The 41,028-nt window shown below is 60.9% G+C and carries 37 protein-coding genes and 3 pseudogenes; 16 read left to right on the top strand and 24 right to left on the bottom strand.

What is annotated here, in order from left to right; genetic code table 11:
* Positions 1–99: 99 nt before the first annotated feature.
* Complete coding sequence (locus M3I54_RS35360) at positions 100–1,077, bottom strand: zinc-binding alcohol dehydrogenase family protein (protein ID WP_254344170.1); 978 nt, start codon at positions 1,075–1,077, stop codon at positions 100–102.
* Between the two features lie 428 nt (positions 1,078–1,505).
* On the opposite strand from M3I54_RS35360, the gene M3I54_RS35355 reads away from it, so the two are divergent.
* Positions 1,506–2,417 (top strand): LysR family transcriptional regulator, encoded by a 912-nt coding sequence (locus tag M3I54_RS35355; protein ID WP_254344168.1) that lies wholly within the window; start codon positions 1,506–1,508, stop codon positions 2,415–2,417.
* A 75-nt stretch (positions 2,418–2,492) separates the two neighbouring features.
* On the opposite strand, the gene M3I54_RS35350 is transcribed toward M3I54_RS35355, so the two are convergent.
* Both M3I54_RS35350 and M3I54_RS35345 read right to left on the bottom strand, forming a co-directional pair.
* Positions 2,493–3,404 carry a LysR family transcriptional regulator gene (locus M3I54_RS35350; protein WP_254344166.1) on the bottom strand — a complete coding sequence of 304 codons (912 nt, stop codon included), beginning with the start codon at positions 3,402–3,404 and terminating at the stop codon, positions 2,493–2,495.
* Positions 3,405–3,531: 127 nt separating this feature from the next.
* Positions 3,532–3,990 carry a nuclear transport factor 2 family protein gene (locus M3I54_RS35345; protein WP_254344164.1) on the bottom strand — a complete coding sequence of 153 codons (459 nt, stop codon included), beginning with the start codon at positions 3,988–3,990 and terminating at the stop codon, positions 3,532–3,534.
* A gap of 275 nt (positions 3,991–4,265) precedes the next feature.
* On the opposite strand from M3I54_RS35345, the gene M3I54_RS35340 reads away from it, so the two are divergent.
* From M3I54_RS35340 to M3I54_RS35325, 4 genes are all read left to right on the top strand, one after another.
* The gene (locus M3I54_RS35340) at positions 4,266–4,565 is read left to right on the top strand and encodes a hypothetical protein (protein ID WP_254344163.1); all 300 of its coding nucleotides are present in this window, start codon (positions 4,266–4,268) and stop codon (positions 4,563–4,565) included.
* Positions 4,566–4,647: 82 nt separating this feature from the next.
* Positions 4,648–5,868, top strand: coding sequence for a hypothetical protein (locus tag M3I54_RS35335; RefSeq protein WP_254344160.1), 1,221 nt, complete (start codon positions 4,648–4,650; stop codon positions 5,866–5,868).
* A gap of 57 nt (positions 5,869–5,925) precedes the next feature.
* Entirely contained in the window at positions 5,926–7,221 is a 1,296-nt protein-coding gene (locus tag M3I54_RS35330) for a hypothetical protein (protein WP_254344158.1), read from the top strand.
* Between the two features lie 47 nt (positions 7,222–7,268).
* Positions 7,269–8,411: a hypothetical protein gene (locus M3I54_RS35325; RefSeq protein WP_254344157.1), complete on the top strand. Its 1,143-nt coding sequence runs from the start codon at positions 7,269–7,271 to the stop codon at positions 8,409–8,411.
* 91 nt (positions 8,412–8,502) lie between these two features.
* On the opposite strand, the gene M3I54_RS35320 is transcribed toward M3I54_RS35325, so the two are convergent.
* Together M3I54_RS35320 and M3I54_RS35315 are read right to left on the bottom strand one after the other, a co-directional pair.
* Positions 8,503–9,261 (bottom strand): SDR family oxidoreductase, encoded by a 759-nt coding sequence (locus M3I54_RS35320; protein WP_254344155.1) that lies wholly within the window; start codon positions 9,259–9,261, stop codon positions 8,503–8,505.
* A 20-nt stretch (positions 9,262–9,281) separates the two neighbouring features.
* A complete protein-coding gene (locus M3I54_RS35315) occupies positions 9,282–10,031 on the bottom strand; it encodes an SDR family oxidoreductase (RefSeq protein ID WP_254344152.1) in 750 nt (249 codons plus the stop codon).
* A gap of 101 nt (positions 10,032–10,132) precedes the next feature.
* On the opposite strand from M3I54_RS35315, the gene M3I54_RS35310 reads away from it, so the two are divergent.
* Entirely contained in the window at positions 10,133–11,050 is a 918-nt protein-coding gene (locus tag M3I54_RS35310) for an AraC family transcriptional regulator (RefSeq protein WP_254344150.1), read from the top strand.
* A 93-nt stretch (positions 11,051–11,143) separates the two neighbouring features.
* On the opposite strand, the gene M3I54_RS35305 is transcribed toward M3I54_RS35310, so the two are convergent.
* The 8 genes from M3I54_RS35305 to M3I54_RS35270 all read right to left on the bottom strand — a co-directional run bounded on the left by M3I54_RS35305 (position 11,144) and on the right by M3I54_RS35270 (position 19,658).
* Positions 11,144–13,222 (bottom strand): NAD(P)/FAD-dependent oxidoreductase, encoded by a 2,079-nt coding sequence (locus tag M3I54_RS35305; protein ID WP_254344147.1) that lies wholly within the window; start codon positions 13,220–13,222, stop codon positions 11,144–11,146.
* 52 nt (positions 13,223–13,274) lie between these two features.
* Positions 13,275–13,916, bottom strand: coding sequence for a DUF1109 domain-containing protein (locus M3I54_RS35300; RefSeq protein ID WP_254344145.1), 642 nt, complete (start codon positions 13,914–13,916; stop codon positions 13,275–13,277).
* On the bottom strand, positions 13,913–14,416 hold the full coding sequence (locus M3I54_RS35295) for a DoxX family protein (RefSeq protein WP_254344143.1): 504 nt from the start codon (positions 14,414–14,416) through the stop codon (positions 13,913–13,915). The genes M3I54_RS35300 and M3I54_RS35295 overlap by 4 nt, the downstream gene beginning before the upstream one ends.
* A gap of 5 nt (positions 14,417–14,421) precedes the next feature.
* Positions 14,422–15,201 carry a DNA-binding domain-containing protein gene (locus M3I54_RS35290; RefSeq protein WP_254344141.1) on the bottom strand — a complete coding sequence of 260 codons (780 nt, stop codon included), beginning with the start codon at positions 15,199–15,201 and terminating at the stop codon, positions 14,422–14,424.
* Entirely contained in the window at positions 15,191–16,132 is a 942-nt protein-coding gene (locus M3I54_RS35285; protein WP_302059273.1) for a DUF692 domain-containing protein, read from the bottom strand. The genes M3I54_RS35290 and M3I54_RS35285 overlap by 11 nt, the downstream gene beginning before the upstream one ends.
* Positions 16,133–16,163: 31 nt before the next feature.
* Positions 16,164–16,475 (bottom strand): DUF2282 domain-containing protein, encoded by a 312-nt coding sequence (locus M3I54_RS35280; protein ID WP_254344139.1) that lies wholly within the window; start codon positions 16,473–16,475, stop codon positions 16,164–16,166.
* An 846-nt stretch (positions 16,476–17,321) separates the two neighbouring features.
* Positions 17,322–19,103, bottom strand: coding sequence for a winged helix-turn-helix domain-containing tetratricopeptide repeat protein (locus M3I54_RS35275; protein WP_254344138.1), 1,782 nt, complete (start codon positions 19,101–19,103; stop codon positions 17,322–17,324).
* Positions 19,104–19,253: 150 nt separating this feature from the next.
* Positions 19,254–19,658 carry a hypothetical protein gene (locus M3I54_RS35270; protein ID WP_254344137.1) on the bottom strand — a complete coding sequence of 135 codons (405 nt, stop codon included), beginning with the start codon at positions 19,656–19,658 and terminating at the stop codon, positions 19,254–19,256.
* Between the two features lie 118 nt (positions 19,659–19,776).
* Between M3I54_RS35270 and M3I54_RS35265 the strand changes: the two genes are divergently transcribed.
* Genes M3I54_RS35265 through M3I54_RS35255 form a run of 3 tightly spaced genes read left to right on the top strand, consistent with a single transcriptional unit; the run spans position 19,777 to position 23,667 of the window.
* Positions 19,777–22,575 carry a PAS domain S-box protein gene (locus tag M3I54_RS35265; protein ID WP_254344136.1) on the top strand — a complete coding sequence of 933 codons (2,799 nt, stop codon included), beginning with the start codon at positions 19,777–19,779 and terminating at the stop codon, positions 22,573–22,575.
* Entirely contained in the window at positions 22,575–22,946 is a 372-nt protein-coding gene (locus tag M3I54_RS35260; protein ID WP_254344175.1) for a response regulator, read from the top strand. The genes M3I54_RS35265 and M3I54_RS35260 overlap by 1 nt, the downstream gene beginning before the upstream one ends.
* A gap of 31 nt (positions 22,947–22,977) precedes the next feature.
* On the top strand, positions 22,978–23,667 hold the full coding sequence (locus M3I54_RS35255; protein ID WP_254344135.1) for a response regulator transcription factor: 690 nt from the start codon (positions 22,978–22,980) through the stop codon (positions 23,665–23,667).
* 255 nt (positions 23,668–23,922) lie between these two features.
* Here M3I54_RS35255 and M3I54_RS35250 read toward each other — a convergent pair whose 3' ends face one another.
* On the bottom strand, positions 23,923–24,405 hold the full coding sequence (locus M3I54_RS35250; protein WP_254344134.1) for a hypothetical protein: 483 nt from the start codon (positions 24,403–24,405) through the stop codon (positions 23,923–23,925).
* A 558-nt stretch (positions 24,406–24,963) separates the two neighbouring features.
* Between M3I54_RS35250 and cyoA the strand changes: the two genes are divergently transcribed.
* Genes cyoA through cyoE form a run of 5 tightly spaced genes read left to right on the top strand, consistent with a single transcriptional unit; the run spans position 24,964 to position 29,740 of the window.
* Positions 24,964–25,869, top strand: coding sequence for a ubiquinol oxidase subunit II (cyoA, locus tag M3I54_RS35245; RefSeq protein WP_254344133.1), 906 nt, complete (start codon positions 24,964–24,966; stop codon positions 25,867–25,869).
* Between the two features lie 7 nt (positions 25,870–25,876).
* The gene (gene cyoB / locus M3I54_RS35240) at positions 25,877–27,874 is read left to right on the top strand and encodes a cytochrome o ubiquinol oxidase subunit I (RefSeq protein ID WP_254344131.1); all 1,998 of its coding nucleotides are present in this window, start codon (positions 25,877–25,879) and stop codon (positions 27,872–27,874) included.
* The gene (cyoC, locus tag M3I54_RS35235) at positions 27,852–28,472 is read left to right on the top strand and encodes a cytochrome o ubiquinol oxidase subunit III (protein ID WP_254344129.1); all 621 of its coding nucleotides are present in this window, start codon (positions 27,852–27,854) and stop codon (positions 28,470–28,472) included. The genes cyoB and cyoC overlap by 23 nt, the downstream gene beginning before the upstream one ends.
* 2 nt (positions 28,473–28,474) lie before the next feature.
* Entirely contained in the window at positions 28,475–28,807 is a 333-nt protein-coding gene (gene cyoD / locus M3I54_RS35230; RefSeq protein ID WP_254344127.1) for a cytochrome o ubiquinol oxidase subunit IV, read from the top strand.
* Between the two features lie 36 nt (positions 28,808–28,843).
* Positions 28,844–29,740, top strand: a complete 897-nt coding sequence (gene cyoE / locus M3I54_RS35225) for a heme o synthase (RefSeq protein ID WP_254344124.1) — start codon at positions 28,844–28,846, stop codon at positions 29,738–29,740.
* Here cyoE and M3I54_RS35220 read toward each other — a convergent pair.
* Positions 29,737–30,354 carry an SCO family protein gene (locus tag M3I54_RS35220; protein WP_254344122.1) on the bottom strand — a complete coding sequence of 206 codons (618 nt, stop codon included), beginning with the start codon at positions 30,352–30,354 and terminating at the stop codon, positions 29,737–29,739. The two genes, cyoE and M3I54_RS35220, sit on opposite strands and share 4 nt — an antisense overlap.
* Positions 30,355–30,438: 84 nt before the next feature.
* Entirely contained in the window at positions 30,439–30,936 is a 498-nt protein-coding gene (locus M3I54_RS35215; protein ID WP_254344120.1) for a DUF6436 domain-containing protein, read from the bottom strand.
* 697 nt (positions 30,937–31,633) lie between these two features.
* On the opposite strand from M3I54_RS35215, the pseudogene M3I54_RS35210 reads away from it, so the two are divergent.
* Both M3I54_RS35210 and M3I54_RS35205 read left to right on the top strand, forming a co-directional pair.
* Positions 31,634–31,891, top strand: a pseudogene (locus tag M3I54_RS35210) (DUF3331 domain-containing protein); the annotation flags it as partial.
* A gap of 254 nt (positions 31,892–32,145) precedes the next feature.
* Positions 32,146–32,583 (top strand): hypothetical protein, encoded by a 438-nt coding sequence (locus M3I54_RS35205; RefSeq protein ID WP_254344173.1) that lies wholly within the window; start codon positions 32,146–32,148, stop codon positions 32,581–32,583.
* Between the two features lie 389 nt (positions 32,584–32,972).
* Here the strand turns inward: M3I54_RS35205 and M3I54_RS35200 are convergent, their stop codons facing one another.
* The 8 genes and pseudogenes from M3I54_RS35200 to M3I54_RS35165 all read right to left on the bottom strand — a co-directional run.
* Positions 32,973–33,293 (bottom strand): hypothetical protein, encoded by a 321-nt coding sequence (locus tag M3I54_RS35200; RefSeq protein WP_254344117.1) that lies wholly within the window; start codon positions 33,291–33,293, stop codon positions 32,973–32,975.
* A gap of 113 nt (positions 33,294–33,406) precedes the next feature.
* Positions 33,407–34,426 (bottom strand): alcohol dehydrogenase, encoded by a 1,020-nt coding sequence (locus M3I54_RS35195; RefSeq protein WP_254344116.1) that lies wholly within the window; start codon positions 34,424–34,426, stop codon positions 33,407–33,409.
* Between the two features lie 149 nt (positions 34,427–34,575).
* Positions 34,576–35,955, bottom strand: a complete 1,380-nt coding sequence (locus M3I54_RS35190) for an aldehyde dehydrogenase family protein (RefSeq protein ID WP_254344114.1) — start codon at positions 35,953–35,955, stop codon at positions 34,576–34,578.
* 165 nt (positions 35,956–36,120) lie between these two features.
* Positions 36,121–36,921, bottom strand: a complete 801-nt coding sequence (locus tag M3I54_RS35185) for an SDR family oxidoreductase (RefSeq protein ID WP_254344172.1) — start codon at positions 36,919–36,921, stop codon at positions 36,121–36,123.
* A 261-nt stretch (positions 36,922–37,182) separates the two neighbouring features.
* A complete protein-coding gene (locus M3I54_RS35180) occupies positions 37,183–38,739 on the bottom strand; it encodes a DHA2 family efflux MFS transporter permease subunit (protein WP_254344111.1) in 1,557 nt (518 codons plus the stop codon).
* A 76-nt stretch (positions 38,740–38,815) separates the two neighbouring features.
* Positions 38,816–39,976 (bottom strand): efflux RND transporter periplasmic adaptor subunit, encoded by a 1,161-nt coding sequence (locus tag M3I54_RS35175; RefSeq protein WP_254344109.1) that lies wholly within the window; start codon positions 39,974–39,976, stop codon positions 38,816–38,818.
* Between the two features lie 64 nt (positions 39,977–40,040).
* Positions 40,041–40,778: pseudogene (locus M3I54_RS35170) on the bottom strand (efflux transporter outer membrane subunit); the annotation flags it as partial.
* A 106-nt stretch (positions 40,779–40,884) separates the two neighbouring features.
* A pseudogene (locus M3I54_RS35165) lies at positions 40,885–41,028 on the bottom strand (IS701 family transposase); the annotation flags it as partial.

The raw sequence follows: 41,028 nt of genomic DNA, 5'->3' as shown, positions 1-41,028 counted from the left end.
GTCATGTGCGGCTCCATGAAGGGTGGGACGACGCAGAGACACACGCATGATGCGCATGCGTCTTGAACGATCCTGAAGCTGCTTTGGCGGGTGCCTCCTTCACGGCAGCACGACGATCTTCCCGCCGGCCTTGTTTTCTTCCATGCACCGGTGCGCTTCAACGAGATCGTCGAGTCGAAATACGTTTCCCACGGGGACACGAAGTGTGCCGGCCTTGACCTGACCCAGCAGTTCGTCATACGGGGTCGCCATGAATTCGTTGACTCCGCCGTCGTAGATCGTCAGTCTCACCGTGCTCGGTATCACGTCCATAGGGCTGAAGTTATCGAACGACCATTGGTTGCCGACAATGCCGGTCATGCACACCACGCCGCCCTGCTTCGCGCAGCGTAACGAATCCTTCAGGGTCGAGGTGCCTATGAGTTCAAGCACCTTATCCACGCCACCGGGTGACACTTCGCCGACCTCCTGGGCGATCGTGCCCGAGTCTATGACGACACGATCCGCTCCGTTAGCACGTAACGCGTCGCCTTTCTGTGGATTGCGGGTCGTCGATATCACGAAAGCGCCGTGTGCTTTGGCAATCGCGGCGGCGGCAAGTCCAACCGAAGTCGTTCCGCCCCGAACCAGCAGGCGATCCCGCCGCTGAAGTGCAAGCGCCTTGAACAGCGAGCCCCACGCGGTTTGAAGCATTTCCGGCATCGCGCCGAGCGTTTCCCACGGCAAACTGGTCACCAGCTTTTGCACCTGCCGGGCAGGGACGCAGGTGTACTCCGCATAGCTGCCGTCGAACTCGCGCCCCATGCCTCCCATTGCGGTGGCAACCGTATCGCCTTTTGCGAATTCCATTCCTGGTGCGTCTTCAACGATACCGACCGCCTCTATTCCCAGCACGCGCGGAAACTTCACGCTCTGAGAAAATCCCTGACGCGTAAACATCTCGGACCGGTTGAGCCCGAACGCCTTGACGCGAATCAGCACCTCGCCGCGCTGCGGCGACGGTATCGGACGCTGTTCGAGTTTGAGCACTTCAGGGCCGCCCGGCTCGTGGATCACTGCTGCTTTCATGGTCGTCATCGACGCTCCCTTTGCGGCTCGCGAGCACGCGCATATGATGAATAAACAAGTCCGTCCTTTCCCGAAACGGTTTGCAGTGCAAATGAAAATAGAGCAAGCGGTGCGGCAAACGTGAGGGCCGCCGTGCCTACGTTCAGATCACCCTCTCTCGTGATTCAGTTTCCGCTTGCCGAAACGGATCACGTCCAGGCAGAGAGCGTATCGAGTGGAAGGGCACGGCGTTCGACTGAACTCACTCACTGCCTATCGAAAACGATAGCGCAGTCGCGAATTTCCAGTAGACGGCGAAGTGAAAAATCGTTTTCCAGTTCCGGGAAGATCGGCACGCCACCGCGTGTCGCTTTCACGCCCGCGCTTCCGGGTGGCGCCTGTCCTTGCGACGCCACCGGGAACCGGCGCACAATAGTCTTTCCAGGGATGGAAAAACGATGGCGAACCTGAACTCGCTGGTGATATTCGCAAAGGTAGTCGAATCCGGGAGCCTTTCCGGGGCGGCACGCCGGCTTGGCATGCCAGTCTCCACAGTCAGCCGGCAGATTGCGGAGTTCGAAGAGGCACTGGGCGTTCGCCTCCTCGAACGCTCCACGCGCAGCCTCGCGCTTACCGACCTCGGCAAGGAGGTCTACGAGCATGCGGTGCGAAGCGTCGAATTGGGCGAGGCCATTGAAAGCGTTGCTTCCAACCATCTCTCGGACATGTCCGGGCTCTTGCGCCTTTCGGCGCCGCCAAGCGTTTCGGATACCCTGCTGACGCCGCTCGTCATGGAATTCCAGAAGCGCTATCCGAACGTGCGCTTCCAGATTCTCGTGACCGAGCGCTACGTCGAACACATCGCGGACGGCGTCGACCTCGTGTTCCGCGTTGGCGCATTGCGCGATTCGTCGCTGGTCGCGCGGCGCCTTCTGGCATACCGCCACCGGATCGTGGCAACGCCCGCCTGCCTCAAGCGCTGCGGGACGCTCCAAAAGCCGCACGATCTGCTCGAGCACCGCCTGCTTGCGTTTTCGCACTGGAAGCCGGATTGCAGCTGGTGCTTCATTCACGAGAAAGGCGGAGAAAGGCAGACGCTCACGTTCCAGCCGTTCTTCGCGATGAACGATTTCGCCGGCCTCGCTTCCATGATTCTGGCTGGTTCCGGTATTGGCGAGCTGCCCCCTGTGGTTCGGCCCGATCTCGTCCGCGAGGGCAAGCTAGTGGAGGTGATGCCGCAGTGGCGCCTCCCGACATACAACCTCTCCCTCGTGTACCTGGGCAACCGGCACATTTCGAAACCGTGCAGGCTCTTCAAGGAGTTCGCGATCGAAATGGCACCGGTGTTGTTTCCGGATCTTCCGGAGTGAAGTGCCGAACATTCGAACTCCTGACGGATTGCGAATGATTGAACTGGGTTCAGTGGTATCGCCTGTTTTGACCTTTCAAGAGGGTAAGGAGCCAAAGAGCCCGGGCACCATCTTCGACGCGAAGTCCCTGAAGATTCGAACCTGCCGGGGCAGATAGCGGTCGCGCAGGTTGGCGATGGTCAGGTCGAACACCGGCAGATGCCAGTCCGGCAAGACCTCGACGAGCAGCCCGCTGCGCACGAGGTCTGGCTGAACGATGGGTGGCAGTTCCCCGATGCCGCAGCCTTCGAGCAGCGCCACGATGAGTCCGGTGTAATCGTTCATGGCGATTGCCGGCTGGAAGGGAACCGTTTCGGAATCCCGGCCGTTGACGTGAACGAAGCTCCAGCTATAGTCCGGCTTCCAGAAGGAGAACGCGAAAAGCCGGTGCGCGGGAAGGTCCCGTGGCGATTCCGGAGGGTGACATCTGGCGAGGTACTTCGGACTTGCAACGACCTGATGCCGGTAGGTCAGCAGCGTGCGTGCCGCGAGCGTCGCGTCGGTGAAGGTTCCGACCTTGAATGCGATATCGACGTCCTCGGCTATCGGGTCGACGATGCGTTCGGTAATGAAGGCCTTGACCTCCACGTTGGGGTAAGCCTGCTGAAAGACTTCGACGACAGGCACGATGAGCGAGTCGGAGAGGCTCGGCGGCGCACAGAGCCGCACGGCGCCGGACACCTCGGGAAGGCGGTTCGAGATGACATTGTCGACGGCTTCGCTGACCTCGGTGGCCTGTTTTGCGAGCTCGAATACTTCGGCGCCGAAGTCCGTGAGCCTCAGGTGATGGGTGGATCGATCGAGCAAACGGACACCCAGCTGATTTTCGAGTTCGGCGATACGGCGGCTCACCGAGGAAATGGGCATCTTGAGCCGCCTCGCGCCCTCCGAGAAGCTGCTCGCCTCGACGACCTTCGCGAAAATCAGCAGCGTATTCAGATCTTTCATCACCGTTACGCTCCGTCCGACCCTCATCTTGCTGGCGATCTACGGCATCGTCTGACGCAGATTACCTCAGCAACTGGGCGGCAGCAAGGCGGTGGTCCGCCGGTGGCGACGTGAAGGACCCGGTCGCTTAGAGCACGACCCGCTCGCCGTTCGGATTGCCTTGAAAGGTCCAGCTTCCCCCGCTTCGGAACGACGCGCCTGTCGCGAAGGTGTCCTCCATGAACTGGAGATACGTGCAGCGGCCATGTTCGACTTTGGCGAACACTGCGAACGGTGTCGTCACGACCTTGGACAGCACCGTCGATCGGTACGTGAACCGGCCGAACATGGCCGCGTATTCGTCGGTGCCGAACAGCGCCTCCGGCTCGAAGGATTGAATCTCCCAGAAACTGCCGACATCCACAAAGGTCTTCACGATGCTCTCGGGACCGTGAGACGTGCCGGCCCACGGCATGATCCGCTTCAGATCGGGATTGTCGTAGTTGAGGGAAACGTAGGTCACGTCGGGTGTGACAAGCGCACGCACGTGGTCGATATCGGTTGGCTTCTCGAGTATCGAGGACAGCACTTCGGTTGGCGTGAGCATGGGCCTGCTCCTCCTCATCAGGGGACACGCTCAAGCATACAAACACCGCGCTCGCACGAGCTTTCCAGAAATGGAAATCCGATTTCCGGAATGTCCGTTAGCGGTTAGCCGATCGGTTGGCTACGATCGAGGAAGAATTGCGGTTCACGAGTGCTTGCACAAGGTCGGAACGCAAAGCGTCGCTGACTGCATCGTCCGCCCCGGTGGACCGTTGCAGTCACGGAGGCGGGAAACAGAAAGGAGCGCAACTGTCATGAACACCGCGATCATCTGGAGTGCTGATTTCTGGGCTGCTCCCGGATCGGGCGCGTCTCGTCAAGGCGTTCGGCACGCTGGGCGCCGAATCGCTGGAGGCCGCCGCGAATCGGTCGCCGGAGCGGGCCGTGCTGTTCTATGCGGCGGACGATACGCAGGCCGGCGAGGTCGTGGCAAGACTCATTGCCGTCAGCGGGTTTTCGCCCGTGCGCGTGGGCGGCATCGACCAGTCCATCCGGATCGAGGTTGGCGGGGATCTGCATGAGTATGGAAAGCTCGGCAAGCTGGTTTCCGCCGAAGAGGCGGCGTCGCTCGTCTGAGCGGCGTAGGCATAGGCATCAGGTCATGGAGGGACGACCCATCGTGAACACCGAAACGCGCCACGTCTCCACGGTCGCCGAATTGCAGACGGCGGTCGACGACGACCAGGTTCTGCAAATTGTCGTTTCAGCGCAGATTGCCGGGGTTGCGGGCTTTCGCCTGCGACCCGGTCTGGCTTTGACTGGCATCGACGCACAAGCCGCCCTGCGCTTCGCACCCGGCAGCGACGGGCTGGAGCTTTCGGCAGACAACCGGGTCGAAGGCTTGCGGCTTTCCACGGATCCCGATCGACGCGCGATATTCAACGATACGAGCGTCGACGGATTCGGTCGGCTCGTGCTGCACGATCTGAGCATTGCCGGTGTCGTGCAGCTGCTGGCGCGCGACAGCGTGCGTGGCGGCCATGTCGAAGCGCACGATATCGACCTGTGGGCCGCCGATGCCCGTGGCTATGACGAGCGCCCGAAGGGATATGGCGTCGAAGTCGTTCCTGGCGCCTTCACGCTCTGGAACCAGCACGAAGACCGCGGCGTAGTTATCACGGCGGACCTCACCGGGCTGTCCACCGGCCGTGCCGGCGCGCCGGTTCGCGGCAGCGGCATTTTCGTTAGCGGCGCCGGGGAGACGGGCGGGCGCGTCGTCGCGCATCGCCTGGAGACGGGCGCCGTCCACAGCGATGGCGGAATCGCGCCCGGCACGCCGGATCGCATCACCGGCGGCGTGTTCGTCGTGTCGGGTGCATTCGTCGCCAACGTGCACAATCACGGCCCGGTCACGACGTACGGTCCGAACGACATGGTGCTCGATAACTGGGGAGCCGTCGATCGCTGGATCGTCGACGGGAAGGTCACGTCCTACGGGCCGAGCGGCATCGGCTTCGTAAACTTCGGCACGCTGGACCGGCTGGAGGTCAACGCGCTGATCGAGACGTTCGGCCAGGGATCGCGCGGCTTCAATGTCTACACAGGCACCGTGCGGTCGGCGCAATTCGAGCGCGTCGTCACGCATGCCGATGGCGCGGTGGGCATCCAGATCAGCCAGCCCGTCGGCGAGATCACCGTCCGCCGGGGCATCGAGACGTGGGGCGGTACGGGCGATTCGCTGGTCAAGGGCGTCGTGGTCCAGCTTGCGGCCACGGCGCTTAGCATCAAGCCCGGAGGATCGGCGCGCAAGATCGCGATCGCCGGCGGCCTGATCACGCATGGCGAAGGCGTCAATCCGCTGGAACTGCATGGCGCGATCGAATCGCTCGAGGTCAGCGGCGGATTGACGGCTGCCGGTGGCGGATTCGCCAGCATCTAGCACCGAACGTTGACGCCACAACCAGGGAACGCAATGGACCACACGACAAAATCCGGTATGGCGGCCGATGGCCGTTCGCGGCGCGAGTTTCTGCGGACTGGCTCGGCCTCGGCGCTCATGCTTGCCTTATCCGGCCCGGCGCGGGCCGGGAGCGAAAAGACCAAGGCTGAAATGGAGGGATCCGCATCGCCGCAGCCCGGTGGTCCACTCCAGTCTGCGGGAGCCCTCGAGTTCGGGCCCGCCAATGTTCTCTTTGTCGGCGATATCACGGGTGGCGCCGTCCACGCATTTGCACTCAGGGAATCGGACCTGACCTCGCAGGCCGACGTCGATGTGGGGAATTTTCATAACTTCGAAGGCCGCGATCTGGTTTTGGGCGTGGATCAGAAGCTCGCTGCTCTGTTCGGTACGACGGTCGGCAATATGGTCATCAACGATATGGCGATCCATCAGCCGTCCCGACAGATCTTCATGTCGGTCGAACGCGGCCGCGGACCAGGCGCCATGGCTGCGATCGTGAAGGTCAATCACGGCAAACTCGAGTTGCTCGAACTCGACGGTATTCCGCACTCGAAAATTGCAATTCCAAACGAGCCGGACCAGAAAGCGATGCTGGAGTTTGAGCCCCAGCAGGTCTATGCGATCACGGACGTCAAGTATTACAACGGCGAGGTTTTCGTGACCGGGATTTCGAATCAGCGCTTCGCATCGACGCTGTATCGCATCCGATACCCATTCGACTCCCGCCTGTCGACGAGCACCGTCGAGATCTGGCACCCGACTCACGGCGAGTTCGAAACGCGTGCCCCGATCGTGCGGCAACTGATCCGGGAGATGAACGGAGAGCCCTGGCTGTTTGCCGTGTACGGTTGCACACCGCTCGTCCGCTTCCATCTGCACGATTTGAAGGATGGTGCGCATGTGCGTGGAGACACGATCGGCGAGCTGGGCTATGGGTCGAACCCGCTAGATATGCTGATTTATACCGACCCATTCGATCATAAGGATTACTTGCTTGTCACCATCGACGTACGCAGCGCGTCTCGCATCGAAGCCGCGGAGCTGACATCGGCAAAATCGGAACCGACGGGCGGCCCGATCGATTTTGGGCCGGGCGGCCTCGGGCGTACGCAGCGCGATCTGCCGATCCGCGCGGAACATATCGCGATTCTCGAGCCACGGTGGGCAGTCGTTATCTGGCGGCATCCGAAGACGTCATATCGACTGGACATCGGCACGCTGATGGTTCCGTACTTCTTCGACCGCAGATTGGGAATGGCGGAAATGAACTGGCCGAATGGTCCGGACCCGTTCCACTACCGCGAACATCGCAACGAGATCGACCACGCGTAGCCGGTTGCCGATCAACTGGACGCAGGGTAATTGCTCAACGAGACTGAGTGAGGATTTCGATGACGCTCCAGCCAACACTGCGGTTCGATCCCGATGCACAACAGAGTGGGGCGGCTAGCGTCGGCGTTCACAACCTCGATCCGGATCTTGTCGCGTCCCTCGGCAAACGCCAGCGGATCGACCACCTGCTGCAGGCCGCGCTGCGGGTGAGCGTTATCGAAGCGGCCATGCAGGGCTGCGACGAACTTCCCGATGTGCTTGGCCGCTATCAGCTTCTGGAAGCCGGCGTGCGATTCATTCCGCGTTTTCCGTTCGAACCGGGCGTGCGTTATCGCGCGAGCTTTGACCCGCGGCCGCTCGGCCGTGCCGGGCATGCGGACGTGCTGACACTCGACTTCTCGCTTGCGAACCCGGCCGATCCCGAACCGACTTACGTGACGGGCGTCTTTCCGTCCGCCGATGTGGTGCCGGAAAACTTGCTTCGTTTCTACGTATGCTTTTCAAGGCCGATGCGGCGCGGCTGGGCAGCGCAACAGATCAGCCTTATCGATTCCGAAGGACGGCCTGCGCCCGATGTGCTCTATCGGCCTCCGCTGGAGCTTTGGGACAGGAGTATGCGGTGCCTGACGGTTCTGCTGGATCCGGGCAGGCTGAAACGCTGGGTAGGGCCCAATCGGGAACTGGGTCCGCCGCTGGGACTGGGGCAACGTTACGCGCTGGCCATCGGCTCGGCAATGGTCGACTCGTCCGGTCGTCCGCTACGGCGGAATTTCTACAAGCCTTTCGTTGTCGCGCAGGCGGTCCGCGAGCCTGTCGCACTCATGCATTGGAAGGTTCTGGCTCCCGCCACGAAGAGTCGCCAGGCGCTTACGATCCAGTTTCCCCGGTCGCTGGATTGGGCGTTGCTCCGGAATGCGATTACGGTTGTGGGGGACGATGAACTACCGATATCGGGGCGAGTCGCGATCGAAAAGGGTGAGAGACGCTGGAGTTTTACACCGGCTTCACCCTGGACGGCGAGGCGGCCTGCCATTCGTGTCGCGCCGGACCTCGAAGATGTCTGCGGCAACAACCTGTGCGCGGCATTTGACGGGCCGCGCCGGCCGCGCCGCGAATTGACCGGCGAACGGGCCAATCGCTCGATTCACTTCGAACTGACAGACCCGGCGAATTCCGCGGAAACAGCGTAAGGGCAACCTCTCGCCGGCAGGTAACGCGTGCTGAAAGAGTCGGCTCCACGTGGGAGCCTCGCGTTCGATTATTTGCGTCCAATGCAGTCGCTCACCACGGAATCGTCTGGTTTTCCCAACGCGTGAACGTCCCCGTCGGGCCGTCGGGACCCAGCAGAACGACGCGCACCGCCTCGCGCGCACCCTCCTCGACGGTCTCCGTGCCCGTATAGCCGTTGAGGTTCGTGCGGGTGTAGCCGGGAGAGACAGCGTTGACCCTGATTCCCTCCGGCTCCAGCTCGATCGCCATGGCAACGGTCAATGCGTTGAGCGCCGTCTTGGACGCGGGGTAGACCGGACCGAAGATCGAGCGCCACGGGAACGCAGTGTCCGAGTTCGTCGTGAGCGAGCCAACGCCACTCGACACGTTGACGATGCGAGCGGCCGTCGACTTGCGCAGGAGTGGCAACATCGCCTGATAAACGGCGAGGACGCCGAACACGTTGGTGTCCCATACCGCGCGCATCTCATCGAGAGAGACATTGCTCGGCCGGGTCGTCTTCGCGAAGTCTTCGACGGACTGGCCGGGTTGCCGGTTCGTGCCCGAAATCGCGGCGTTGTTGACGAGCACGTCGAGGCGCCCATAGTCGTCGTGAATGCGCGCCGCGGCGGCGGCGATCGAAGCCTGATCCGTCACGTCGAGCTGGAGCGCAAGCGCGTTCGGCCCAACCTCCGTGGCCGCGGTCTCACCGCGTTCGAGATTGCGCGACCCGACCAGCACCGTGAAGCCGTTTGACGCGAGATCCTTTGCGATCTGAAGACCGATTCCCTGATTGGCTCCGGTGACGAGGGCGATAGGTTTGTCCTGCATGGCGTTTTCCTTTCGGTTGGTCAGCTCACTTCGGCTGCCCATGCTTGCGCATCGGCGCCGGCGGGAATGTGCATCGGAGACGAGGGGTCGGTCGCCGCGCGCCATACCGCCTCGGCGACGTCCTGTGCACGGGTGAGCGGGGAAGCCGTGTCCTCCAGATGCGCGAGGACTTGTTTGACGAGACCGGCGTAGGCTTCGTTGTCGAAGCCGTGGATGCGGGCACGCGCGTTCTCTCCAAAGCGGGTCTCTGGCGAACGGCCCGGCAGCACCAGGCGCACCCGCACGCCGAACGGCGCGAGTTCCAACGCCATCGACTCGGTAAATGCGTTCACCGCGGCCTTGCTCGCGCGGTACGCGCCGATCAAGGGCAGTGCCTTCAAAGTCACACTGGATGTAACGTTCACGACGACGCCGGCCTTGCGCTCACGGAATTGGGGAAGCACGGCTTGCGTCACGGCGATCGTGCCAAACGTATTGGTCTCGAAGACCTCGCGCACCGCCGCAAGCGGAGCAAGTTCAGCCGGGGAAGCCGTGCCGAAGCCCGCATTGTTGACGAGGACGTCGATCGGTCCTGCGGCCATGACGGCCTCGCGTATGCTCTGCGGCTTCGTGACGTCGAGCGCCAGCACGCGCAGGTGTTCTGAAGGCGGCAGCACGTCGTCACGCGGCGTGCGCATCGTGGCGACAACCCGCCAGCCACGGGCGAGGAAGTAGCGAGCGATCTCGAGGCCGAATCCGGAAGAGCAGCCGGTGATCAGCACGGTTTGCATGCGAACTCCTTTTGGATAATTTGCGTGTGCCCATACGATAGTTCGCGACGACCGTACTTGCTACAATCAATGGTCCGAATTTCATTTGCAGGAGTCCGGCCATGATCGATCCGTTGGCCGAAGTCGTGACGCTGCTCCAGCCGAGTGCGCGCTACTCCAAACTCGTCCTCGGCGCCAGCCCGTGGCGCATCAGTCGTTCGGTGGCGGGCGAGCCTTTCTATTGCGTCATCCTCGATGGCGGGTGTCGCATCACAATCGACGATCACGCGCCGCTCGAACTCGTGGCCGGTGACTTCGTCCTGATTCCTGCGTCCGATGGCATCGAGATGAGCAGCCTCGAGCCTCCATCGGCGGACCTCGAGACATCCACGCCCGTCGCGCTGGGCAACAATGAATTCAGAATCGGCGCTGCGGACAGCCCGATCGACTCGCGCATGGTGGCGGGCCACTGCAGCTTCGGGTCGCCGGATTCATCGCTGCTGGTTTCGCTGCTGCCGCAACTCGTGCATGTCCGCGGCCAGGAACGGCTGGCCACACTCGTAAAACTCGTGCGCGAGGAATCAAGAGAGCAGCGGCCCGCGCGCGAAGTCGTCCTCTCTCGCCTGCTGGAAGTGCTGCTCATCGAAGCGCTGCGATCCACGGCGGGAACGTATGCACCAGCGGGCCTCGTGCGCGGACTCTCCGACAGCCGCCTCGCGGCTGCGATCCGGGAAATGCACGAGCACCCGACGAAGCCGTGGACGGTTGCGGCGCTCGCGAAGGAGGCCGCGCTCTCGCGTTCGACCTTTTTCGAGCGCTTCAGTCGCGCGGTCGGCATCGCGCCGATGGAATACCTGCTCACCTGGCGCATGGCGCTTGCAAAAGATCTACTGCGCCGCAATCACGGCCGTATCGCCGAGATTGCCCAACGGGTTGGCTACAGCTCGGCCAGCACCTTCAGCGTCGCCTTCACGCGGCACGTCGGCCGGCCACCTACGCAGTATGCACGCGAGGAGCAGACGACTCCGGAAGGCGTGTAAGCAGGCGCAAACTGGTTGCCGGCGGGCCTGGGCCACGAGCGCCAGCAGGCGGCGCTCCGGGCGCAGCAAGCGCCGGTTTGCGCACGGCGAATATCAATCCGGCGGCCTGCCGGAAGCCGGATCGGTAATGAGTCTCGTGCTGCGTCGGTAGGTGACATAGGCCCAGAGCCAATCCAGCATGACCTTCACCCTGTTCGGCCCACCGGTGAGGAACGCGATATGTGCGGCGCCCCAGAACCACCACGCTGGCGCACCCCACAAGCGGATGGGGCCGATTTCCGCCACAGCCGCCTGACGCCCGATCGTTGCCAGGCTTCCGAAATGTCTGTAGCGAAAGGCTGGGGGCCGACGACGACCCGCAAGCTGCGCGTCGATCACTCGCGCGGCATATTTTCCTTGCTGTTTGGCGGCAGGCGCCAACCCCGGTACCGCCGCACCCTTCCAGCCCAGACTCGAAGCGGCATCGCCAATGGCATAAACGCCTTCAACTGCCGGAACAGAGAGGTCTTCGTTCACCTTGATTCGTCCGGACGCGTCCTCTGGCTGGTTTAGCCATTTGGCAACCGGAGACGCCGCCACCCCTGCAGCCCACAGGATCGTGCGAGCGGCAATTCGCTCCTTGCCGAGATCGGCGCCATCCTGATCGACGCCCAGTACCCTGGTATCGAGGTAGACCGTGACATCCAGCTTGCGAAGGGAACGTTCCGCCGCGGCAGACAGGGAAGGCGGGAATGTCGGCAGAACGCGGGGCCCAGAATGAACCAGAATGACACGCGCTGTCGATGGATCGAATGTGCGGTATTCCTGATCCATCCCGTGGTGCGCCAGTTCTGCGATGGCGCCGGCCAGTTCGATACCAGTCGGCCCTCCCCCGACGATGATGAACGTAAGCCACGCGACACGGGACGCTTCGTCAGCGGCCGTTTCCGCTTCTTCAAATGCACGCAGCAGACGGCTTCTTATCGAGGTTGCGTCCTCTATGTTTTTTAGCCCAGGCGCGTACGGCGCCCAGTGATCGTTGCCGAAGTAACTGTGACGTGCACCAGTTGCCAGTACGAGATAGTCGAATTTCAGGCTGGCTGCGCCGATCAGCACTTCGCGGGTGGCGGTGTCGATGCCTGTGACGCTTCCCAGACGGACCTGGACGTTTCGCTGTCCGCGAAAGAGGCTTCGGATCGGCGTTGCGATTTCCCCGGGCGACAACGCAGCTGTCGCGATCTGGTAGAGCAGCGGCTGAAACAGATGATGATTCCGCTGGTCGATGAGGGTGATCCGGCAGTGCGAATTGCGTAGACCGCGAACTGCCTCGATCCCGCCAAAGCCACCGCCTACCACCACAACATGTGGATACTGATCCAGCGTGCTTTCTTCTCTCTCCGGGCTGCTGAGCACCGCGCGGGCGAGCAATTGATCCACCGAGATAACGCCGGGCCCGGTGACTACGAACATCAGTAGCAGAAGGAGAATAGCGAGCCGATCGTCCATGGACATGGCTATGCCAGCGAGTGGAACCATGGCGGCATAGATGAACATCGCCGGTCGCGTCATGCAGCCGAAAGCGATGCAGAACGCGAGCCCTGCGGCGATCCATGATGGATAGACGAACAGTGTCGCCAGACTATGATGAGCGGCCTGCCCGAACAGGGAAGGCGTCAATGCGGACGCGAGACTGAGCGACGCCGCGATGCCTGCGCGCGAGACGAGCAGGAGCACAGGTGACACATATCGTTCAATCAGCTCATAGAATTTCCTGATCTGTCGGGCCGGCCCAAGTGGAGCCCACGTCAGGCCTCGCCCGAGCATCGCATCGAGGGAGAACGTTCCCGGACCCAGCACGACCAGCCACGCGAGCAATACAAGCGTTGCGCCGCCTGGACCAAGGGCGATCGATCCGTAACCGCCAACGAGCAATACAAGCGCAATGGGCCGGGTGAGGAGGCCAGCGGTGAGCAGGAACGGCACGATACCGTGCAGCGCTGCCTCCACGCTGGACGGCGCATGCAATCTGGCGCCGGTTACGCCGCCCTGATTGCTTTGCGCCATGGCCATGATTTGATGCACGAGCACGACTTGTCCGAACCAGACGCGAGTGGCAAGAAGAAGCCACGGCATGCAAAGCGCGCGTACTTTGGGAGCGAAGCGGACCAGGTGTTTGAAGGCGTTCCTGAGCATAAGGCACCATTTCGAGCGAACCATCACGGCGAACGGGGCGTCGACGCGAGTCTCACCAGCGCAGACAATGCGGCGCGATGGCCGAGCCGAGTGCGGTCGTGATGACGATCGCGAGCATGTACCAGACACCCCAGAACGGGACTGCCATCTCCGAGCAATAGAGCGAGTAGACGAGCAATCCCTGCCCGCCGGCCAGAAGACCCGCGCCCGCGCCGGCCAGGGCGAGATGCGTCGGCGCGAGCTGCTTCATCGCGCGCGTCATCACGGCGAGCGAGGGGAGCGAGAGCAGCACGACGTTTGCCGTCGTCGTGCGCCATGTCGTGCCGAGCATCAGCTCGAGCCGGTAGCCCGGCGGCGTCGCCAGCAGGATGCTGCCCGCGGCGAGCAACATGGAGGCCACCGGCAGCGCCACCGCGAGCCAGGCGAGCCCGAGGAGCGCGCCGGGGCGGCCCAGCGCCTCGGCTAGCTTCATGGCCGCGGCGATGATCGCGAGCGGGAACGCGAGGCGCACCCAGAACATCGTCGTGAGGATCAGCTCGGGCATGTCGCTGCGCACGCCGTACAGCGCAACCAGCAGGACCGCGCTGCCGGCAAGGCCGTGCAGGAGCGCGCGCGTGAGCAGCCTCGGGACGGCGTTGCGCTCGACGGGCGCCACGTCGCTCGCGAGCCGGGTGATCAGCTCTCGCGTTTTCATGACCGGTACGCGCGGTCCCCGAGCAGGTAGTCGATCGATATCACGCCCGGACCCCACGCGGCGATGCCGAGCGCCATGGCGGCCCACGTGATATGAATCGGCCAGCCGTCCGGCACCGTCAACTCGATGATGCAGGTCATCAGCAGCAGCCCGGCGGCCGCGAAGCGCGTGCCGAATCCCAGCACGAGCAGCACCGGGAAGCCGACCTCGCCGCACGCGGAGAGGAACGCGAAGAGGGCCGGCGCCGGAAACGGATAAGGGCCACCGGGCAGATGGAGCTTGAATTCGTCGGTAAAGAGATCGATGGCCGTGTCGTTGAGCTGCAGAAAACCGTGCCACTTGAGGATGCCCGATTTCCAGAATGGCACGGCCAGCGCGAGGCGTAACACGAGCTGCACAAACGACGGTTGTGCGAGCCGTTCGATGAAGCGCCGCGCGCACCCGATCGCGTGCGCGACGTTGCCCGCAAAGGACGGTCTGGAGTCTTGTCGAGTTTGCATGGTGATTACGCTCCCAGTTGAACGGCGGCGAACACGCCGGCCGAAATCATCGCGGCCAGGCTGGCCGGCAGGTCGAAGGTGTCGCTCTCCTCGAAGGCTGCCTGCGCGGCGGCGCCGAGCGGCATGCCCTCGATGAGCGCGAGGAGAAACGCCGCGCCGCCCGCCGGCAGGCGCGAGACAATCACGTCATATTCGGGCCGCGTGACGAGCGCGTCTTCTGCCTCGTTCGAATGCAGCGGGGTGACGGGGCCGGGCGCCCGGTTCATCGCGAAGATCGCGACGGCCGGGTAGCGCGAGCGCACGATGCGCGCGGCTGGATGCGGGGCAAAGCGCAGGTGCGCGAGCGAATCCAGAGCGATGCTCGCGAATGCGCCGGCTGCGAGCGGTGCGGCGTCTTCGGCGTGATACGCGTCGAGCCAGGCGCGCTCGATGCGTGCCGTATCCGCAAGCCACGGCATGTCACGCGCGTACTCCCAGGTTTCGATGAACGACGGAAAATCGCGACCGTACTCGAACAGTAGCGGCGAAGCCGGTGGCGTGGCGCGCACGTGAAAGCGTGCCATCGCGCGGAAGAACTCGACGCCCGTGATGCGCTGCACGGCAGGATAGATCGCGGCCAGCGCATCGATGAGGCTAACCGTGACGTTGTTGCGATAGACGTTGTAGCGCTTGACGACGCCCTTGCCGTGGGCAGCCACGACGCCGTTCGGCGTGGCGAGTTCGGGGTTCGTCAGTCCCGGCGCAAAGGCCGTCGCGTAGTCGCTCGTGTGTTGCTCAGGCTTCATGGCGGGTGCGCTCCGGATGATATACATCGGACTCCGATGCATTATTCTCAGAATGACCAGAGTTGATCCGCCGGGCCGCCAGTGCTTGCGCGCGAAGTTCGGACCACGCAGGCAACTGGCTGTCCCATTCGATCAGCGTCGGCATCGGCCCGGTCCGTGCGATCACATTGCGGTAGAGCGCCCATACCGGATCGGCGACGGCGCGGTCGTGGCTGTCGATGAGCAGCGGCGCGTGCTCGTCGTCGTGTTGCTCGCTGTGGCCTGCCAGGTGAATCTCGCCGACGTATTCGAGCGGAAAGTCCGCGAGATAGGCGCTTGCCGAATAACCGTGATTGGTCGCCGAAACGAAAACGTTGTTGACGTCGAGCAGCAGCCCGCAGCCAGTGCGCTGTGCGACCGCACGGATGAATTCCGTTTCACTCATCGTCGACGACGCGAACGCCACATACGTCGACGGATTCTCGAGCAACATCGAACGCCCAATGGCTTCCTGCACCTGATCGATGTGTTCGCAGACCTTGTCGAGCGTCGCCTTCGTGTAAGGCAGTGGCAGCAGATCGTTAAAGAACGTGCCACCGTGCGAGGACCACGCGAGATGTTCGGAAACGAGCGCGGGTTCGTAGCGCGCGACCAGTTCGCTAAAGCGCACGAGGTGGCCGGCGTCGAGCCTGTCCGGTCCGCCGATCGACATGCACACACCGTGCAGCGAGACCGGATAGCGCTCGCGGATTGCGCTCAATGCGCGGTGCGGCGCCCCGCCAGCGCCCATATAGTTCTCCGCGTGCACCTCGAAGAAGCCGTCTTGCAGGCCGTGTTCGAGAATCGCCGCGAGATGTTCATGCTTGAAACTCGTGCCCGCGAGCCCGGCCGCGCCGGGCGCCGTGCGAAGGGGACGGCAGGACCTCGCCGCTGTTTGGATGGAAGTGTTCATGACCGTCCCCTCTCTTTCGTCGTTGTCGCGCTCAGGACTTCATCGGCGTGAGCGAGCCGTGGCCACCGCCCGGCACGACGATGCTCGCGCAGGTGCCACCCTGGACGAACTTCCACGAGTTACCCTGGAAGTCCATCGTCGAGGTACCCTGACAGGTCGTGCCCGGACCGGCGGCACAGTCGTTTTGCCCCTTCAGCGCGACGCCGAAGCACTTTTCCTTGTGAGCGGCGACGGCGGCGCTCTCTTCTGCCTTCGTGAGCGGCGCGGCATGGGCGACTGAAGCGAGCAGGCTTGCAACGGCGCCTGCGAGCAGGGCGGAACTAACAGTGGTCTTTGCGGACATGGACTTTCTCCGGTGGTTGAGATGAGAGGTATCCGTTGCGGATACGACAGCTAATTCGCGTGATGCCGAACGCCGGTTACACGGATCGAATTTTTTTACGTGGAGCTTCGAGGGGGGCAGGATGCTCGCAGGTGCTGTGAGTGCTTTCTCGCGAAAAAAAAGTACTTCCGGCTGTAACCGGAATGCGTAACCGAACGAATTAGCAGACCGGGGCGACTAACGTCCGTATCTGAACGCGGCTTGAAGGTGGCCCTGAGTTCTGGCTGCGCTGAGTGGAGCGCTCACTGAGTCAAACATCGTTCGCTCAATACGTGTTGGCGCTCGTAGTTATGCGGCCGAAGCGCGAACGGCTTTGTGCAAAGGTACGGACGTTCTTGACCTTCTGCATGAAGAGGTCCCTCGATTTGCGTCTGACGTTCCCTCTCTCGGCGCGCAGATACAAACACGCAGCGCGCCTATCCAGCCACGTCTGAGAAAGCTCCGCGTGAGCGGATTTCGCGGTGCGACTGCGATCGTGCGCTGATGGGTTCACTGAATAAGTGAACCGATTATCCAAAGGTAGGTATCCGTGAAAGTCTCTCATTTTCTTCGATGCGCAGCCATCGGAACAATCATCGTATCGAGGGTAATACACGCACACGAGATCGGTGCAAACTTCGATTGCCGTGCTGATCCGCACAAATTCATTGAACGGCTGGTCGAAGGAAAGGAGATCGATCCGCTACCGATGAAAGTGTCGGACAATTCGGTCAAAGTCAACGCGAGCGCGAGGTCATGGCGTTGGTGGTGACCGGAAAATAGCGCCCCGAAACGTCAAGCACCGACCTACGAACCCGCAGCCCAATATCATTCCTGCGCACGTGGCTCTAGCGTAACCGTCAGCGGCGGTTGATCGCGCAACCAATCACTGCGCCCCATCTGTGCAATGATTTCGCAAAACTGGGGATAGCGGTACAACCGGTATGACAAAGGAAAGTATCTGGAAAAGAAAAACAAATTGGTGTCGCGGATTTCGTACGCTTCGCGGGCGTAGCGAATCGCCTCATCCTCCCTCGCCACCGCGCAAGCCGCGATAGCGAGTGACGTCGGCGTAACATATTCACGACGGGCCCGGGCCTGCATTTCAGCGTAAACCGCTTCGGCCTCAGCGGCTTTGCCCCAACTTGCGAGGGCCACGGTAAGCCAGGCCATGGACCAGGGGTGCCGGCCGGACATGGCCAATGCCGATTCTCCCACCGCGATGGACGCTTCGAACTGGCCGTTCAACAGCAGTGCCATCTGCAGCACCCAGTTAGCAAGGAAGCTCTCCGGATCGAGTTGGATGGCGCGCCCGCTGACCTCCACGCCTTCCCCGGTCTTGCCTGCGACAGTACAAGTCAGTGCATATAAGGCGTGTGCGTAGGCTGAAAGGGGGTCCGATGCCAGCGCTAACTTCGCTCGCTCCATTCCCTCCGCCAGCCGCCCTTCCGAGAACTGGAGATAAGCGCTTCCGTACCATCCGAGTGCAGAGATGTACTTCGGATTCAGTTGTAGTGCGCAAAGAAACTCACGCTCGGCTTCCGCCGTGTTCCAGGCCCAGAGGAGGGAAGCGAGAGCCAGGGTGCAGTGTGCTTCGGCGAGCGATGAATCTAGTGCCACCGCGTGTCGAGCGGCCTCTATGGCCTTTGGCATGAAAGCCTGAGGAGCCGCAAACCCGTAGAAGCAAAGCATCGAGTAGCAATCGGCAAGACCGGCCCACGCCAATGCATAGCCTGGATCGAGATCCACTGCCCGCTGGCAACAGGCGAGGGCACGGGAAATAGCAGGCCCCCTTTTGTAGAGCAGAGCGTGACCCTTCAGGTAGGACTCGTAGGCCTCGAGATTCGGGGTTCCAGGGGTCACCAGGTTTCTCGTACCCCACGGGAACGTGACCTTCAAGCGCTGCACGATCGCTTGCGCAATCTCCTCCTGAATTGCGAACACATCCTTTAGCTCACGGTCATAGCGTTCCGACCAGAGATGATATCCGTCCACCGCAGACACGAGCTGTGCCGTGATACGCAGCCGATTATCCGCTCTGCGCACACTTCCCTCGAGAACGGTGCGCACGTTCAATTGCTCGCCAACAATGCGCAGGTCGATGTGCTTACCCTTGAACGAGAAGGCGGAGCTTCGTGCCACGACGTGAAGCTCCTGGATCTGGGCGAGCGCGTCGATGATTTCTTCAGTGATTCCGTCGGCAAAGTATTCGTGCTCCGGATCTGCGCTCATGTTGACGAACGGCAGTACCGCGATGGAATCGTTTACCACGCTCTCGGTGGGGGCAGGCGTGGCGCTGCCTGCAGTTACCGGTGCGACCAGTCGATAGCCTCGTTTTGAAATTGTCTCGATGACGCGTGGATCGCGGGCATCGTCGTCAAAGGCGCGGCGCAACGCAGCGATGCAGCGCTTCAATACATCCTCGGTCACCACGGTCTTGGGCCACACGGCTTGAAAAAGCTGCTCTTTGGAAACCGTGTCTCCCGGGTGCTGGGCCAGGCACACCAGGACTTCCATTACCTTGGGCTCGAGGCGAGTGCTCCTGCCCAGGGAAGAGATGCTGTTGAGGCTGGGGGTGACCACCCAGTTCCCCACTTGGAGGTCGTCCATCGGGTCTCTCCACCAGCCGGTCGGTTGTCAGAATTATAGCTTTGCTGAATACCGTCCGCACGAGCATCCCCCTACGTCGAAGCGCTGTATAGCGAATGTCGACAACTACCGTCCAGGCTCCATCGAAATCATCAAAGGCAGGCGGGAATACTACGCGATGTCGAACGCGTTCGAAGTTGCGAGCCGCGTCGCGCAGTACGAGAGGATCGTCGTCGGCAAGAACCTCAAGTGCGGGATCGACGGCGAGATCCACGCGCATTGGATTCGAGTTACGCCACCGGGGGGCTCCGATCGCCGAAAGCCGTCCTCACCAAAAATCCACTTCAACATCACCGTCTCCTCACGACTTCCGGGCACCTCCCCACTAACAATGGTCCCATCGGAACGATTTATTCTGAAGGGAATATTTAATATTTTTTTCGAACCATAGGCGTGCGCGCCTCTTTGGGGAACGTCCAGAAGCGCAGCACGAATTCGTCGAACGCCGACCCGGCTGTTGGTGCCGACCGAGGCCAGCCAGGCCGGCATATTGCTCGCCGAAATCCATGGATGCATGGGCCGGCTCCCACCCGGTTTGGCTGCGGGAAATCGATGACAGTCAGACGCACCGCGCGCTACACGGGCGCAGATTGGAAAAGTTCGCGCGGTAGCGCGCCTGCAGAGAAGAACCGCGATGGAAAATGAGCTCAGTCGTACTGTGGATGCGCTCCCGGGCCTGGTATGGACCGCAGTGCCGGACGGCCGCATTGAATTCGTCAATCGCCCCTGGTGCGAATATACGGGGCTTTCCGTAGAGCACGCGTGCGGCGAGGGCTGGCAGTCGGCGATCCATCCCGAGGACCGAGCCGCACTGCTGGAGGTCTGGCGAGCCGTCGTTGCTTCCGGCGTGCGGGGCGAGGCGGAAGCGCGAATGCGTCGCTTCGATGGCACGTATCGCTGGTTTCTATGCTGTGTCAGCCCAGTCGTCGATGCTGCCGGAAAAGTCGTGAAGTGGTGCGGTATCAACACGGATATCGAGGACCGTAAGCAGGCCGAAGCTGCGCTGCGGGCACACGAGGAGCGCTTTCGGCTAATCGTAGACGGGCTGCCTACGCGTGTGATTCTTTTTACGCCGGAGGGGGAGGTATGTCACGCCAACCGCCATACGCTTAAATATTCAGGCGCGACGGTTGAAGAACTGAAGCAGTGGACTAGCAGAGACTTTATCCACTGGGATGATCGACGCGCGACTGTTGCCCGTTTTTATGCGTCGATCAGAACCGGCGAGCCATACGATTTTGAGTCCCGCCATCGTCGCGACGACGGCGTTTATCGATGGTTTCGCGTACAAGGCTTTCCGTTGCGGGATAAGGAGGGGCGAATCGCTCTCTGGTACTTCTTGCAGACGGACATCGACGACCGTAAGCGGGCCGAGGCGTTGCTTGCGGGCGAGAAGCGCCTGCTCGAAATGGTCGCCATGGACCTGCCGTTGCCTACGGTTCTCGATGACTTATGCCTGCTGGTCGAACAGATCGCGAGCGACTGCTTCTGTAGCATTGCGTTGATCGATCCGGGCGAAATGATATTCCAGCGGGTGAATGCACCAGGCCTCGCTTTGACCTACACCTATCCTTCGAGTGGCAGCCGCGTCCACCTGGACATGGGACCCTTCGGATTAGCAGCGTCCCTCAGCGAGCAGATAGCCGTATCAGATATCGCGTCCGAGTCACGCTGGCCACGGGCATGGCGCGACCTGAGTCTCGCGCACGGTCTGCGCGCGTGTTGGGCGAGGCCGATTCTGTCGCGTACAAACGAAGTGCTGGGAACATTCGCGATATTCCGGTCGGAGCCTGGAACCCCCACTCCGTTTCAAACCGATCTCACAGGACGGCTTACACACCTCGCGAGTATCGCGATCGAGCGTGCACGGAGCGAACTCGCGCTGAAGCGAAGCGAAGAGCGTTTCCGTGCGATCGTGGACACGACACCGGAAAGCGTGACGGTCCTCGCAAACGACGGAACAGTATTGTGGGTCAATTCGGCTGGACGCCGCGCTTTGGGATCGGTGCGTGCGGAAGGCGTGATCGGTGTGTGTTACTTCGATTTCGTGGCTCCTGAACATCGCGCGCGGTATATCGAGTTCAACAAAAACATTTGCTCGGGAAGCGATGGCGTCCTGGAGTTCGACTTAATCCCGCCACACTGCGAGCGAAGGCACCTCGAAACCCATGCCGCGCCGATGCACGACAGCGACGGCGCGATCGTGCAACTGGGCGTCACACGTGACATCACCGCACGCAAGCAGGCGGAGGAGCAATTGCGCAAGAGCGCGGCGCTGATGGCCAAAGTGGAGCAGCTCACATTGAGCGGAAGTTTTAGCTGGCGCCCAGAGCTTGGTTCATTCACCTGGTCGGAACAGCTCTATCGGATCTTCGGCTTCGAGCCAAGTGTGAGGATCACGCTGGACACGATCGCCGCGCGAGTCCACCCTGGCGACCTTCATGTACTGCACGAAATGATCAAGCGGGCGAAAGACGGCCAGCACCTGGAGTTCGAGCACCGCCTGCTGCTGTCCGACGGCTCGGTCAGGTATGTGCGCATACAGGCTCACGCCACGCGTAACCCGCAGGGCTGGCTAGACTACATCGGCGCTATACACGATGTCACCGAACGCCGCGAGTCCGAAGAAGCACTCTACGGCCTGCGCGTCGAATTAGCCCACGCAAGCCGGGTCAACAGCCTGGGAGCGCTGACCGCCTCGATTGCGCACGAGATCAACCAGCCGCTGGCCGGCATCATGACCAACGCCAGCACCGGCTTGCGCATGCTGAGCGCACAGCCACCCAATGTCGAGGGCGCGCTCGGGACCATGAAGCGCACGATCCGGGACGGACACCGCGCCTCGGAGGTGATGACACGTCTGCGCGCACTGTTCAGCAAGAAGGCGGTGACGATGGATGCCGTCGATCTGGTCGAAGCCGCGAACGACGTCATCGAACTGCTGCGCGCAGAGATTCGCAATAAACGCATCGTGCTACGACTGGAGACGGCCGACAACCTGCCGCCGGCCACAGGCGACAGGGTCCAGCTCCAGCAGGTGGTGCTGAACCTTCTTCTCAACGCCGTGGAGGCGATGAATGGGATCGATGACCGCCCACGGCAGATGCTGGTCAGGATAGAGCGCGACGATGGCGACCACGTGCGACTCGCTGTGACTGATTCCGGCGTGGGCTTCGACCCGCAGGATGCGAGCAAGCTCTTCGACGCGTTTTTTACGACCAAGAGGGAAGGGATGGGCATCGGGCTGTCCGTAAGCCGCTGCATCATCGAGCGCCACGGTGGTCGCTTGTGGGCCACCTCGAACGAGCGCTTTGGTGCCACCTTTTCATTCTCGATCCCGTGTCGAGCCGAACGCATGGCGGCCGCGGACGGTGCTGTAGACAAGGGCCTGCTGCTGCGCTCGGACATAGAGCGGATCGTGAGCGACCTGTGATGGTCGAACGCTCGCTTATCGCGGTGGTCGACGACGACGAGTCGGTACGCGAATCGCTACCTGATCTGTTGCGTGAGTTCGGCTTCGCGGCGCGCGCCTTTGCTTCGGCGGAGGCGTTCCTGGCCTCCAGCTGTGTTGGTGAGGCGCGCTGCCTGATCCTCGATATGTGCATGCCCGGTATGTCCGGCCGGGATCTGCAGCGCGAACTGCTGCGGCGCCGGCAAACCGTTCCGATCATCTTCATCACGGCGCATGGAGATGAAGCCCTCCGCCGACGCGTGTTAGAACAGGGCGCCGTTGAATGTCTCTTCAAACCATTCAGCGATACCGCTCTACTCGGGGCGATCCGGGCCGCGCTCTACGCCAAATGATTCATCCAGGTGCCTAAGAATGGAGTTCTCAATGACACCAGCATATGTAGTCGAACGTGAATCGGAACTCTCGCTGGCGCAAGCCATGCCGGTCGTCTTCGTCGTCGACGACGATGTCTCGGTACGTGAGGCGCTCGAAGCCATGATCCGCTTTGCTGGTCTCAGGGCAGAGACGTACGCCTGCGCACGGGACTTTCTCGAACGTCCACGCGTCAGGGCCCCGAGTTGCCTGGTGCTGGACGTCATGCTTCCCGATCTCAGCGGCCTCGACCTTCAGAAACTCATTGCCGCCGAGCGTACCGACACACCAATCATCTTCATCACTGGCTACGGCGACGTGCCTACGACAGTGCAGGCCATGAAAGCTGGAGCGCTTGAATTTTTCACCAAACCCTTTGACGACCAGGTCATGCTCGATGCTATCCGGCACGCCATCGGGCGCAGCCGCGTGGCATTGAGCGAGGAAGCCGAGATGCAGTCGATCCGGGATCGCCACGCCTCACTCAGCGGGCGCGAGCGCGAGGTCATGGCGTTGGTCGTGACCGGGCTCCTTAACAAGCAGGTGGGAGCCGAGATGGGCATCGCCGAGATCACTGTGAAGATGCACCGCAGGCAGGTCATGCGAAAGATGAACGCACGCACGCTCGCCGACCTGATAGGCATGGCGCGAAGACTTCATCCTGACCGCGCGCCGAAGGCCGCGTTGCAAAAAGTCGCGTAAAGCGGTCGGCATATCGCTGGAAGACTACGCGAGCGACCTGACCATGCGCCAGGAAGCCGTGTGCGCTCCGGCTCCCGCTTCTCGCGATCGGCTAGCGACGAATTCGGGCATCGCTCCGGGCGGGGCGAGCACCGATGCAGCGCGGCGTTCGTATGAGCGATTGCACGTACACGCCATGCGTGTGACGCGCAAGTGTCGGCGCTGCCCGCCTGGCGCGCTGCTTCGGCCGATACAATGGGGCCCACAAGCTCATGTTTAGTCGTCGGTCGTGCGTTTTCCTACGCTCAGATGGACGCCAACACTGTCTCCCGCCGACGACGCGATGGCGAACGATGCAACGCACGCTGCTTTGCCGATGCACTCAACCGTCGAGAAGATTGCAATGGCAACGCAGCGCGAGTACTCAAGGGGTAACGCCGGTGCAATGGCGAACACGCCCACTCCACAGATGAACGTGAAAACCTGACGGGCAAAGCGCAGGTTGGCTATGGCAGCCGTGCCAACGAAGCCGAGCAGCACCTTCGACGTCACCAAGGCAAGCAGCCCGGTCGGATCAAGCACGCCACCAAGCTCCAAAGGCGTCTCAATCACTGCCCAGACGCATACCGCGATGACAGATGTGTTGAACAGCAAGTCGCTTTTTCTCGCTAGCTCGACGAGGTTCTTTGGAATACGTTCGGATAAAACGTCCTTGTAGTCCATCGGATTGATCATGTTGGCTGTTTTCTTGGGATCCACGAGAAATCCTCCTCTGGGCGGGAAACGTGTCCTCATCGCGCGCCCGCCATGGAGACAAGCTACGTTCGATGGATTAAGCGGGCGTTGCTGTTGCGGGGTGGCGATGCTGCTGCCACGGCTCTAGCGGCGCTGCACAGTGCGGCTGCACATAGCGTGCATTTACGGGGAATTTGCGTCGACGTAGGGGATGCCGTGCGCGGGCGTGCGGCGGACCTGCGTTTGGAGCGTCGGCCTGCGAACGAATTTAGGCCATGCCCAATGTGGCCGCAATGACACTTTGGGTGAGGGGTGAAACGAGATTCACTCGCGTCGATGCGGCGATGTTCCCACACCATTGTGCAATTGAGTCGCGCGCCGCCTTGCGCTTAACCTTCTCTCTGGAAGGCGACTATCAGGACGACTCGAGAGGCAATCACGGCAGCAAGGAGGCTCGATGATTCGGCAGGTCGAGCAGGTACATCGAGGGCCCCATCGAATGAAGTTCCTCTCCGGTTGGTGCAGTCTTCCTTCGTCCCTTTCCCTGCGGCTTTCAGAGCGGCCATAGAGCAAGGCGCCTGTATGAGAGAAATCTGCTGGAAAGTTCTTCGTCCCGCTGCAGTAATCGCCGGGCTCTCAAGCCTCGGTGGCTGCAGCTGGGTCCTGTTCAACACGAAGGGCAGTGTCGGCCTTCAGGAGCGCGACCTCATCATCCTGTGCGTCGGGTTGATGCTGATCGTGGTCGTACCGGCCATCGTGCTGACGTTTGTCTTTGCAGGGCAGTACCGGGCGTCGAATCACAACGCCACGTATATGCCCGAGTGGGCGCATTCAACGCGGATCGAAGCCGTGGTGTGGGGTATCCCGATTCTGATCATCGTCACACTGGCAACCATCGTGTGGAAATCGACACACGAGCTGGATCCGTACCGGCCGCTCGACGTGCCCGGCCAGCCCATCAACGTCGAAGTCATCGCAACCGACTGGAAGTGGATCTTCATCTATCCAGACCTCGGCATTGCCACAATCAATCAACTGGTATTCCCCGCACATCGCCAGGTGGCATTCAGCATCACCTCGAACTCGACGATGGGAACGTTCTTCATTCCCCAGCTCGGCGGCCAGATCTACGCGATGGCGGGCATGCGGACCCAGCTGCACCTCACGGCAAACGAGGAGGGGAAGTTCCGCGGCATGTCGGGCAATTTCAACGGACCGGGCTTCTCCGACATGAAGTTCATTGCGACCGCCACCAGCGAGGATGACTTCCAGCGCTGGGTGAAGCAGGTCCGGACCTCACCTAACCAGCTCGATTTCAACACGTTCCAGAAAGTGGCAAAGCCCAGCCAGGGTATTGCCATCGTGCAATTCTCGCGGGTTCAGCCAGGCCTTTTCAGGGCAGTGATCGACCAGTTCGTCGGTCCGGGAGCGGACGCAGCGGCACATGCAGCTCTCGACGTCAGCGCATCGTCGAAAAGAGAGGAGTAACACAATCATGTTCGGCAAATTGACATGGGCGGACGTGCCGCTGCACGAGCCCATCATCGCGGTCACCCTGGCGGGCATCGTGGCAGGCGGAGTGGCGGTTCTGGCCGCGCTCACCTGGTTCAAGAAATGGTCGGTGCTCTGGAACGACTGGATTACCACGGTTGACCACAAGCGCATTGGCGTCATGTACATCTTCGTGGCAATCGTGATGCTGGTCCGCGGCTTCGCCGACGCCATCATGATGCGAACACAGCTTGCGCTCGCCGGTCCCGGGCACCTGGGCTACCTGCCGCCGCATCACTATGACCAGATCTTCACGGCGCACGGCGTAATCATGATCTTCTTCGCGGCGACGCCGTTCGTCGTTGGCCTGATGAACATCGTCGTGCCGCTTCAGATCGGGGCTCGCGACATGGCGTATCCCTACCTGAACGCCTTCAGCTTCTGGCTGTTCGTCGTGGGTGTCGTGCTGGTCATGCTGTCGCTCGGCGTCGGCGAATTCGCGCAGACAGGCTGGGTCGCCTATCCACCATTGTCGGACATAAAGTTCAGTCCCGGAGTGGGGGTGGACTACTACATATGGTCGCTGCAGGCATCGGGTCTGGGAACGCTGTTGACGGGCGTGAACCTCTTCGTGACCATTCTCCGGATGCGCGCGCCGGGGATGACGCTGATGAAGATGCCGATCTTCACATGGACGGTGTTCGTCACCAGTGTGATCATCATTGCCGCCTTCCCGATCCTGACCGTTGCGCTGGCCGCGCTCGCGCTTGATCGCTACCTGGGCTTCCATTTTTATACGAATGAACTCGGCGGCAATCCGACCATGTACGTGAACCTCGTATGGGCGTGGGGGCACCCAGAGGTGTACATCCTCGTTCTCCCGTCATTCGGAATATTTTCCGAGGTTACCTCGACGTTCGCCCGCAAGAAGCTGTTCGGCTACAAGTCGATGGTGGGCGCGACGCTGGCAATCGGCATCCTGTCGTTCCTCGTCTGGCTGCACCACTTCTTCACGATGGGTTCGGGCGCGGACGTCAACAGCTTCTTCGGCATTATGACGATGATCATCGCCGTTCCGACCGGCGTGAAGATTTTCACGTGGCTGTTCACGATATATCGCGGGCGCGTCGAGTTCACGACGCCCATGCTCTGGACGCTGGCGTTCCTCGTGACGTTCACGATCGGCGGCATGACCGGCGTTCTGCTCGCCATTCCGGGGGCCGACTTCCTGCTTCACAACAGCCTGTTTCTCGTCGCCCACTTCCACAATACGGTCATCGCCGGCGGGTTGTTCGGCTATTTCGCCGGCTTGAACTACTGGTTCCCAAAGGCCTTCGGCTTCAAGCTCAACGAGCGTCTCGGCAAATATTCGTTCTGGTGCTGGGTCATTGGCTTCTATCTCGCGTTCATGCCGCTATACATGCTCGGCTTCATGGGCATGACCCGGCGCCTGAATCACTACGACAACCCCGCCTGGACGCCGTATCTCCAGGTCGCGTGGGTGGGCGCGGTCTTCATCCTTGCGGGGATTGGCCTCCTGATCGCGCAGATTGTCGTCAGTATCCGCGAGCGAAAGCAGAATCTCGACGTCACAGGCGATCCGTGGAATGCGCGCACGCTGGAGTGGTCGACGTCGTCGCCGCCGCCGTTCTACAACTTCGCCGTGGTGCCGCGCGTGGATACCGTCGATGCATTCCACGACGCGAAGAAGCGCGGACTGGCGCCGCGCACCAGGAAATACGAGCCGATTCATATGCCGCGCAGCACCGGTGTGCCGTTCATCCTAAGCGTATTCATCCTGCTGCTGTGTTTCGCGCTGATCTGGCACATCTGGTGGCTCGCGGGCACCAGCTTCGTTGCCACCATCGCGATGGTGATCATCCGCTCTTACGACGACGATACGGATTATTACGTTCCAGCCGCCGAAGTCGAACGGATCGAGAAAGCACACGTTCCTCTCATGAAACGAGATCTGAGCCATGTCTACGCAAACACTAATTGAAACAACCGGGACCGGGGAGGAGCACGCTCAGGATGGTCACGACACAGGCTCGCGCAAGGTGCTGGGCCTGTGGATCTACTTGATGTCGGATTGCATCCTGTTCGGTTCGCTGTTCGCGTCGTACGCGGTGTTGAGCGGCGCGTTTGCAGGCGGACCGGGCCCGAAGGACATCTTCGAGCTGCCGTACGTGCTAGCTGAGACGTTCGTGCTGCTACTTTCCAGCATCACCTGCGGCTACGCGATGCTTACCGTGCACCGGCGCGATCAGGGCGCCGTGCTCCGGTGGCTGAGTCTGACCTTCATTCTGGGCGCCGTCTTTGTCGGCATGGAAATACACGAGTTCCATCACCTGGTCTCGCTCGGCTTCGGGCCGCAGCGCAGCGGGTTCCTGTCAGGCTTCTTCGCGCTCGTCGGCACGCACGGACTGCACGTCGCGTCAGGTCTGCTCTGGATGGCCGTGGTCCTGCACCAGGTAGCGACCAAAGGACTGACGCCCACCAATGTGACACGCCTGTCGTGCCTGAGCCTTTTTTGGCACTTCCTGGATCTGGTCTGGATCTGCGTATTCACGATTGTCTATCTGATCGGAGTATTCTGACCATGGCGAACGCTGCGACCACCCGCGCCGGGCAAGCCCACGGCAGCGCTAAGTCCTACAACACAGGCTTTATCCTCTCGATCGTCCTGACGGTCATCCCGTTCGCGCTAGTCATGCATCCGATGCTGCCGCGTGCGACGACGCTGCTCGTGGTCGTGATATTCGCGGTCCTGCAACTGGTGGTGCACCTCGTGTACTTCCTGCACATGAGCCGTTCTTCTGAGGGCGGCTGGAACCTGATCAGCTTCGTGTTCACGCTCGTGATCCTCTTCATCGTCGTGGCGCTTTCGGTCTGGATCATCTGGAGCATGCACTTCAACATGATGATCCACTGATCCACCGCGCGCATCCGACGAAGAACACCCCGCACCATGTATCGACCTTACCTGCAACTGACTAAGCCCGGCATCGTGATCGGCAATCTCATCGCCGCCACGGGCGGTTTTCTGCTGGGTTCGCACGACAGCGTCGACTGGCTCCGGGGCGGTCTGGTGGCCGTCGGCGTCATGCTGGTCGTCGCGTCCGGGTGCGTGGTCAACAACGTGATCGACCGGGATATCGATGGCCTGATGGCCCGGACACGCAATCGCCCGATGGTGACCGGCAGCGTATCGGTGCCGTTCGCGTTGCTGTATGGCGTCGTGCTCGGTCTCGCGGGCATGGGCGTGCTCTACGCGGGCACGCGGTGCGCGCTGCCCCTCGCGCTGATACTCTTCGGCTACGCCGTGTATGTCGGGCTGTATAGCCTTTACATGAAGCGCAATTCGATTTACGGGACGCTGGTCGGCAGCATTGCCGGTGCGATACCGCCAGTGGCCGGATACTGTGCGGCGAGCACCAGGTTCGACGCTGCCGCCGTCACATTGCTAGTCATGTTTAGTCTCTGGCAGATGCCGCATTCGTATGCGATCGCCATCTTCCGGGCCCAGGATTATCGCGCGGCTTCGATTCCCGTTTTTCCGGTTGTCCGCGGTTTTGCGGCCGCGAAGCGCCACATGTTGGCCTACATTGTCGCCTTTACGGTGGCCACGCTGACGCTCGGCTTCCTCGGCTATGCTGGCAAGATCTATATGCTCGCCGCGCTGGTGGCGGGGTTGTACTGGTTCGGGCTTGGCGTTGCGGGACGCACCGCGGCAAACGAGGACAGATGGGCACGCAAGATCTTCTTTGCGTCGATCATCATCGTGAGCGTATTGAGCGCCGCGATGTCGGTGGACAGTTCCCAGCCCCAACCGCCGACCCATCTCGCGCTGCTTGCGAGGAATTAGAGCAGAAATTTCAGGTCTTTGGCGCTGTCCTCGGCACTTTCCTCATACTGCAGCGCGAAGCGCACCACGCCCGTGGTGTCGATTATGTAATCAAGTGCCGAGTGTTCCATCGTATACGAGTTGCCGGATGAGACTCTGCGGTAATACGCGCCAAAGGATCGGGTGGCCTCTGCTGTCTGCTGAGCGTCTCCGTATAGTCCAATGAACGTCGGATCGAACGCAGCAGTGTAGGCCTCCAGAATTGCCGGTGTGTCCCGCTCAGGATCGACCGTGATAAAGACGACCTTCAGCCTGTTTCCCTGATCTCCAAGCAGCCGCTTGATCTGTGCCGCGCGAGCTAGAGTCGCCGGACACACGTCCGGACACCGCGTGTATCCGAAGAGAAGCAAGACCACATTGCCCCGGAAGTCTTCCGGCGTTCGCGGATTGCCGTTGGTATCGCGCAGATGGAACGTCCCCGGTAGCTTCATCGAGGACAGGTCGACACCGTGCAGCTTCGATGAGATTCTTTTGCCGCACGCCGCCAAGGCGAGCAGGAGCGCAGCACCGAGCAGACGGCGGCGACGGGGTGACGGAGCACTTTGGGACGGACGGCGTTTCATGGCCTCGGACATGCTGAAACTCCATAAGTGGGAGGCAGGGGCGAAGCTGGTCGCTGCGGAGCGCAGCGTGTCGTTAGCGCGACCAACGATACGCCTCTATGCGTGCTGGCCGCGGGCGGTATTCCACGGGCAATAGCAGCCGACGGCGACCATCGGAGCAGGCTCGACATGCGCCCCTGCGACCAGCCTGTTGAGAATCGGCTCCGCGAAACTGTTGCTCGAACTGCAGACAAGACCCGCGCTGTAGGGTCCCGCGTAGGCGAGCTTTCCATCCGCAGCCCAAATTGCGATAGCGGGACTGGCCGGTATGCGCTCCATTCCTTCGATTCCCGGTAATGGCTTGACTTTGCCTCGCAGAAAGGCCGGTAACTGTCCGTGGGTACCGGGCTTGCGCACGCTGTAGAAGTCAATATCCGCGCCTCTGAACATCGTGATGAGATAGTTCAGGTGGGCGTCGGTATTCTCGTTACAGCTTGCGCAGTCGGGGTCCCAGAAATGCACGACACGAATGTGTCCGGTATTGCCTGCCAGGTCCGGCGGCAGACGCAGGTCGAAGTCTCGGAAGAGAACAGCGTGATTCGAGTAACTGGTCACTCCACCAACGCCGAAGTATCGCCACAGTGCAACGCCGGTCCCGACCAGTATGCATACAGCTGCACAGAGAAACAGGATGACCGGGCGGCGACGCAGCAGGGGAGCGGTTGATTGAGGGGGTTCCCCGGTATTGGCTGGAAACATGTGCGGCAGGCGAGGTATCGAGGCTTGTAATCAGCGGCGGAACCGACCATAGACGGTGTGGCCGACGAGTCGGTTGCCGCCCGCAAAGCGCAACAGGGTAGTGCGAGTTTCCCAGACTTCGGCCTCTGTGTGCCAACCGTGGCGAAAGGCCCTCCATGTAGTCTCTCGCGTCGATCGAGCCAGCTGCTTTGATGAAGTCCACATCATGGCTTCCGTCTACGAATGAATTTAAAGCAAGCCCCGCGCAGTCGCAATTGCACTTTGGGTTACATATGAGATGGCACTTCGTGCCACCGGTACGAAGGTTTACCTAAACCATTGTGCAATGGACCGGTGCGCCTCGTGCAACGTAGAGTTTCCGTCATGCCCCGCTGTCCACTGACGGCATCGGATGGGTGACTTTCGCGTTCATGCTGGTCCCGATTGGCCTCTTGTTCCCGGCGATGATCGGCTACAACTGTACCAACCCGCGATTTCCGTGGCGAGGTGAGCGGCAGGGCACACGCGGGAGGGTACGCGAATCAGTTAAACGGCTTGATTCCAGGAGCAGCCAATGAGGACGAGAGAGTACGCTGCAGAAGACGTTGCACGAGTCCAGGTCGAAATTCTCGAACAGTCTGAAAACATACTCCTTATCCGATGGGTGGAGCCCGGTCGATGCCACTATGGCGAGCAACGTTGGCGTCGTCGTTCCGCGAGGGTGTCGGGAGTGTGCGTTGTGTCGCAACGAGCAATCCGACGCGGCGATGCCGTATTTCGCCCGGCCGAGCGGCCCGTGCCGGCGAACGGATCGGCGATGATCTCTGTGGAGGCATTCAGGTTATTCGAAATAGTGCCAAGGGAATTCCGGTTGACGCGCGAACGCCGGCGACTGACTCACCAACCTAAGTGTGAGGCTGCGCAGGACGGGGACGACGAGTCCATCGAGCGCGACTAGCTGGCGCAAGACTTCGCAGCGCGGGAGTCAAGTCAACGGGATCCGGATCTCGCGTGTAGTCCGGATTCACTTCCGCATTTCCGGCGCCGCGCAGCAGCGCCGTTTCCTGGAGGTTCGCATTGCTGCTCGTGAAAGTCTCTCATTTGCTTCGATGTGCCGCGGTCGGCTCAGTGCTCGTCTCGAATGTGATTGACGCAAACGAGATTGGTAGCAGGCTGGATTGCCATTTCGGCGCCCACGAATTCATTGAACAGCTGGTCGAAGAAAAGGAGATCGATCCGCTACCGATGAATGTGTCAGGCAACTCGGTCAACGCGTATCGGCTGAGGCCGAATCAAAACTTGACTGCACTCGGATTCAAGGTGCGGGCTGTCTTTGGCTTCTCCCCGAACGACGAGATGTTCGCCCAGAAGAGCGGTGGAGGTGATCTGTCCCACCAGGTCTATGGTGTTGTCGTCCTGGCAGGGAAAGAGGCGGTTAGCGAACGCCTTCGTGAAACGGGAAGCCCGGCGACAGTCAAGGAAGTCATGCCGCTCGTCATGTCGGCCGTCGTTTGTGAGATATAGCTTGCCTTCGACCGCCCGCCGCCCCTCAACCGGTCGGGCTGTGCGGTCGAAATGTCGAGCGGTACGCGAAGGTCAACTCCGTTCCCTGCTTTTCCGGTTCACGTCCGCTTCGTACGAAATCGAATTTCGCGCTGACCTGCATGCCACGTTGTGCGCAGTAGTCTCGGGCACGGCCGACTGCCGTTCGATATGCTTCGGCCCACGAGAACCGAGCGCCCCGCGTGGTGACGGCGACGGCAAACACATTCGCCTTGTCCGTAGTGGTGACACCGGACGTAGTCGCGCAGGCCGCCATCGATAGCGCACAGGCAGCAAGCGACAAGCACATGAGTGGGTTTGAGCGACGCGAGATCGGCATCGCTGGGCAGATCTCCCGGAAAGCGACGAGATCAGTTTGTAGGCGAGGTCACATGCATGTGCACGGTCGCGGGGTCGAGATTGCTGGGTCGCTTGCGAGGTGAAAATACAGCAACGCAGTAAGGATCGCGATGCACATTGCGATTCCCGGGCATTTCGCATCGACGCTGTCGACCGCGCGGATCAGAACACCCCGCCGGCGCGCGGTAGTGTGAATGACCGGAGTCATGCTCCCTGGAATCCAATTCTTGCCAACGGGCACCAACATCCAGGTCGGCCGATACTTCCGATAGCTCGTTCCAGCGTTTTAGGCCGCCATGGGCCTCAATAGCAAACGTCAGCAGGTTCTTCATAACTTTACACTCCGAAGAAAAAATTGCTTTAGTCAGCCGAATGGTGGTTCTCGGCAATAACAACAACATTTGTAGATGGGACGAACAGCATTCGAGCGCTCAATCTCTTGCGGTCAGCTCATCGTCAGCACGATGCGAAACCGTGCTTTGCCAGTCTTCATTCTTTCGTACGCTTTCACCGCTTCCTCGAGCGGGACCTTCTCGATCATCGCGGAGACGCCGCTGAGCGCGCTGAACCGCAGTGTTGCGTCGCCAGTAGCTGGGTCGCCCGTCAGCGCGCCTGCGAGTGTCCGGCTCCCGAAGATAAGATCCGTATCCGAGACTTCGATCGGCTCGGAACCGACCCCGAGTACGATCGAGACACCTCCGGGGCGCAGGCCCTTGAAGGTCGCCGCGGTGGTCTTACCGCCGGCAGCCGTGACCAGAATGACCTTGGCACCGCCGAGCGACTGCAGTGCCTGCGCTGGGTCACTCGCAGCACTGTCGATGTAGTGGTGGGCACCAAGCTTCGTTGCCAGGTCAGCCTTGTCGCGGCCACGCGCAATTGCTGCCACCTCGAAGCCCATATGCCGGGCATATTGAACGGCCAGATGACCCAGGCCGCCGATACCGAGCACTGCGACCAGATCACCGGCCTTCGCTGGCGCGTTTCGCAGAGCGCTGAACGTCGTCAGTCCTGCGCATAGCAACGGTGCCGCATCGACCGAGGACAGATCGTCAGGAACCGATACGAGTCCGCTCGCTTTTGCAATCATCACTTCGGCGTATCCGCCGTCATGATGAATGCCGGTATATTCCTGATTCCGGCAGTTCACAAAGTCACCACTACGGCAAAACGCGCAGTAGCCGCAAGAGCCGCCAAGAAATCCAACACCTACGCGCTGACCGACGGCCCAACCCTGGACGCCGGAACCCAGCTCGTCGATTCGCCCAATGACCTCATGGCCGGGGACACGCGGCCAATCAATCGGAAACAGGCCTTCCACTGTGCCGGCATCAGAGTGGCAGACTCCGCACGCCTCGATGCGGATGCGCACCTTGCCGGGCCCCGGAGCTTGCAGTGTCTTCTGCGTCAGTTCCAGGCGCCCTGGGCTGACCGCCTGGACTGCGCGATAGGTTGATCTGAGTTCCACGGGTTTGCCTCCAAATCAGCTTGATTGCGAGTCAGCTACCAACACAGCGATGGCCCGGGTGTGAATCACGCGCGCGACGGCATGGATGCGGTATCGCACGAATGTCTTATAGGGCCGGTGATATCGAGGTGTGTGGTTTGGACATGACTTCAGTAGTTGAACCACAGGGAAAGTGTCTGGTTCTTTTCTTCCGAATAGGGAGGGAAAAGATGGTCGATGGCGACATTCGCCGGTGAAATCAACATGGACTTTGCGTGTGTCAACATGTCAAAGCCATACTTACCGTAATAGTGTCCAATCCCTGCCGGACCAACCCCGCCAAACGGCATGGTTGCGATGAAGAGGTGGATATTGACCTGATTGACCGCACCCCCGCCAAATGACAGTTCGCTGGTAAAGCGATCGATGGTCGCTTGATCCCGACTGAAAATGTAGGCGGCTAGTGGATGCGGGTTGGCGGAAATTTTTGAAAACGCCTCGTCCAACGACTTGTAAGTCAGGATCGGCAGGATCGGTCCAAAAATCTCGTCCTCCATGATTTCGTCATCCCACGAAACGGGATAGAGAATGGTCGGGTCAAGATGGCGAGCCTCTGGATCGGACGAGCCGCCGTATACGACTTTGGCTGGATCAAGGAGCGCAGCAAGTCGCGATACCTCCTTCGCGCTGACGATGCGCGAGTAATCCGGGTTACTCTTGGGGTCCAGCCCATAAAGCTCGACGACGCTCTTTTGGGCTTCCGCGACAAATGCTTCTGCGACCGACTCGTGCACGTAAGCATAGCCAGGCGAGGTGCACCATTGGCCTCCCCATGCCGTTGCTCCCCACACTATTTTCTTCGCTGCATCCGGAATATTCGCCGTCTGATCGACGATGGCAGGGTTCTGCCCGCCAAGTTCGAGAAGAACAGGCGTCAGGTTCTCGGCTGCCGCGTGCGCAACTATTTTGCCCACCTTCGTGCTGCCCGTGAAGAAGATAAAATCGAAGGGCAATTTCAGAAGCTCTCCAATTTCCTCGCGGTTGCCGCGAACAGCGACGACTGCCTGGGAATCGAAATAGATTTCGACAAGCTCCTGGAGCAAGCTAGAGGTTGCTGGTAATGCCTCGCTGAGTTTGAGGACACAGGTGTTGCCGGCAGCTAGCGCCGCAATCGCCGGTCGGAGCAGCAGCAGGAGGGGACCGTTGTATGGACCGATGACGAGCGCGACGCCATAGGGGTCGCGATAGACGACACCCTTATGACCGGACTCGGCAAGTGCCTTGGGAATGGGCATCTCAGTCGGCGTCATCCAGTCCTTCAGCTGGCTTTTCTGGTATTCGGTTTCAACGATGCAGGCAGCTGTTTCAAAAATATACTCCTGGCTCGCTGTCTTGAAGTCATGGGCAACTGCCTTTTGCAATGCATCTTCGTTTTCCGAGATCATCCGCCCCATGCGTTCAAGTTGCTCGACTCTCCATCCATAGGAACGAGTGATATTGCTGGCGAAATACGATTTTTGTGCGTCGAAAACACTCTGGAATCTTTTCATGCTTAGGTCCTTGAACATTCTTTGCGCGTTCACATCTGTCGCTACTGTGTGCCGGGTCCCTCCGAGGGGGACTAGCCCCCGCGGGGGCTTCCTTCGCGGCGAAGGATTTTCGGGGGCGACCGGGTGTTTTCCTCGGGGGTAAGGTGGAAGTTTGATTTCTGGGACTTACAGTGCTGTTGCATACCGCGGTGCAGGGACATCGTTCGACAGATCGCGCGACATCGTGCGCCGGGCGGCTTCATAGGCCTCCCATTTTTCGCCGGCATGCAATGACGGGATGGTGACGAGCTCGCGGCGGTCGAAGCCCGTCAAAGCCGCGTCCACCATGTCAGAGGCAGACATGACGATTCCTTCGGGCAAATGCTCGATCGGGAGCCCGCCGCTCTGCCAGAAGTCGGTGGCGGTTGCTCCGGGCAGCACGGCTTGCACCTGTACGCCCTTGTCAGCGAGTTCGTGGTGCAACGACTGGCTGAAGGCGAGAACAAAGGCCTTGCTGCCGCCGTAGACGCCGTTGAGCGTCTCTGGCGAGATCGCGACGATCGACGAGATGTTGATCACTGCACCCGTGCCGCGCGCAATGAAGCCCGGGACAGCCGCGTACGTGAGGCGGGTGAGGGCGGTGACGTTCAGATCGATCATCCGGGTCATCGCGTCGATATCGCTTTCCAGCAGCGGCGTATGCGTACCCACACCTGCGTTGTTGACGAGCAGCGTGACGCTTGCGTCCTGTTTCAGTTTCTCTTCAACGGCGGCAAGCGCCACGCCATCCCTGAGGTCGGCGTCGACGATTTCAACACTTTGGCGCGTGTCGTTCGTGATGCGGTCGGCGAGGGCGATCAGCCGGTCGCGGTTTCGGGCGACCAGAATCAGGTCGTAGCCACGGCGTGCCAGTCGATCTGCGTAGACTGCGCCGAGACCCGACGACGCGCCTGTAATGAGGGCTGTACCTTGGTGTGTCTGGGGCATGATTTCACTCCGTTGCGAAGGTGATTGATAAACGCGTGATTGCATTCTGGTTTTGTTTCGTCGGAACAGAAATGACGGAATTCGGGTTGGTTTAGGACACGTCCGGTGGAAAACGGACGTGCACCGACTCGGCTTTCTGATTCGCCTCGACGCTGGCAAGACCTGAGCGGTTGTTGAGGTTCGGATGATTTCAACGCGTTGTTGCGTTTCGTATGATGCGGTCGGCGAGGGCGATCATCGGCGCTCGCCCAATCCACGTTGTCAGTGCGTGCCCGCAGCGGCGTCGTTCGATCCGCCACCCTTGCCTGGCTTGGTGATCCAGATGAGCGGGATAATGACGATCATGATGACCGCCGCGGCATAAAACACGTCGTTCAGCCCTAACATAGCCGCCTGTGTCTGTACCGTACGATCGAACAATGCATACGACGCGCCTCTTCCCAGACCAAGCAACGAATGGTAGGCATCGATTTGCGCGTTGAACATCGGGTTGGTCGGACTTGACTGCTGCGTCAGGATTTCATGGTGCATGATCGTCCGGTTGTTCCACACGACACCCGCGATAGACGTGCCGACGCCACCGAAAAACATGCGCGCGAAGGTGGAGACGCCGGCGGCTGCGGGCACTCTTTCAGGCGGTTGCCCTGACAGGATGATCGTGGTCAGCGGGGCGAAGAACAGCGCCATCGGAATGCCTTGCAGCAGGGTCGGCAGGACGATGTAGCCTTCGCTGATATCCGTGTAGAAAAACGAACGCATGTAATAGACGATCGCGAAGCTGACGAACGCGCATGTCCCGATGATGCGTGCATCGGAACGCGGCAGAATTTTCCCCATGATCGGTGCGCCGATCACCGCAAAAAATCCCAGTGGCGCCGTCGCTAGCCCTGCATCCAATGACCGGTAACCCAGATACTCCTGCATCCACTGCGGAAGCAACACCAGCGTTCCAAAGAAGACGCCATACGCAACGGCAAGCGAAACCGTACCGCCGAGAAAGTTACGCTGCTTGAAGAGCGTCAGGTCGACAATCGGGTTCTTGTCCGTCAGCTCCCAGACAATGAAGAACGCCAGCCCCACCACGGCAACGATAGTCAGGATAACGATCGTGTTCGAGGAGAACCAGTCCAGATCCTTACCCTTGTCCAGCATTATCTGGAGCGCCGCCACCCATACGATCAGCAGCAGCAGTCCGACGACATCGACGGGAAGCTTTCGGGTCGGCGTGTCGCGCTTACGATACAGCGTCCACACCATTGCGGCAGCAAATAGCCCGACCGGGATATTGACATAGAAGATCCATGACCAGCTATAGCTGTCCGTCACCCAACCGCCGAGTGTCGGCCCCACGATCGGACCGGCCACCATGATCATCGAGAATAGCGAGAGGGCCAGTGAGGATTTCGCCCTGGGCCAGGAACTAAGCAGCAGCGCCTGGGACATCGGAATCAGCGGTCCGGCCACGGCGCCCTGCAGCACGCGCGCAAAGAGCAGCATCGGTAGTGACGGCGCAATTCCGCACAGCCACGACGCCATGACGAACAACAGAATCGAACCGACGAACAGGCGTACCTGGCCCAGCCGCTGGGTCAGCCAGCCGGTCAAGGGTATGGATACGGAGTTCGCGGCGGCAAATACGGTGATGACCCACGTGCCTTCGTCGACCGATACACCCAGGTTTCCTGAGATGGTCGGAATGGCGACGTTGGCGATCGACGAATCAAGTACGGTCATGAAGCCCGCAAGGCCCACACTTAGCGAGCCCAACGCAAGTGTCGCCCCCGTAAGCGGCGGGTGGTTCAGTTGCTCGGTGGTCATGGTGATAGTCCTGCTATCGCGTGTCTGACGAGCGGGGCACAGCGACTCTCACGTGCCCCGGACCAATGAGAGAAGCTCATTCGTTCTTCGCGATGATGCGTGCGATCGCCGAATCCGCTTCGTCGCCGTACTTTGCGAATACGTCGGTGTTGTACGTCGACGCCGGATCGGTGCCGAGCCGCGGATCAGCAGAGTCCTTAACGTCGATATCCACGTTCATCGACAGCCCCACCCGCAGCGGATGCTTCTCCAGCTCCTCAGGCAGAATCTCGATCCGCACCGGGAGCCGTTGCACCACCTTGATCCAGTTACCCGTCGCGTTCTGCGCCGGCAACAGCGCCAGGGCCGACCCGGTGCCCGGCGTAAAGCCCACCACCTTGCCGTGATAGACGACAGAGGTGCCATATACGTCGGCGGTCAGCTCGACCGGTTGTCCAACCCGGATATGACGAAGCTGCCACTCCTTGAAGTTCGCATCGACCCAAACCTGCTCGAGTGGGACCACGGACATCAGCGCTGCGCCAGGGGAAACTCGCTGGCCCACCTGAACTGTTCGTTGTGCGACATATCCTGTGACGGGTGCCGGCAACGTGGTGCGTGCATAAGCCAGGTAGGCGTCGCGGACTCGTGCGGCGCTCGCCAGTACGTCCGGATGGTTCTCGATCGACGTATTGGCCGTCAATGCGTGATTGGCACCGAGCTGTTGCCGGGCAACATCTAGCGCCGCTTGAGCCGACCTGACGGCATCGCGGGCGTGCGAGATCTCCTCGTCTGACACGGCCCCGGTCATGCCTGTGGAAAGTCGGCGCTTCAAGTCGTCCTGTGCCTTCGAAAGATCCGTCTGGCGTTCGGCGATAGCTGCACGAAATTTGTCATCGTCGACATACAGGCCATGGACTCTGCGAACGGTTTGACCCAAATTGGCCTCGGCCTGTTGCAAGGCAATCCTGGCGTCCGCGGGGTCAATCTGAACGATCGGCTCGCCCTTCTTGACGATTTGCGTATTGTCCGCATTGACCCCGATGACAGTGCCCGTGATCTGGGGCGTGATTTGCACGACGTTACCGTTCACGTAGGCGTCGTCAGTGTCCACGTGATAGCGCGCGTCGAGGAAATAGTAGGCACCATACGCAGCCCCCGCGATCGCCAGGGAAGCGACAAGCAGTACAAGCAGGAATTTGCGCTTACCGGGTTTCTTTGCCGGCTCGTTGGCCGACGGTGGCTGAGGGGTGTTCATCGATAGCTCCGGCAAAGTTGAACGTAGGCCGTCCGTCACCACGCCTGACGGCCAGTCGGTCGATTCAGTGGGTAGCGACGTCATCGTACGGCGCGGGAATCGGTGTTTCGGTGTTTGCCGCAAGGCCCTCGCGCGCTGCATTGAAGCCGCCTCCGAGCGCCTTGATCAGGCCTATTTGCTTGTCGCGGCGGCCCATCTCGAGGTTGACGACTGCCGTTTCGGCAGCGAGACGGTTGTCGTCCGCATTCAGCACCTGCAACTGCTGATTCAACCCCGCCTTGTAGCGAACCAATGCCAACTGATACGCCTTGGTCTGCGCGTCCAGCGCCTGCCGCGCGTCCACCAGCTGACGGTCGTCCGAGCGGATCTGCGTGACCTGCGTGGAGACATCGGACAGAGCGTTGATCAGAGTCTGGTTGTAGGTCGCGACGTCGTAATCGAAATCTGCATAGCGGCCCTTCAGTTGGGCGCGCAAGGCACCTGCATCGAAGATGGGCAGATGAATCGCAGGTCCCGCCTGAAGCTGACGACTACCGGCCGTCAGGAACCGTCCCCAGCCGAACGCGACGAGTCCCACAGCTGCGGAAAGATTGATGTCCGGGTAGAATTCGGCCTTCGCTTCCTTCACATCGTGAACGGCTGCATCCACTTGCCAGTAGGCCGCCACGATGTCCGGCCGGCGTGAAATGAGGTCGGCGGGAAGGTTGTCCGGCAACGCGAACTCGGCAACGTCTCCTGGCGATGGCTGCGCGATCGTCAATCCACGGTCCGGCCCCTTGCCAAGCAACGCACCCAGTTGGTAGTACTACTGTGTCATATAAGTAACTGCGCGATCTACTGTCGTACAGCAAGAAAGCCATCGTTGCATGAGCCCTTGTCCAAGCAGGATGCGCAATGTAGTAATGGAATCAGGAACGTGGCGCTGAGCGCGCTGGACTGCCCCGGGGGATGTAATCCGAGGGAAGGGCAGGCAGCGCGCGTTCAAGGAAGTTTTTTTTACCATGTCCACCTGATTGCATTCTGAGTCGTTGAGCCATCAGAAACCCATACGC

It is taken from the genome of Paraburkholderia sp. CNPSo 3274, assembly GCF_024206475.1.
Classification (GTDB): domain Bacteria; phylum Pseudomonadota; class Gammaproteobacteria; order Burkholderiales; family Burkholderiaceae; genus Paraburkholderia.
Note: the sequence above shows the minus strand (reverse complement) of the source record. Positions and strands in the feature narration are given on the sequence as shown.

What these genes read in the sequence shown, in the direction of transcription:
- M3I54_RS35345 (WP_254344164.1), bottom strand. Translation starts at nt 3,990, where the DNA reads ATGCTCACGCCAACCGAAGTGCTGTCCTCGATACTCGAGAAGCCAACC.
- M3I54_RS35260 (WP_254344175.1), top strand. Translation starts at nt 22,575, where the DNA reads ATGGTCGAACGCTCGCTTATCGCGGTGGTCGACGACGACGAGTCGGTA.
- M3I54_RS35270 (WP_254344137.1), bottom strand. Translation starts at nt 19,658, where the DNA reads ATGCATCCATGGATTTCGGCGAGCAATATGCCGGCCTGGCTGGCCTCG.
- M3I54_RS35355 (WP_254344168.1), top strand. Translation starts at nt 1,506, where the DNA reads ATGGCGAACCTGAACTCGCTGGTGATATTCGCAAAGGTAGTCGAATCC.
- M3I54_RS35305 (WP_254344147.1), bottom strand. Translation starts at nt 13,222, where the DNA reads ATGCTCAGGAACGCCTTCAAACACCTGGTCCGCTTCGCTCCCAAAGTA.
- M3I54_RS35220 (WP_254344122.1), bottom strand. Translation starts at nt 30,354, where the DNA reads ATGTCCGAGGCCATGAAACGCCGTCCGTCCCAAAGTGCTCCGTCACCC.
- M3I54_RS35330 (WP_254344158.1), top strand. Translation starts at nt 5,926, where the DNA reads ATGGCGGCCGATGGCCGTTCGCGGCGCGAGTTTCTGCGGACTGGCTCG.
- M3I54_RS35180 (WP_254344111.1), bottom strand. Translation starts at nt 38,739, where the DNA reads ATGACCACCGAGCAACTGAACCACCCGCCGCTTACGGGGGCGACACTT.
- M3I54_RS35185 (WP_254344172.1), bottom strand. Translation starts at nt 36,921, where the DNA reads ATGCCCCAGACACACCAAGGTACAGCCCTCATTACAGGCGCGTCGTCG.
- M3I54_RS35265 (WP_254344136.1), top strand. Translation starts at nt 19,777, where the DNA reads ATGGAAAATGAGCTCAGTCGTACTGTGGATGCGCTCCCGGGCCTGGTA.
- M3I54_RS35280 (WP_254344139.1), bottom strand. Translation starts at nt 16,475, where the DNA reads ATGTCCGCAAAGACCACTGTTAGTTCCGCCCTGCTCGCAGGCGCCGTT.
- M3I54_RS35295 (WP_254344143.1), bottom strand. Translation starts at nt 14,416, where the DNA reads ATGCAAACTCGACAAGACTCCAGACCGTCCTTTGCGGGCAACGTCGCG.
- M3I54_RS35350 (WP_254344166.1), bottom strand. Translation starts at nt 3,404, where the DNA reads ATGAAAGATCTGAATACGCTGCTGATTTTCGCGAAGGTCGTCGAGGCG.
- cyoA (WP_254344133.1), top strand. Translation starts at nt 24,964, where the DNA reads ATGAGAGAAATCTGCTGGAAAGTTCTTCGTCCCGCTGCAGTAATCGCC.
- cyoD (WP_254344127.1), top strand. Translation starts at nt 28,475, where the DNA reads ATGGCGAACGCTGCGACCACCCGCGCCGGGCAAGCCCACGGCAGCGCT.
- cyoC (WP_254344129.1), top strand. Translation starts at nt 27,852, where the DNA reads ATGTCTACGCAAACACTAATTGAAACAACCGGGACCGGGGAGGAGCAC.
- cyoE (WP_254344124.1), top strand. Translation starts at nt 28,844, where the DNA reads ATGTATCGACCTTACCTGCAACTGACTAAGCCCGGCATCGTGATCGGC.
- M3I54_RS35315 (WP_254344152.1), bottom strand. Translation starts at nt 10,031, where the DNA reads ATGCAAACCGTGCTGATCACCGGCTGCTCTTCCGGATTCGGCCTCGAG.
- M3I54_RS35285 (WP_302059273.1), bottom strand. Translation starts at nt 16,132, where the DNA reads ATGAACACTTCCATCCAAACAGCGGCGAGGTCCTGCCGTCCCCTTCGC.
- M3I54_RS35300 (WP_254344145.1), bottom strand. Translation starts at nt 13,916, where the DNA reads ATGAAAACGCGAGAGCTGATCACCCGGCTCGCGAGCGACGTGGCGCCC.
- M3I54_RS35320 (WP_254344155.1), bottom strand. Translation starts at nt 9,261, where the DNA reads ATGCAGGACAAACCTATCGCCCTCGTCACCGGAGCCAATCAGGGAATC.
- cyoB (WP_254344131.1), top strand. Translation starts at nt 25,877, where the DNA reads ATGTTCGGCAAATTGACATGGGCGGACGTGCCGCTGCACGAGCCCATC.
- M3I54_RS35175 (WP_254344109.1), bottom strand. Translation starts at nt 39,976, where the DNA reads ATGAACACCCCTCAGCCACCGTCGGCCAACGAGCCGGCAAAGAAACCC.
- M3I54_RS35190 (WP_254344114.1), bottom strand. Translation starts at nt 35,955, where the DNA reads ATGAAAAGATTCCAGAGTGTTTTCGACGCACAAAAATCGTATTTCGCC.
- M3I54_RS35200 (WP_254344117.1), bottom strand. Translation starts at nt 33,293, where the DNA reads ATGAAGAACCTGCTGACGTTTGCTATTGAGGCCCATGGCGGCCTAAAA.
- M3I54_RS35310 (WP_254344150.1), top strand. Translation starts at nt 10,133, where the DNA reads ATGATCGATCCGTTGGCCGAAGTCGTGACGCTGCTCCAGCCGAGTGCG.
- M3I54_RS35275 (WP_254344138.1), bottom strand. Translation starts at nt 19,103, where the DNA reads ATGGACGACCTCCAAGTGGGGAACTGGGTGGTCACCCCCAGCCTCAAC.
- M3I54_RS35255 (WP_254344135.1), top strand. Translation starts at nt 22,978, where the DNA reads ATGACACCAGCATATGTAGTCGAACGTGAATCGGAACTCTCGCTGGCG.
- M3I54_RS35290 (WP_254344141.1), bottom strand. Translation starts at nt 15,201, where the DNA reads ATGAAGCCTGAGCAACACACGAGCGACTACGCGACGGCCTTTGCGCCG.
- M3I54_RS35360 (WP_254344170.1), bottom strand. Translation starts at nt 1,077, where the DNA reads ATGACGACCATGAAAGCAGCAGTGATCCACGAGCCGGGCGGCCCTGAA.